Source organism: Eubacterium sp. LMAG:50 (assembly GCF_008680265.1).
Taxonomy (GTDB): domain Bacteria; phylum Bacillota; class Clostridia; order Lachnospirales; family Lachnospiraceae; genus Eubacterium_U; species Eubacterium_U album.
In genome coordinates this window covers 1-57671 of record NZ_NALP01000009.1, presented here as the reverse complement: position 1 = coordinate 57671, position 57671 = coordinate 1, and the positions used below count along the sequence as shown (strand labels likewise).

General features: G+C 33.2%; 51 protein-coding genes, 1 pseudogene and 1 riboswitch (1 of these 53 running past the window's edge). Of the genes and pseudogenes, 49 read left to right on the top strand and 3 right to left on the bottom strand.

The window, feature by feature from the left end; genetic code table 11:
* The 8 genes in view from CCC31_RS12485 to hydE are tightly spaced (at most 52 nt apart) and all read left to right on the top strand, a layout consistent with a single transcriptional unit that may run on beyond the window.
* Positions 1–253, top strand: the final stretch of a protein-coding gene (locus tag CCC31_RS12485; RefSeq protein ID WP_117909828.1) for a zinc metallopeptidase. 476 nt of this gene lie to the left of the window's left edge; 253 of the gene's 729 nt are visible here — the last part of the coding sequence; its start codon lies off the left edge, out of view; its stop codon occupies positions 251–253.
* Positions 243–1595, top strand: a complete 1353-nt coding sequence (gene rsmB / locus CCC31_RS12480) for a 16S rRNA (cytosine(967)-C(5))-methyltransferase RsmB (protein ID WP_022088509.1) — start codon at positions 243–245, stop codon at positions 1593–1595. Before CCC31_RS12485 ends, rsmB begins: the two co-directional genes overlap by 11 nt.
* Positions 1596–1606: 11 nt before the next feature.
* Positions 1607–2659 carry a 23S rRNA (adenine(2503)-C(2))-methyltransferase RlmN gene (rlmN, locus tag CCC31_RS12475; protein WP_117909830.1) on the top strand — a complete coding sequence of 351 codons (1053 nt, stop codon included), beginning with the start codon at positions 1607–1609 and terminating at the stop codon, positions 2657–2659.
* Positions 2656–3399 carry a Stp1/IreP family PP2C-type Ser/Thr phosphatase gene (locus tag CCC31_RS12470; protein ID WP_117909831.1) on the top strand — a complete coding sequence of 248 codons (744 nt, stop codon included), beginning with the start codon at positions 2656–2658 and terminating at the stop codon, positions 3397–3399. Before rlmN ends, CCC31_RS12470 begins: the two co-directional genes overlap by 4 nt.
* Positions 3392–5416, top strand: a complete 2025-nt coding sequence (gene pknB, locus CCC31_RS12465; protein ID WP_290851902.1) for a Stk1 family PASTA domain-containing Ser/Thr kinase — start codon at positions 3392–3394, stop codon at positions 5414–5416. The genes CCC31_RS12470 and pknB overlap by 8 nt, the downstream gene beginning before the upstream one ends.
* A 52-nt stretch (positions 5417–5468) precedes the next feature.
* A complete protein-coding gene (rsgA, locus tag CCC31_RS12460; protein WP_022088513.1) occupies positions 5469–6353 on the top strand; it encodes a ribosome small subunit-dependent GTPase A in 885 nt (294 codons plus the stop codon).
* A 23-nt stretch (positions 6354–6376) separates the two neighbouring features.
* Positions 6377–7030 carry a ribulose-phosphate 3-epimerase gene (rpe, locus tag CCC31_RS12455; RefSeq protein WP_117909833.1) on the top strand — a complete coding sequence of 218 codons (654 nt, stop codon included), beginning with the start codon at positions 6377–6379 and terminating at the stop codon, positions 7028–7030.
* Positions 7031–7044: 14 nt separating this feature from the next.
* Positions 7045–8091: a [FeFe] hydrogenase H-cluster radical SAM maturase HydE gene (hydE, locus tag CCC31_RS12450; protein ID WP_290851899.1), complete on the top strand. Its 1047-nt coding sequence runs from the start codon at positions 7045–7047 to the stop codon at positions 8089–8091.
* A 394-nt stretch (positions 8092–8485) separates the two neighbouring features.
* Here hydE and CCC31_RS12445 read toward each other — a convergent pair whose 3' ends face one another.
* Together CCC31_RS12445 and ychF are read right to left on the bottom strand one after the other, a co-directional pair.
* Positions 8486–9220: a phosphatase gene (locus tag CCC31_RS12445; RefSeq protein WP_290851897.1), complete on the bottom strand. Its 735-nt coding sequence runs from the start codon at positions 9218–9220 to the stop codon at positions 8486–8488.
* 304 nt (positions 9221–9524) lie between these two features.
* The gene (gene ychF, locus CCC31_RS12440; RefSeq protein WP_022088217.1) at positions 9525–10622 is read right to left on the bottom strand and encodes a redox-regulated ATPase YchF; all 1098 of its coding nucleotides are present in this window, start codon (positions 10620–10622) and stop codon (positions 9525–9527) included.
* Positions 10623–10853: 231 nt separating this feature from the next.
* On the opposite strand from ychF, the gene lgt reads away from it, so the two are divergent.
* The 21 genes from lgt to CCC31_RS12335 all read left to right on the top strand — a co-directional run bounded on the left by lgt (position 10854) and on the right by CCC31_RS12335 (position 31397).
* Entirely contained in the window at positions 10854–11774 is a 921-nt protein-coding gene (gene lgt, locus CCC31_RS12435) for a prolipoprotein diacylglyceryl transferase (RefSeq protein ID WP_290851894.1), read from the top strand.
* 317 nt (positions 11775–12091) lie between these two features.
* Entirely contained in the window at positions 12092–12517 is a 426-nt protein-coding gene (mraZ, locus tag CCC31_RS12430) for a division/cell wall cluster transcriptional repressor MraZ (protein ID WP_022088215.1), read from the top strand.
* Between the two features lie 30 nt (positions 12518–12547).
* A complete protein-coding gene (gene rsmH, locus CCC31_RS12425; RefSeq protein ID WP_118565541.1) occupies positions 12548–13483 on the top strand; it encodes a 16S rRNA (cytosine(1402)-N(4))-methyltransferase RsmH in 936 nt (311 codons plus the stop codon).
* Between the two features lie 2 nt (positions 13484–13485).
* Positions 13486–13971 carry a cell division protein FtsL gene (locus tag CCC31_RS12420; RefSeq protein WP_117909837.1) on the top strand — a complete coding sequence of 162 codons (486 nt, stop codon included), beginning with the start codon at positions 13486–13488 and terminating at the stop codon, positions 13969–13971.
* A gap of 6 nt (positions 13972–13977) precedes the next feature.
* On the top strand, positions 13978–15963 hold the full coding sequence (locus CCC31_RS12415; RefSeq protein ID WP_178515383.1) for a penicillin-binding protein 2: 1986 nt from the start codon (positions 13978–13980) through the stop codon (positions 15961–15963).
* A gap of 68 nt (positions 15964–16031) precedes the next feature.
* Positions 16032–17753, top strand: a complete 1722-nt coding sequence (locus CCC31_RS12410) for a penicillin-binding transpeptidase domain-containing protein (RefSeq protein ID WP_022088211.1) — start codon at positions 16032–16034, stop codon at positions 17751–17753.
* 115 nt (positions 17754–17868) lie between these two features.
* A complete protein-coding gene (mraY, locus tag CCC31_RS12405; protein WP_022088210.1) occupies positions 17869–18840 on the top strand; it encodes a phospho-N-acetylmuramoyl-pentapeptide-transferase in 972 nt (323 codons plus the stop codon).
* 39 nt (positions 18841–18879) lie between these two features.
* The gene (locus CCC31_RS12400; protein ID WP_117909840.1) at positions 18880–20067 is read left to right on the top strand and encodes a putative peptidoglycan glycosyltransferase FtsW; all 1188 of its coding nucleotides are present in this window, start codon (positions 18880–18882) and stop codon (positions 20065–20067) included.
* 22 nt (positions 20068–20089) lie between these two features.
* Positions 20090–21250, top strand: a complete 1161-nt coding sequence (locus CCC31_RS12395) for a cell division protein FtsQ/DivIB (protein ID WP_290851888.1) — start codon at positions 20090–20092, stop codon at positions 21248–21250.
* Positions 21251–21441: 191 nt separating this feature from the next.
* Complete coding sequence (ftsZ, locus tag CCC31_RS12390) at positions 21442–22560, top strand: cell division protein FtsZ (protein WP_117909842.1); 1119 nt, start codon at positions 21442–21444, stop codon at positions 22558–22560.
* 130 nt (positions 22561–22690) lie between these two features.
* Positions 22691–23068 (top strand): GntR family transcriptional regulator, encoded by a 378-nt coding sequence (locus CCC31_RS12385; RefSeq protein ID WP_118565537.1) that lies wholly within the window; start codon positions 22691–22693, stop codon positions 23066–23068.
* On the top strand, positions 23068–23976 hold the full coding sequence (locus CCC31_RS12380; RefSeq protein WP_260978109.1) for an ABC transporter ATP-binding protein: 909 nt from the start codon (positions 23068–23070) through the stop codon (positions 23974–23976). The genes CCC31_RS12385 and CCC31_RS12380 overlap by 1 nt, the downstream gene beginning before the upstream one ends.
* Complete coding sequence (locus CCC31_RS12375; RefSeq protein WP_290851884.1) at positions 23964–25262, top strand: hypothetical protein; 1299 nt, start codon at positions 23964–23966, stop codon at positions 25260–25262. Before CCC31_RS12380 ends, CCC31_RS12375 begins: the two co-directional genes overlap by 13 nt.
* A gap of 209 nt (positions 25263–25471) precedes the next feature.
* Positions 25472–26347, top strand: a complete 876-nt coding sequence (gene pdxS / locus CCC31_RS12370) for a pyridoxal 5'-phosphate synthase lyase subunit PdxS (protein WP_117909846.1) — start codon at positions 25472–25474, stop codon at positions 26345–26347.
* A gap of 60 nt (positions 26348–26407) precedes the next feature.
* Entirely contained in the window at positions 26408–26980 is a 573-nt protein-coding gene (gene pdxT / locus CCC31_RS12365; protein WP_260978108.1) for a pyridoxal 5'-phosphate synthase glutaminase subunit PdxT, read from the top strand.
* A gap of 159 nt (positions 26981–27139) precedes the next feature.
* Entirely contained in the window at positions 27140–28045 is a 906-nt protein-coding gene (locus tag CCC31_RS12360; protein WP_117909848.1) for a sigma-E processing peptidase SpoIIGA, read from the top strand.
* A gap of 90 nt (positions 28046–28135) precedes the next feature.
* A complete protein-coding gene (sigE, locus tag CCC31_RS12355; protein ID WP_243003032.1) occupies positions 28136–28837 on the top strand; it encodes an RNA polymerase sporulation sigma factor SigE in 702 nt (233 codons plus the stop codon).
* A gap of 99 nt (positions 28838–28936) precedes the next feature.
* On the top strand, positions 28937–29713 hold the full coding sequence (gene sigG, locus CCC31_RS12350; RefSeq protein WP_022088199.1) for an RNA polymerase sporulation sigma factor SigG: 777 nt from the start codon (positions 28937–28939) through the stop codon (positions 29711–29713).
* A gap of 204 nt (positions 29714–29917) precedes the next feature.
* Positions 29918–30181, top strand: a complete 264-nt coding sequence (locus tag CCC31_RS12345) for a PRC-barrel domain-containing protein (RefSeq protein ID WP_117909849.1) — start codon at positions 29918–29920, stop codon at positions 30179–30181.
* 62 nt (positions 30182–30243) lie between these two features.
* Positions 30244–30693: a transcriptional regulator NrdR gene (gene nrdR / locus CCC31_RS12340; RefSeq protein ID WP_022088197.1), complete on the top strand. Its 450-nt coding sequence runs from the start codon at positions 30244–30246 to the stop codon at positions 30691–30693.
* A 188-nt stretch (positions 30694–30881) separates the two neighbouring features.
* Complete coding sequence (locus CCC31_RS12335) at positions 30882–31397, top strand: YqeG family HAD IIIA-type phosphatase (protein WP_117909850.1); 516 nt, start codon at positions 30882–30884, stop codon at positions 31395–31397.
* 191 nt (positions 31398–31588) lie between these two features.
* Here the strand turns inward: CCC31_RS12335 and CCC31_RS12330 are convergent, their stop codons facing one another.
* On the bottom strand, positions 31589–32455 hold the full coding sequence (locus CCC31_RS12330) for a shikimate dehydrogenase (protein WP_118565530.1): 867 nt from the start codon (positions 32453–32455) through the stop codon (positions 31589–31591).
* A gap of 406 nt (positions 32456–32861) precedes the next feature.
* Between CCC31_RS12330 and aroD the strand changes: the two genes are divergently transcribed.
* The 20 genes and pseudogenes from aroD to CCC31_RS12230 all read left to right on the top strand — a co-directional run.
* Positions 32862–34124 (top strand): type I 3-dehydroquinate dehydratase, encoded by a 1263-nt coding sequence (gene aroD, locus CCC31_RS12325; protein WP_290851878.1) that lies wholly within the window; start codon positions 32862–32864, stop codon positions 34122–34124.
* Between the two features lie 230 nt (positions 34125–34354).
* Entirely contained in the window at positions 34355–35503 is a 1149-nt protein-coding gene (locus CCC31_RS12320) for a hypothetical protein (RefSeq protein WP_290851876.1), read from the top strand.
* Positions 35504–35642: 139 nt separating this feature from the next.
* Positions 35643–36200 carry an elongation factor P gene (efp, locus tag CCC31_RS12315; protein ID WP_117910655.1) on the top strand — a complete coding sequence of 186 codons (558 nt, stop codon included), beginning with the start codon at positions 35643–35645 and terminating at the stop codon, positions 36198–36200.
* Positions 36201–36421: 221 nt separating this feature from the next.
* The gene (locus tag CCC31_RS12310; protein ID WP_117910656.1) at positions 36422–37366 is read left to right on the top strand and encodes a D-2-hydroxyacid dehydrogenase; all 945 of its coding nucleotides are present in this window, start codon (positions 36422–36424) and stop codon (positions 37364–37366) included.
* A 74-nt stretch (positions 37367–37440) separates the two neighbouring features.
* Complete coding sequence (locus tag CCC31_RS12305) at positions 37441–38304, top strand: hypothetical protein (RefSeq protein WP_147585683.1); 864 nt, start codon at positions 37441–37443, stop codon at positions 38302–38304.
* A gap of 375 nt (positions 38305–38679) precedes the next feature.
* Positions 38680–39309 (top strand): single-stranded DNA-binding protein, encoded by a 630-nt coding sequence (locus tag CCC31_RS12300; RefSeq protein ID WP_022088190.1) that lies wholly within the window; start codon positions 38680–38682, stop codon positions 39307–39309.
* Positions 39310–39601: 292 nt separating this feature from the next.
* Positions 39602–41251 (top strand): glycosyl hydrolase, encoded by a 1650-nt coding sequence (locus CCC31_RS12295; protein WP_290851872.1) that lies wholly within the window; start codon positions 39602–39604, stop codon positions 41249–41251.
* Positions 41252–41470: 219 nt separating this feature from the next.
* A complete protein-coding gene (locus CCC31_RS12290) occupies positions 41471–42610 on the top strand; it encodes a fibronectin type III domain-containing protein (RefSeq protein ID WP_290851870.1) in 1140 nt (379 codons plus the stop codon).
* A gap of 102 nt (positions 42611–42712) precedes the next feature.
* A complete protein-coding gene (locus CCC31_RS12285) occupies positions 42713–43942 on the top strand; it encodes an InlB B-repeat-containing protein (protein ID WP_260978105.1) in 1230 nt (409 codons plus the stop codon).
* A 157-nt stretch (positions 43943–44099) separates the two neighbouring features.
* Positions 44100–45686, top strand: a complete 1587-nt coding sequence (locus CCC31_RS12280) for a glycosyl hydrolase (protein ID WP_290851867.1) — start codon at positions 44100–44102, stop codon at positions 45684–45686.
* Positions 45687–45775: 89 nt separating this feature from the next.
* On the top strand, positions 45776–47353 hold the full coding sequence (locus CCC31_RS12275) for a glycosyl hydrolase (RefSeq protein WP_290851865.1): 1578 nt from the start codon (positions 45776–45778) through the stop codon (positions 47351–47353).
* A 169-nt stretch (positions 47354–47522) separates the two neighbouring features.
* On the top strand, positions 47523–48833 hold the full coding sequence (locus CCC31_RS12270; RefSeq protein ID WP_290851863.1) for a glycosyl hydrolase: 1311 nt from the start codon (positions 47523–47525) through the stop codon (positions 48831–48833).
* 115 nt (positions 48834–48948) lie between these two features.
* A riboswitch (Lysine riboswitch) is annotated at positions 48949–49126 on the top strand.
* Between the two features lie 158 nt (positions 49127–49284).
* Complete coding sequence (gene dapA / locus CCC31_RS12265; RefSeq protein WP_290851862.1) at positions 49285–50169, top strand: 4-hydroxy-tetrahydrodipicolinate synthase; 885 nt, start codon at positions 49285–49287, stop codon at positions 50167–50169.
* A gap of 21 nt (positions 50170–50190) precedes the next feature.
* Positions 50191–50946: a 4-hydroxy-tetrahydrodipicolinate reductase gene (gene dapB, locus CCC31_RS12260; RefSeq protein WP_117910665.1), complete on the top strand. Its 756-nt coding sequence runs from the start codon at positions 50191–50193 to the stop codon at positions 50944–50946.
* A 244-nt stretch (positions 50947–51190) separates the two neighbouring features.
* A complete protein-coding gene (locus CCC31_RS12255) occupies positions 51191–51541 on the top strand; it encodes a hypothetical protein (protein WP_117910666.1) in 351 nt (116 codons plus the stop codon).
* Positions 51542–51807: 266 nt separating this feature from the next.
* On the top strand, positions 51808–54858 hold the full coding sequence (locus tag CCC31_RS12250) for an SrtB-anchored collagen-binding adhesin (protein WP_290851859.1): 3051 nt from the start codon (positions 51808–51810) through the stop codon (positions 54856–54858).
* 236 nt (positions 54859–55094) lie between these two features.
* Positions 55095–55421, top strand: a complete 327-nt coding sequence (locus CCC31_RS12245) for a YdcP family protein (protein WP_042741781.1) — start codon at positions 55095–55097, stop codon at positions 55419–55421.
* 15 nt (positions 55422–55436) lie between these two features.
* Positions 55437–55820 carry a YdcP family protein gene (locus CCC31_RS12240; protein WP_003062614.1) on the top strand — a complete coding sequence of 128 codons (384 nt, stop codon included), beginning with the start codon at positions 55437–55439 and terminating at the stop codon, positions 55818–55820.
* A 168-nt stretch (positions 55821–55988) separates the two neighbouring features.
* Positions 55989–56573, top strand: a complete 585-nt coding sequence (locus CCC31_RS12235) for a helix-turn-helix transcriptional regulator (RefSeq protein WP_004612086.1) — start codon at positions 55989–55991, stop codon at positions 56571–56573.
* A gap of 208 nt (positions 56574–56781) precedes the next feature.
* A pseudogene (locus CCC31_RS12230) lies at positions 56782–57671 on the top strand (ATP-binding protein); the annotation flags it as partial.

Below are 57671 nucleotides of genomic sequence, written 5' to 3'. Positions count from 1 at the left end.
TGATTTAGGAATATGGGCATTTTCATTAGCCGTATTATTCCAGCTCGTTACATTGCCGGTAGAATTTAATGCATCATCACGTGCAATGCAAATACTCGAATCAACAGGAATTCTTGGAACACAGGAACTACAATATACACGAAAAGTTTTATCAGCAGCGGCTATGACATATGTTGCGGCAGCAGCTTCATCTATTTTGCAGTTATTGAGACTTATTGTATTATTTGGCGGAGGAAGAAGACGTGACGACTAATAAAGCGCCGGAAGTTAATCTTAGAAATATAGTTTTAAATATGCTTTTAGAAAATAATAAAGGTAGACTTAGTCATTTAATTGTTAAAGATACATTAGATGAAAATAAAAATCTTGATAAAAATCAAAGAGCTTTTATTACACGCCTGTTTCAGGGAACTATAGAAAGAACAATTGAAGAAGATTATATAATTAACTTGTTTTCTAAAACAAAAGTTAATAAAATGAAGCCGGTAATCAGATATATATTACGAATGTCTGTTTACCAGCTTAAATATATGGACAGTGTTCCTGAATCGGCAGTTTGTAATGAAGCAGTTAAATTAGCAAAAAAAAGAAAATTTTCTAATTTAAGTGGATTTGTAAATGGTGTTGTTAGAAATATAGCCAGAAATATGGATTCCATAAAATATCCTGAAAAAGAAAATGAAAGACTTGAGATTGAATATTCAATGCCTTTATGGATTGTTGATATGTGGATTGAAAGATTTGGCATTGAAACGACAAAAAATATACTTAAAAGTGTGTATAATAAAAAAACAACAACTATTAGAGTGAATACGTCAAAAACTACAGTTGACGAAGTAGTAGTAAGACTTGAAAATGAAGGAGCAAAAGTAAAACGCTCTACATTGTATAGCAATGCATTAGAAATATCAGATTATAATCAGATTGCAGATTTTTATGATTTTAATAAAGGAAACATTGTAGTACAGAATTTAAGTTCAATGTTTGTAGGAATGGCAGCTAATCCTAAAGAAGGGGACTACATAATTGATGTGTGTGCGGCACCTGGAGGAAAAAGCCTTCATATAGCTGATTTGATTCATAATAAAGGTAAAATTAGGGCAAGAGACTTAACTGAATATAAAGTAGGCCTTATTAATGAAAATATAAAAAGAACCGGATTTAACTGTATTTTTGCTGAATGTAAAGATGCAACTAAATTAGATAAAAATGTCATAGGTAAAGCAGATATTGTTATAGCAGATTTGCCTTGCTCAGGACTTGGAGTTATAGGAAATAAAGTTGATATAAAATATAACACAAGTATTGAACAGATAAATGAGCTTGCAAAATTGCAAAAAGAAATATTAAGCGTGGTTTCCAAATATGTTAAACCGGGTGGAACATTAATATATAGTACTTGTACTGTGACAAAAGAAGAAAATGAAGATAATGTAAAATGGATAGAAGAAAATCTTCCGTTTAAATTACAGTCATTAAATAAAAAACTGCCGGAACAGATAATTGACAACAAACATGATTATGTTCAGATTCTTCCGGGAAAATATGGAATGGATGGATTTTTTATTTCGGCATTTAGAAGAATAGATAAATAGGATGAAAAGATATGACAAAATTAGACATTAAATCATATAATTTAGAACAATTAAAGAATGAATTAAGTCAGATGGGAGAGAAGCCTTTTAGAGCAGGACAGATATATAAATGGCTTCATATTGACAGAGTTTCAAGCTTTGACGAAATGACTAATTTGTCAAAAGATTTGCGACATAAATTAGATGAAAAGTATGAGATAATCACTCTTAAACCTGAAAAGGTCTTAATTTCTAAAATAGATGGAACAAGAAAATATTTATTTGGAATAAAAGGTGGAGCAGTAATTGAAAGTGTGTTAATGAGATATCATCATGGAAATTCAGTATGTATTTCAACACAGTCAGGATGTCGTATGGGATGCCGCTTTTGTGCTTCAACGCTAAATGGATTAGATAGAAATCTTACTACATCTGAACTGCTTGAACAGATTTATCAGATAGAAAAAAATATAGATGAGAGAGTATCAAATATAGTTTTAATGGGAAGTGGCGAGCCTTTAGATAATTTTGAGAATGTGACTAATTTCCTTAGAATGATAACAGATGAGAATGGTGCAAATATAAGCCAGAGAAATATTACGTTATCAACATGCGGACTGATTCCAAAAATTAAGGAATTAGCAGATATGAATTTTCAAATTACATTGGCAATTTCCTTACATGCATCAGATGATGAAACCAGAAAGAAATTGCTTCCTATTGCAAATAAATATACAATAGAAGAAGTTTTAGATGCATGCAGATACTATTTCAATAAAACAGGAAGAAGAATAACATTTGAATATAGTCTTGTTGCAGGTGTAAATGATACAATAGAAGAGGCGGATAAATTAGGCAGACTTGTATCAGATTTGAATTGTCATGTTAATCTGATACCGGTAAATCCAATTAAAGAAAGAGAATACCGTCAGTCTGCAAAACAAGCTGTTTTACAATTTAAATCGAGAGTTGAAAAATATAAAATAAATGCTACTATAAGAAGAGAGATGGGCAGAGATATAAATGGAGCCTGTGGTCAACTTCGAAACGAAGCAATGAGTCAGCGAAAGGAGGATTTGGAGTGAAAGCATATGGAAAGAGCGATGTTGGATTAATGAGAACAATTAATCAGGATAGTATATTTGTATCAATGAGTTCCGTTGGAAAACTTCCAAATTTATTCATTGTAGCCGATGGCATGGGCGGACATAAGGCAGGAGATGTTGCGTCTAGGAAAAGCATAGAAGAATTTATTAAATATGTATGCACAACTAATATGACAGATCCGGCTAATATACTCGATTCGGGGATTATGGAGATAAATAAAATAATTCTTGATTTAGCAAAGTCTAATAAAGATTATTCAGGTATGGGAACAACATTTGTAGCAGCTACAATTGTTGAGAATCATGTTTATATTGCAAATGTAGGTGACAGTAGACTATACCTTGTAAATGAGGATATACAGCAGATAACAAGAGATCATTCTTTAGTAGAAGAAATGGTCAGATTAGGTCAGCTGGCAAAGGAAGAAGCCAGAACTCATTTTAAAAAGAATATTATTACACGCGCGGTAGGTGCAGAAGAGGCTGTGACAGCAGATATTTTTGAGATTGAGACAAAGCCAAATGATAAGCTTTTGTTGTGCTCAGATGGATTAACTAATATGGTTGAGGATTATGAGATAAAAACCATAGTTCAATCCAGCGATGATATTGAATCAGCAGTCCATAGACTTATTGATCAGGCTAATGAGAATGGTGGAAAAGATAATATATCGGTTGTTCTTGTTGAGCCGGGAGTGATGAGGTGTAACAATGATTAAGAAGGGTATGTTTATTGGAAACAGGTATGAGGTTTTAGATAAAGTAGGTTCCGGTGGAATGTCGGATGTCTATAAAGCAAAAGACCATAAGTTAAATAGATTTGTAGCTATTAAAGTATTAAAACATGAATTTAGTAAAGATAAGAATTTTGTATCAAAATTCAGAGTGGAAGCGCAGTCTGCTGCAAGACTCGAACATACAAATATTGTAAATGTTTATGATGTAGGAGAAGATGCAGGACTTTATTATATTGTAATGGAACTTGTTGAAGGAATTACATTAAAGCAATATATAGCAAGAAAGAAAAGGCTTTCAGTAAAAGAAGCTACAAGTATTGCAATCCAGATTGCACAGGGCATAGAGTGTGCACATAACAATCAGATAGTGCATAGAGATATAAAGCCGCAGAATATTATTATTTCAAGAGAAGGAAAAGTAAAAGTAACTGATTTTGGAATAGCTAAAGCTGCTTCAGCAAATACGATAAATGGAAATGCCATGGGTTCAGTTCATTACATATCTCCTGAACAGGCAAAGGGAAGTTATGTAGATGAGAGAAGTGATATTTATTCGCTAGGCATTACAATGTATGAAATGCTTACAGGAAAAGTACCGTTTGATGGAGATAATACTGTAAATATTGCATTACAGCACATTCAGAATAATGTTCCTGACATAAGAAGCATAATTCCTGAAATGCCGGTAAGTATTTCAAAAATAGTCCTTAAATGTACACAGAATAAACCAGACAGAAGATATCCTAAAATATCATCACTTATAGCAGATTTGAAAAAGTCATTATTAAATCCTTATGATGATTTTGTAAGATTTGATTCAAATGAAGATTTAAGTGAAACAACATTAATTACTGATTCGGGAATTAAGAAAATAAATCCTGATGATGGTAAAGTAGTTGATGAAAAGATTGAAAAAATACAGGATAACAATGATATAGATGCTGTTGACCCTAAGTTAGATAAGTTAATTACAGTAGGTGGAATTATTGCAGGTATAATAATGTTTATTATAATCGTTATAATTATAACAGTAGTTGTACAAAGTAATAACGTAGAAATACCTACAACACCTCAAAAAGAATCATCTACTATTGATTCAAAGCAGACAATAGTTCCTGATGTAGTAGGAATGACAGAAGATGAAGCACAGGAAGCATTACATGATAAGGCGTTAGGATACCAATATGAAGGCTATGTTTATAATGATGAATATGAAAGCGGATACATATGTAAGCAGTCCGTTGATGCAGATAGTGTAATTGATAAGCACACAACAGTAATCTTAACGGTAAGTAAAGGTTCTGAAAAATTAGAAATACCTAAGGAACTAGTTGGAGAAAAACTAACTGATGTAGAGTCAAAACTTGATGAAATCGGAGTAAACTGGGAAATAGAATACGAATATAATTCAGCAAGTGTTGATACTGTATTAGATATTAATCCGAGTGAAGGAGCACCGGTTTCAAAAGGAGATACGGTTCATATTAAGGCAAGCAGAGGAACTAAAATTTCAACAACAACTATTGTACCGTCTTTGATTGGAAAGAAAGAGAAAGATGCTAAAAGTTCTATTTCAGCAGCAGGATTAAAAGTTGGAGAAATACGATATGTAAATGATGAATCCGTTGCTAATGGAAAAGTAATAAGACAGACGGTTAAATCAGGTGGAACAATTCCAAAGGGTACAACAATAGGACTTGTAGTAAGTTTAGGACCGGTTGAAGTAACAACTGTACCTGAGACAACTACACAACAGGTTATAAATGAATCTAAACAGGCTGTTTTAGTAAAATCACAGTTATATTTTGAAGATGACAACACACCTGTTACAGGCGGTGTTATTACGGTAACATATAGTAATGGACAAACAGAAGCTACAGACGATGCATCAACATGGGATACTACAATAATCAATGTTCCAACAAATCAGGATGGAACAGATTGTACATACACATTAATGATAGGTAGTCGTATAGTTAAAATTAACGCAGGTGGATGATGAATAACAATAGGGGACTTTTTAGTCCCCTATTAAGTTGTATAGGTGAAGAATGACAGGAAAAATAATAAAAGGAATTGCGGGATTTTATTATGTTCACATAAAAGATTATGGAATATATGAATGCAAGGCAAAGGGAAAATTTAGAAATAATAAAATAAAACCTTTAGTAGGGGACAATGTAGAAGTTGATATATTGGATTCTTTAGAGAAAAAAGGAAATATAGTAAAAATTTTATCAAGGGAAAATGATCTTATCAGACCATTAGTTGCAAATGTAGATCAGGCAATGATAGTATTTGCAGTAAAAAAACCTGATCCTAATTTAAATCTATTGGACAGATTCTTAGTAATGATGGAATATCAGAATATTGAAACAATAATCTGTTTTAATAAAATAGACATTGGAAATGAAAAATTCATGGAAGAATTAAAGAACACATACAACAATGCAGGATATAAGGTCTTATTTGCAAGCGCTACGGAAAATGAAGGCGTGGAAGAAATAAAGAAACTACTATATGGAAAGACAACTGTTTTAGCCGGACCGTCAGGTGTGGGTAAATCTTCAATGTTAAATGCGCTTACAAATGAAGATAAAATGGAAACAGGTAAAATAAGCGAGAAAATAGGCAGAGGTAAGCATACAACAAGGCATTCAGAAATATTTAACATGGATAAAGAGTCATATATCGTAGATACTCCCGGTTTTAGTTCGATGTTTGTACCTGGAATGACTAAAGAAAAGTTGCAGGATTGTTTTCCTGAAATGGCACAGTATGAGCCGGAATGTAAATTTGGAGGGTGTGCACATATAAATGAACCTATATGTGGGGTTAAAGAAGCAGTGAATTCAGGGAAAATTTCTAAGACAAGGTATGAAAATTATATTTTACTTTATAAAGAATTAGAAGAAATGGAAAGAAATAAATATTAAATATATATGGAGAGGAAAAGAAAATGAATAAGTTATCACCATCAATTTTATCAGCAGATTTTGCAAATTTAGGAGCAGATGTAAAAAGAATAGACGAGGCAGGATGTGACTGGATACACATAGATGTCATGGATGGAATGTTTGTACCAAATATTTCATTTGGTATACCTGTTATTAAATCTATAAGAGGATGTACTGATAAATTATTTGATGTTCATTTGATGATAGAAGAACCAATAAGATATATTGAACAGTTTAAAGAGGTAGGAGCTGACCTTCTTACTATACATGTAGAAGCTTGTGAAGATGTAAAAACTACTATCGAGGCAATAAAAAAAGCAGGACTTAAAGTCGGTTTGGCCCTAAATCCGCCAACAGCAGTAGATGAAGTAATTCCATATATGGAAATGGTAGACATGATTTTGGTTATGACAGTAAATCCGGGATTTGGAGGACAGTCATATATAGATGAATGTACTGAAAAGGTTGAAGTGCTTAGAGCAGTAAAAGAAGAATATAATATGGATTTAGCTATACAGGTAGATGGTGGGGTTACATTAGATAATGTAAATGTCCCGTTAGAAGCCGGAGCAAATGTAATTGTTGCAGGCTCAGCTGTATATAAAGGAAACGTAGAAGAAAATGTAAAAAGATTTAAAGAAATATTTAATAAGTAAATCAAATAAATAATATGAAGAACACAGAATTAATAGAAAAGTTATATGAAAACCAAAATTTAGAAGATTGTGAATTGTTACAACTGATAAATACGATAAGTGAAGAGGAAAGAGAGAAGCTTTTTTACTATGCAAGAAGGGTGAGGGAGAGAGAATATGGAAATGATGTTTATATTAGGGGACTGATAGAATTTACCAATGTTTGCAAAAATGATTGTTATTATTGTGGAATACGAAAAAGTAATGATAAAGTAGAAAGATACAGACTTACCTTGGATGAAATATTAGAATGTGCTAGAGAAGGATATGTGTTAGGATTTAGGACATTTGTTTTACAAGGTGGAGAAGACAGTTATTTTACGAAGGAAAAGATTGGAAAAATAGTTAAATGCATAAAAAATGAATTTCCTGATTGTGCTATTACTTTGTCGGTAGGTGAAAGAACTTATGATGAGTACGAATATTGGTGGAATATGGGAGCAGATAGGTATTTGCTTAGACATGAGACTGCAAATGAAGTACATTATAAAAAATTACATCCATATAACATGAGTCTTGAAAATAGAAAAGAATGTTTATACAGTCTTAGAAAAATTGGATATCAGGTAGGGGCAGGATTTATGGTAGGTTCGCCTTACCAGACAACTGATAATTTGGTTGAAGACTTAAGGTTTATGCAGGATTTAAGACCGCATATGATTGGAATAGGACCATATTTATCTCATGAAAATACACCATTTAATAATCAAAAAAATGGATCATTGCAACAGACGTTAGTATTACTTGCAATAATCAGATTGTTATTTCCTAAAGTTTTACTACCGGCTACAACGGCTCTTGGAACAATAGACCCAAATGGAAGAGAATTAGGATTAAAGGCAGGAGCAAATGTTGTAATGCCTAATTTGTCTCCTGTAAGAGTTAGAAAAAAATATGAGTTGTATGATAATAAGATTTGTACGGGAGAAGAATCGGCACAGTGTAGAAATTGTCTTAATTTAAGGGTGGAATCTACGGGATATCATATAGTAACTGATATTGGAAACAGCAGAATACAATAATTAACTTATATTGCGATGGCTATAAAACTTAACGAAAGAACGCTCGCGCTGCTTGTCGCTCGTAGCAGTTCTAAATATTCAGTGTATATTCTGACTTTGAAAACTGCGTTTTCAGCCAGAATATGCGCTGAATATTTGAACCGACGGCGACAAATGCTCTTTCTTTTAAGTTTTATAGCCATCGCAAATTTAGTTTATTAGTTTTATAGTCATTATAAATTTTGTTATATCAATTTATATGATGTTGGGGGGCAAAAGCACCAAACATTGATGCCTATGGATTATTCCGTGCTATGCACTTCCACAATCCTACCCAATATTCGCATATCGTGGGAATTATCCCACTCTTTGCTCATATTGTGACCTTGACATCATTTGCATTATAATTTTTAAATTAATGGTATAATCTGTTTTTTGCATTTTCATTTATATATTCTTCAAATTTCTTTGAGTCATAATTGATTATAAGTTTATCAGGAAAGTTTACTTTTTTAATAATTGGTTCGATGCATGTGTAGTTTGCAATGTCATTCATGTAGTGAGCGTCGCTACCGCATATCATAGGTACATCATATTTCATTGACAATTTCATTAGAGTTTCCTGGTTTTGTGCTACATTTAAACGGGAAGAACTACGTAGGGCGTTGTTGTTAAGCTCTAATAAGGTATGGTATTCTTTAGCTGCTTTTACTACAGCTTCGTAATCTAAAGGGCAATGTCCGTCATCAGGATGACTGATTATGTCAATGTCAGGATTTTTTATTGCGTTGATTATTGCAGTAGTATTTTCGTCGATGCTTCCCGGTTTGTAACATTGAAAATGAATTCCCGCTATTCTTAAATCTAAATGTTTAATATGTTCAGGCTTTAAATCTAAGGTTCCTTTGTAGTCAAGTATATTAATCTCAGCACCAAGCATAAGTTTAACTCCATATTGCATACGTGGAACTACCTTTATGTTGAAAAAGTAGAATGGATTGCATGCACCAGGAATTCCGGGACCGTGTTCTGTTATGCCTAAAATATCCAAGTTACGATTGGATGCTTCTTTAATCATTTCGTTGATTGTACCATAAGCGTGCCCACTGGCTAATGTATGTGTGTGAACATCTAATTTAATTTCTTTCATATAATAATCTCCTGATAATATGTATTGCATAATTAATTTGTTTTTATTTGGGATGAATGTAAAACTTAAAAGAAAGAGCATTTGTCGCCGTCGGTTCAAATATTCAGTGCATATTCTGGCTGAAAACGCAGTTTTCAAAGTTAGAATATGTGCTGAATATTTAGAACTGCTACGAGCGGCAAGCAGCGCGAGCGTTCTTTCGTTAAGTTTTACATTCATCCCAAATTGAAAGGTAAATGTAAAGATTGAATTTCTATATATAAAAATAAGACCATCTGATAAACAAATGGTCTTATTGATAATGCTATACATTAAATCTGAAAAGAATTACATCTCCATCTTTTACAATATAGTCTTTTCCTTCAAGGCCTACAAGACCTTTTTCTTTTGCTTTTGAATAAGAACCGCAGTCAAGCAAATCCTGATAATTTACAACTTCGGCTTTGATAAATCCACGTTCAAAATCAGTGTGAATTTTGCCGGCAGCCTGTGGAGCTTTTGTACCTTTCTTGATTGTCCATGCTCTTGTTTCGTCTTCACCTGATGTTAAATAACTGATGAGACCAAGAAGAGAATAACTTGCTTTGATTAGTTTATCAAGACCTGATTCCTTTAATCCTAAGTCTTCAAGGAACATTTGCTTTTCGTCATCATCTAATTCAGAAATTTCCTGTTCGATTTCAGCACTGATTACAAAAACTTCGCAATTGTTCTCAGCAGCAAACTTTCTTACAGCAGCAACGTGCTCGTTAGAAGCACCGTCATCAGCTAAATCATCTTCAGAAACATTTGCAGCAAAGATAACAGGTTTGTATGTTAAAAGATTATATTCTTTAATCCATGCCTGTTCATCTTCATCATCAGTATCAAATCCGATTGCAAGATTTCCTGCTTCAAGATAAGCTTTTAATCTCTGTAAGAAATCAAGTTCTTTAGCTAAAGTCTTATCATTTCTTGCACCTCTTGTTGTCTTAGCGATACGACGTTCCAAAATTTCTGCATCAGATAAGATTAATTCAAGATTAATAGTTTCAATATCTCTTAAAGGATTAATGTTTCCGTCTACATGGATAACATTTGTGTCCTCAAAACATCTTACAACATGTACGATTGCGTCAACCTCACGGATATTGGCAAGGAACTGGTTTCCAAGACCTTCACCTTTAGAAGCACCCTTTACTAATCCTGCTATGTCAACAAATTCAATAACTGCAGGTGTTACTTTAGCTGAGTTGTATAAAGCAGCTAACTTGTTAAGTCTCTCATCAGGGACTGCAACAACACCAACGTTAGGGTCGATAGTACAGAAAGGATAATTTGCTGATTCTGCACCGGCCTTTGTTAATGAATTAAATAAAGTACTTTTGCCTACATTTGGTAAGCCTACAATACCTAACTTCATATGAAATCCTCCGTTTCTTTGGTATTACCACATCATAGTTTAGCATACTTTTATAAATTTGAAAATAAGAATAAATGCAGTTAAAACAAAGAAGGCAAAAGAGCGGTAAACATTGACATTAAATATTGTCAAAGATATAATCGGAGAAGACAAAAAAGCCTAGATTAAAAATGATATTAATTAATAGGAAAATAGCAATAAGAATATAAAAAGAATAAGAAGGAAAGTTATATGAATAGTATTTTAGCAACCAGCATTGAATTTGCCAATTTGGGAATAAAACTTAATAATGTTGGAAAAAGTATTTCGATATTTGGAGTTGATATTGCTTATTATGGAATGATAATAGCAACAGGTATGATATTAGGAATAATTGTTACGTGTGCAGAAGCAAAGAGAACAGGACAGGATCCAAATGACTATATTGATTTCGCAATATATGCAATTATATTTAGCGTTATTGGAGCAAGACTTTATTATGTAATATTCAGTTGGGATTATTATAAGAAAAATCCGGGACAGATATTAAATATAAGAGGTGGAGGACTTGCAATATATGGTGGAATAATTGCAGCAATAATTACGTGTTTTGTATATACGAGAATTAAAAAAATGTCAATGCCAAGAGTAATGGACACGGCAGTGTTAGGATTAATACTTGGACAGATACTTGGAAGATGGGGTAATTTCTTTAACAGAGAAGCGTTCGGAGGAGTTGCATCAGGTAAAAATCCATTCGCAATGAAAATATATTTTGACAGTCATTATAGTATAACTCAGGTTCCGGATTCCGTAAGAGAAGGAATGGAGAAAATGTTTGGCAAAACATTGGAACAGATAGGATACATTCAGGTTCATCCTACATTTTTATATGAATCATGTTGGAATCTGGTACTATTAATTATATTACTTATATTTAGAGATAAGAAGAAATATAATGGAGAGGTATTTTTGTGGTATATAATCGGGTATGGAACAGGAAGATTCTTTATTGAGGGACTACGTTCTGACCAACTTATAATGCCGGTTACAGGATGGCCTGTTTCTCAGGTATTATCTTTAATACTTATAATAGTAGGAATAGCATTTGCTATTTATATGAGAAATAGATTAAAAAAGGATGTTGATGACACATCGGAAATTGAAATATAAAAGTGAATAGTAATTATTTTAAAAAGCTTCGTCTTATTTTAGGCGAAGCTTTTTATTTACACGAGCAACGAGCCAAAGTCCATGCTTGCGTGAGACCTTGGCGACTGCCGCGATAACTTGAGAAAATCGCAAAGCGTGTTTCGCATAGTTTGTATAAGAAAACTAATTTGTAAGAAATGTATGGCAAATACAGCAAAAAAAGTATTGCAGAAAGCCCATATTTGTACTAAAATAGCCTTATGAGTGGCACAAAGTGGAGAAAAGTGGTTGAAAGTGGTTAAAAATTAGCAAAAAACCATAAAAAGTAGGTGATTTCAATGTTAATGGGACAATACAATCAAAAAGTTGATACAAAAGGTAGAGCAATTGTCCCTGCCAAGTTTAGAGAAGAACTTGGGGAGAAGTTTGTAATTACCAAAGGATTAGACCAGTGTATATTCGGGTTTACAGAAAGTGAATGGAATATATTAGCTGAAAAAATTGGGTCACTATCATTAACAGACAAAAATGTCCGTAAATTTGTTAGATTTTTCCTCGCGGGGGCAGCAACCCTTGAGACTGATAAACAGGGAAGAGTTTTAATACCTGCAGAATTAAGGGCATATGCCTCACTTGAAAAAGATATAGTATGGGTAGGCGCAGGAAAAAGAATAGAAATCTGGAATCCGGATAAATGGGCAGAAAATACAGAATATGATGACATGGATGAAATTGCAGAGCACATGTCAGAACTTGGAATATAGAATATAAAACAATTAGAAAAGAGGGGTCATATGGATTTCAAACATGTGTCAGTACTTTTAGAAGAAACCATTGATGGCTTAGATATAAAACCAGACGGAATATATGTAGATGGAACATTAGGCGGAGGCGGACATGCATATGAAGTATGCAAGCGTCTGTCGAATAAAGGTAGATTCATAGGAATTGATCAGGATGGAGAAGCCTTAGAAGCAGCAAGAAAAAGATTAAGTGAATTTGAAGACAAGACATCATTAGTAAGAAGCAACTATTGTGAGATAGACACAATACTTAAGGATTTGAATGTAGAAAAAGTTGATGGAATCGTATTGGATTTAGGCGTTTCTTCATATCAAATTGATAATTTAGAAAGAGGATTTTCTTACAAATCAGATGCTCCACTTGATATGAGAATGGACACAAGACAAAGCAGAACAGCAAGCAGTGTTGTTAATGAATACAGCGAGATGGAACTTTACAGAATAATCAGAGATTATGGTGAAGACAAATTTGCAAAGAATATTGCAAAGCATATCGTAAAAGCGAGAGAAGAAAAGAAAATCGAAACAACAAAAGAATTAAGTGACATTATAAAGGGTGCGATACCTATGAAAGTACAGAGTAAAGGTGGACATCCTGCAAAGAAGACATTTCAGGCAATAAGAATTGAAGTAAACAGAGAATTAGAAGTGTTGAGTCAGTCGCTAGATACAATGATTGATCATTTAAAACCGGGTGGAAGAATTTGTATAATAACGTTCCACTCATTAGAAGACAGAATAGTAAAAGTTAAATTTAAGGAAAATGAAAATCCTTGTACATGCCCACCTAATTTTCCGGTGTGCGTTTGCGGAAAAGTATCAAAAGGAAAGGTTATTACAAGGAAGCCTATAATCCCTTCTGAAGAGGAGATTGAGGTGAATAAGAGAGCAAAAAGCTCAAAACTAAGAATATTTGAAAGGCGATAGCAATGAAACAGGAAAAAAGGGAGTACGGATATCGTAGTAATGCATATATAGACGGAAATACAGTTAGAAAAGAAGAAATAGTTCCAGAGAGAACAAGACGAGTATATAAAGATGGAAAAAGAGTATATGAGTCAGAAAGACAAATAAGAGAAAGGGAAAGAGCATTACATATGAATGGTTCATATGTATTTTTCCTTACAGGAGTATTTGCGGTATGTCTTGCAATGTGCTTTGGATATTTATATGTACAGTCAGAAATTTCTCAAACAAGAAGTGAAATTTCAAAATTAAAAACAGACATTAGCACAGTAGCTTCACAAAATGACTCATTAAATTATTCTATAAACAGTTGTATGGATACAAACAACATTTATAAAAAGGCAACACAGGAAATGGGTATGACTCAAGCTACAGATGAGCAGATAGTTTTCTACAAATCAAGCGATAGCGGTTATACCGTGCAGTATGGAGATATTCCGAAAGAATAAAAGATTATGGTAGAAAATAGAAGAAGACCGGCAAGACGGTCATATAAGAGAGCAGAATTTAATAAAGGAATGCAGAAAAAGCTAGCGATTGTATTTGTATTAATCATCCTAGCTTTATTTGCGTTATGTATAAGAATTGGATATTTGACAAAGGCAAAAGGAGATGAATATTCAATTAAGGTATTGGCACAGCAAGGTTATACAAGCAAGACACTTCCTTATAAAAGAGGAGACATTTTAGATAGAAATGGAAATGTGTTAGCGACAAGCGTTAAAGTATACAATCTTGTGATTGATTCAAAGGTAATTCTTAGCAACAAAAAATATCTTGAACCAACAGTAAATGTTTTGACAAGATATTTTGACTTGAATAAAGATGAACTTACAAAAGGCATAAAAGAAAGAAAAGATAACAGTTACTGGGTAGTATTAAAGCAGTTAGAATACAAAGATATAGAAGGGTATAAGGATTATATTAATAAGGAAGAACCATCAAAAGAAGAAGCAAAGGAAATATCTTATGTAAAGGGTGTATGGTTTGAAGAAGAATATAAGAGAATGTATCCGTATAATTCATTAGCATGCAGCACTTTAGGATTTGTTAATAAAGATGGAAGTGCGAATATTGGAATTGAATCAAGTTATAATGATGTACTTTCAGGGCTTAACGGACGAGAATATGGATATGTAAATTCAGATAACAGTATGGAGACTGTAATTAAGGATCCTACTAATGGAGATACAGTTGTATCGACTATAGACATGAATATACAAAGAATTGTTCAAAAAGCAATAAAGAAATATATGAAAAAATATCAGCCAAAGAGACTTGCAGCAGTAATAGCAGACCCTAATACAGGTGAAATACTTGCTATGGCTGATAATACAACGTTTAATTTAAATGAACCATGGGATTTATCATTTAAATACACAGAACAGGAACAGGAAAATCTTTCAGAAAAAGAAATTTCTGATGCACTTAATTCAAGATGGAAAAACTTTTGTGTAAGTGATTCATTTGAACCGGGTTCAACAATTAAACCGTTTACTATTGCTGCGGCATATGAAGAAGGAAAAACTACAAGAAACAGCACATATTTTTGTGATGGATATGAAGTTGTAGGTGGATTTACTATTAGATGTCATGATGTTTCAGGACATGGAACAATCACAACAAAACAGGCATTGGCATATTCATGTAATGATGCTCTTATGAGAATCGGATTTGATTTAGGAGCAAAAAAATTAGTTGAATATCAGAGAAGATTTGGATTTGGTGCGAAAACAGGTATAGATTTACCAAGTGAAACAAGAGGACTTGTATATGATAGTAATATGGGTGCATCAAGTTTAGCTACTAATTCATTTGGACAGAATATCAATGTAAACATGATTCAAATGGTTGCAGGATTTTCTTCTTTAGTAAATGGCGGAAATTATTACGAACCACATGTAGTAAAAGAAGTTGTTTCAGAGGATGGAGAATTAATTGATAATTATTCAAAGACTTTAGTAAAGGAAACAGTAACTGATAAAACTTCTGATTTTATAAAAGAAGCGTTAAGAGCTGTAGTTACAGACGGAACAGGTAAAACAGCAGCTATTCCGGGATATACAATTGGTGGTAAAACAGGTACAGCAGAAAAGCATTATACAGATGGAAAGACAGGAAGAATTCCAGGAGAATATATCGTTTCATTTTTAGGATGTGCACCTGTTGAAAATCCTGAGGTAGTATGCTATACAATCATGGATTCTCCAAAAGAGGATACACAGTCCACAGCGTTTAGTACAGAATTTTGGACATATATTATGAAACAGGTACTTCCATATATGGGTGTTTCTCAGACTGAAGATGCAGGAAAAGATAAGGATATAACAAATACAAAAAAGAGTGATATAAAGGATAATTATTCTCAGGGAATAACACAGGAGGATATGCCTGTAGAAACACAGACAGAAAATCAAAATGATTATACAGGTGAAGAATAATTATTTATACAGAATATGTTTAAAATGACAGAATATATTAGTAGTAATCATTAAAAAAATGGTTATTTATGAAACTGGGTAAAGTAAGAACCAAGCAACGTAAAATGATGCTTATATATGTCTGCATAATATACATAATGATGTTAGGGGTATTTGGAAAACTTGTATATATAATGGTAGTTAAGGGTGAATATTATTCTCAGAAAGCGTTGGATGTGCAGGAAAGAGAACGTAGAATTAAAGCTGCCAGAGGAAAAATATTAGACAGAAATAATAATGTTATTGCGTCTAACAAAACTGTATGTACGGTTTCGGTAATTCACAGACAGATTAGAGATACGGACGCAGTAATTAAGATGTTATGTGAAGAACTGGATTTAGAAGAAAAAGAAGTAAGAAAAAAAGTAGAAAAAGTAAGTGTAAGAGAAAAAATAAAGTCCAATGTGGATAAAGAAATAGGAGATAAAATACGAAGCTATGATTTTGACGGCGTAAAGGTTGACGAAGATTACAAAAGGTATTATCCTTATTCTTCGATGGCATCAAAAGTGTTAGGATTTACCGGAGCGGATAATCAGGGCATTGTAGGACTTGAGGTTAAATATGACAAATATCTTCAGGGCAAGGACGGACTCATTCTAACGCCTACTGACTCAAGGGGAATAGAGTTAGATACAGCATTAGAAGAAAGAGTTGAACCTGTACCCGGCTATAATCTGGTTACAGGAATAGATATAAATATTCAAAAATATTGTGAGCAAATAGCTTACAATGCATTAGGAGCAAAGCAGGCAAATTATGTTTCGGTGATAGTTATGAATCCTAAAAACGGAGAAATAATGGCCATGGTAAATGCACCGGAATTTGATTTGAACAATCCATATTCTCTTACAGAAGAATTTTCAAATGATACTTCCGGAAAATCAAAACAGGATTTACTTAATAATATGTGGAGAAATCAATGCATAAATGACACATATGAGCCGGGTTCTACGTTTAAAATTGTTACGGCAACCGCGGCTTTGTCAGAAAATCTTGTAAGTTTGGATTCGACATTTAATTGTCCGGGATTTGTAGTTGTAGATGACAGAAGGATAAGATGCCATAAGACTACCGGGCATGGAAGTCAGGATTTTGTACATGGAACCATGAATTCGTGCAATCCGGTATTTGTAAATGTTGGATTAAGAGTTGGAGTAAAAAAGTTTTATAATTATATGGATAAGCTTGGACTTTTAAAAACAACCGGAATTGATTTGCCTGGCGAAGCAGGAACAATTATTCATAAACAGAAAAATGTAGGGAATGTTGAATTAGCAACAATGTCATTTGGCCAGTCGTTTCAGATTACACCTGTACAGTTTTTGACTGCGGCAAGTGCCATAGTAAATGGAGGTAATTTGGTAACTCCACATTTTGGTGTTGAAATTCGAAATGAAAACAATGAAACAGTTAAAAAATTAAAATATAATGAAAAGAAAAATGTAATAAGCAAAGATGTTTCAGAAAAAATGAAATATATTTTGGAAAAAGTGGTTGCTGAAGGAACGGGAAATAAAGCACAGGTTGAAGGATATAGAATAGGTGGAAAGACCGCCACATCGCAGAAACTTCCAAGAAGTGCCAGAAAATATATAGCATCTTTTATGGCATTTGCACCTGCTAATGATCCACAGGTTATTGCGATGATAATTGTTGATGAACCGCAAGGAGTATATTATGGAGGAACAGTAGTTGGACCGTTAATGAAACAACTATATGAGAATATTTTACCGTATGTTGTTAAATAAAATATAATGCATACTTATTAAAAATGTGATATATATTTAATGCACGTAAATTAAATCGCTTTTCTATTTGTAAAGAAGTGATTATAATTATAAAAAAACAGAAAGAGGAGAAAAAATGGATACAAATATTATTTTTGGAATAATTATGTCATTTGTTATTAGCATAATTTTATGCCCTATAGTAATTCCAATATTAAAAAAAGTAAAATTTGGACAGTATATTAGAGAAGAAGGACCGGAGAGTCATAAAAGCAAAGCAGGAACACCTACAATGGGTGGAATGATTATTTTATTTAGTTTAATCGTAACATCTTTGTTCTTTATAAAAGATTATCCAAAGATTGTTCCAATATTATTTGTAACAATAGGATTTGGAATTGTAGGATTTTTAGATGACTTCATTAAAGTAGTTATGAAGAGAAATGAAGGCTTAAATCAGATACAGAAAATGTTGTGTGAAATTGTTATCACAGCAATATTCGCATTTTATATGGTAAAATATTCAGGAATGGGAACAGAAATTATAATTCCATTTACACATGGTCAGACAGTTGACATGGGATGGTTGTTTATACCAATGCTGTTCTTCGTTGTATTAGGAACTGTAAATGGAGCTAATTTTACAGATGGTTTAGATGGATTGGCCACAAGTGTTACATTAATGATAGCAGTATTTTTCATGGTGGTTTCAATAGGAACAAATAGTGGAATAGCACCAGTTACAGCAGCTTTAGCAGGTGCATTAATGGGATTCTTATTATTCAATGTATATCCTGCAAGAGTATTTATGGGAGACACAGGTTCCTTAGCACTTGGCGGATTTGTTGCTGCAACAGCATATATGATGAAAATGCCATTATTTATTTTGATAGTTGCATTTATTTATCTCATGGAAATAGTAACAGTTATGATGCAGGTTACATATTTCAAAATAACAAAGAAAATATATGGTCAGGGAAGAAGAATTTTCAAAATGACACCAATACATCATCATTTTGAAAAATGTGGATATATGGAAACACAGATAGTTGCAGCATTTACAGTTATAACAGCAGTATTATGCCTTTTAGGATATGTAGCATTATAAAATGACAATATAAATTAAAACGCTTAGAAAGGAGTAAATATGAAAACAGAGTACAATTCAGTTTCAGAAGATGAAATTGTTAAAACTAAAAAAGAAAAGAAATCTGTAAATTATTTTGACTATAGCCTTTTATGCGTTTTAATTTTTTTGATTTGCCTTGGATTTGTATTACTTTATAGTGCAAGTTCCTATTCGGCTCAGTTAGCTAAAGGCGATGCAAGTTATTATGTAAAAAGAGAAATTATATTTACTATTGCAGGAGGGGTTGTAGGTTGGTTTGTTATAAAAAATTCAAAGTTTTTTATAACACTTATGAATAGAATGGCAATGCCAATGTACATAGTTTCTATTGTTTGTGTTGTTATGGTTGTGGCAACACCTCTTGGAATCGAAAGAAATGGTGCAAAAAGATGGTTAGGATATGGAATATTTTCTTTCCAGCCGGCAGAATTTGTAAAATTTACGGTTATAGTGCTTACTGCAAGTCTGTTGTCAAAATGTTCACAAAAGGCGTTAAAGGATTACAGAAACATATGGCGCGTATATAGTTATACAATTGTAGCGACACTTTCAATCATGGTATTAACATCTAACTTAAGTTCAGCCATTATAATTGCAACAATACCGGCTATTATGATTTTAGTAGTAGGTGTGCCAAAGAAATTTGTTAAACAGGCGATATTTCTTGTAGCATTAGCAGCAATTCCAATGGGAGCATATTTAACATTACATGGTGATGGATTTAGATTGAATCGTATTTCGGTATGGCTAAATCCGGAAGATAATGCGGCTGATGGTGGATTTCAGGTGCTTCAGGGATTGTATGCCATAGGTTCAGGAGGATTATTTGGTAAAGGATTAGGACAGAGTGCACAGAAACTTGGTTTTGTTCCTGAAAGTGCAAATGATATGATTTTTTCAATTGTATGCGAAGAATTAGGATTGTTTGGAGCAGTTGCAATTATTGTTTTATTTGCATTTATAATAAGAAGAATGAGAATTATAGCAGGAAATGCACCGGATTTATTTTCGTCATTATTGGTTGTTGGTGTTATGGCACAAATATCAGTTCAGGTAGTGCTTAACATAGCGGTTGTAACAAATTCAATCCCGAACACAGGTGTATCCCTTCCGTTTATAAGTTATGGAGGAACATCAATATTGTTCCTGTTATATGAAATGTCACTTGTATTAGCTGTCTCAAAACAGATTAAGAGAATACAATAAGAAAAGGAGTTGATGCAGTTTTATGAGCAGAAAAATGGATAGAAAACGTGCGCAGATGAAAAAACAGCGTCAACATCGACATCAGACGCAGATAAAAAATCATCAGCAGGCGGAAAGAACCGAACAAAGACGAAGAAACGAAAGAGAAAATAGAGAAAGAAATGAAAGACGTCAGGAAGAGCTAAGACGTCAGGAACAGAGAAAGAAAAAACTTCAGGCTAAAAAGGCAGAAGAAAAAGAGAGAATTCTGCAGAAAAAAGCACAGGAAAGAGCAAGAAAGAACGAGGAGAAAGAAGAAAGGCGTATTCAAAAAGAAAGTAAAAAAAGAATACGTAAAATGCGATTTAGAAAGGCAACAAGAACTTTAAGAAAGGTGCTTAAAGTTGTTTTAAGTATTTCTGCAGTTGTGGCAGCGGTATTTTGCATTATATATTTTGGCTTTAAATTAAATTCCGTAGAAATGAAAGGAAATGAAATATACACACAGCAGGAATTGACGGATTACATATTTAAAGATGGAAAAAATAAAAATACATTTGTATTCTGGTTAAAAGCGAAAACCGGAATGGGAAAAGTGGAAATTCCGTTTTTAGATAAATATGATGTCAAAATGAAGTCACCATCAAAACTTCAAATATCGGTATATGAAAAAAGTCTAATTGGTTATGTGGAAAAAGATGGCATATATATTTATTTTGACAGAGACGGTGTTATAGAAAAATTAGCTACCGAGAAAATAAAAGGTATTCCAAATGTTGTTGGAATCGAAATTAATAATCCTAAATTGTATGAAAAATTTGAAGTTAAAGATGAAGATGTATATGATTTGCTACTGACTGTTTCCCAGGCAATTCAGAAATATAACTTTAATGTAAAGAAAATTGAAATTACAGAAGATGGACAGGCTTCTATTTACATAAAGAAAGTAAAAATTGAATTTGGAAAAGGTAGAGACTTAAATGAAAAAATGATAGATTTGAGTGATATGATTGATGGAGGACTACTTAAATATAAAGGCACTCTTAACATGAAGTCTTTGAGTACAGATGGAAGCGGATATACTTTAAAGGAAAATGAAACTAAGACATCATCCCAGAGTGAAAGTGAGAGTGTGGATAGTACAAATCAGGATGAAACACAAAATAATAGTAATCCGGTAAGTAATGAAGCAACAAATGAATAAACTACAGCAGTTGAACAGTAAAAATTTAAAAATATTATTATTTTGTAAAAAAATTTGTTGATATTTTTTTCAAACGAATATATTATATATAATATATGCAATGAAGTAGATTTTTTTTCTACATTGTTGTATACTAATTGAGTTAGAGTATCGAGAATAATGAATGAAATGAAACGAAGGAGGACAAGCTCTTGATAGAAATCACAACAAATGAAACAGAAGCAGTTGCAAAGATTATCGTTATAGGCGTAGGTGGCGCAGGTAATAATGCTGTTAACCGTATGATAGATGAAAATATAGGTGGAGTAGAATTTATTGGTGTAAATACAGATGCACAGGCATTAAAGAGATGTAAAGCGCCAACAACATTACAGATTGGTGAAAAGGTAACTAAGGGACTTGGTGCAGGAGCTAAGCCTGAAGTTGGTGAAGCAGCAGCAGAAGAGAATGTTGAAGAATTAGCTCAGTTAATCAAGGGAGCAGACATGGTGTTTGTTACTTGTGGTATGGGCGGTGGAACAGGTACAGGAGCTGCACCTGTTGTTGCAAGAATCGCTAAGGAACAGGGCGTACTTACAGTAGGTGTTGTTACAAAGCCATTTAGATTTGAAGCTAAGACAAGAATGAACAATGCATTAGCAGGAGTAGAAAGATTAAAGGAAAATGTTGATACTTTAATTGTTATTCCTAATGATAAATTACTTGAAATCGTTGATAGAAGAACAACAATGCCTGAAGCATTAAAGAAAGCTGATGAAGTATTACAGCAGTCAGTACAGGGTATTACAGACTTAATTAATGTACCTGCATTAATTAACCTTGACTTTGCTGATGTACAGACAGTTATGAGAGATGCAGGTATTGCACATATCGGTATCGGTTCAGCAAGTGGTGATGAAAAAGCTAACGAAGCAGTTCAGATGGCTGTAACATCTCCATTACTTGAAACAACAATTGAAGGTGCTAAGCACGTTATCGTTAATATTACAGGTGATGTATCACTCTTTGAAGCTAATGAAGCAGCAAGTTATGTTCAGGAATTAGCAGGTGAAGATGCTAATATCATCTTTGGTGTTCGCTATGATGATACATATCCTGATGAATGTTCAATTACTGTTATGGCTACAGGAATTGATCAGGGTAGTGCAATCACAGCTAATCCATTTGCAACAGGAAAAACAACAAGACCTTTTGGCGGAATATCAGGTGCATCAACAATTAAGCCATTTACATCAAGTCAGCCGATAAAACCACAGCCAACAGTAGAACCAAGAGAATTAAAGATTCCTGATTTCTTACAGAACAAATAAATTAGATTAAAATATATAAAAGAGACAGACTCGTATTTGATATAGGTCTGTCTCTTTTTGCGTTCAACTTGACAAATAACTACACTACAACTATGCTACATTATATGAGTAATGTAGTAGGAGAAACATAATGGATATTAATGAAAATAGTATGGTCCCTATTTATGTTCAAATTGCAGATGCTATAGAAGACGATATTTTATCAGGTAAACTCGAAGAAGGAGAATCATGTTATTCACAATTGGTTTTGGCAAAGGAATTGCATGTTAATCCGGCAACAGCTGCAAAGGGAATAAATCTTCTTGTCAACAGAGGAATTTTAATTAAGAAAAGAGGTCAGGCAATGACCATTGCAGTTAATGCTAAAAAACTTGTTGAAGACAGAAAACGAAAAGAAGAGATGACTAAGATAGTAGATGACCTGGTTTGCTGGGGAAAAAGATTATCGATGTCTAAACAGGAAGTGATTGAGCTGATAGAAGAAAAATATAAGGAGATAGGGCAGTAATGAGTAATGAGATTAAAATAGAAAATCTGAAATTTGGATATGGATATAAAAGTAAAAAGATATTCAATGGTTTAAATGTTAGCATAGCACCGGGACAAATAGTTGGAATAGTTGGAAGAAATGGTGAAGGAAAGACAACATTGATGAAGCTTATAGCAGGAAAACTCAGTCCCGATGAAGGAAGTGTATTAATTGATGACAGGGATCCGGCAACTGACATTGAGACTGCTAATAAAATAATCTATGCATCAAGCACTTATAATACTGAGAGCAGATCAAAGTTAAAAGATATACTTCAATATCATAAATTAATGTATAAGAATTTTGATATTAATTTTGCAAATAAGTTAATGGATGTTTTTGATATAGAACAGAACAAAAGGATAGGACGTTTGTCGAAAGGTCAGACAACAATATTTAATTTTATATGTGCAATTGCTTCAAGAGCAGAAATTACAATTTTAGATGAACCTGTATCGGGAGCGGATTCTGTAAGAAGAAAACAGATATACGATATTATATTACGTGATTATATAGAATATCCAAGAACAATATTAATTTCAAGTCATTTGCTATCAGAGATGGAAAATATACTTGCAAATATATGTATGATTGGGGCTGGACAGATTCTTTATAATGGCGATGTAGATGAAATGAAACATAAAGCATTTAAGGTAAAAGGAACAAGACAGCAGGTAACTGAATTTGTAAAAGATAAGAAAGTTATTTTTAAACAATTATGCGAGACTAATAATATTGCTGTTGTGGAAGAAGATTACAATAAAACTGTTATGGAAGAGATTAAGGATAAGGGACTTATTGCTGAAAGATTGACAGCAGAAGAATTCTATATGTATAGAACAACGGTAAATTTAGGAGAGGATTTGGAAAAATTATGGGAAAAATAGAGCGTAAAAATATATTTGATTTGTATAAATTGCGACTCAAAATGTATAGAATAAAGCAGGTTATGATGATTATTATACCGGTAACGTTTTTTATGGAAATTGATTGGGTTTTGAGTCTTTTATTTTCTTACTTTAATAATGAAAAAGGGGACATAATATTTGATTACATGGGAATTGATGGACAATATGCAATTATTGCATCTATTATATTTATAGTAGTAATGACATATTTTAATTCTTTTTATAAAGACTACGTAAATAATTATCCGTGTAACAGTAAAACAATATATTTATCTCATTTTCTAACAATGAATACAGTTGGAATAATATGGATTTTACAATGCACATTAAATATGGTGTTAGGATATGGTCTGGCAAAATTAATAGAGCAATATAATGATAAATTAGTTGTTGTTAATGAAATGGTTGTAAAAAATGTATTGTTGTTTTTTGTTATGGGACTAATGTGGATAGTTTTCGTCACATGTATTATGCAGTTTGTAAGTACAGTGTTTAGGAAAAGTATAGCAGCTTCTATTGTGATGGTTGTACTATTTGTATCAATTTTTATTTGGCAAAGAAATAATATTATTTTTGATATGGCAAAGACAGTTGTTAATTTCTATTGTTTTGAAAATAATATATGGGTGTGCATATGTAAAATATTAATTACATCAGTTGTTTGCTTTAGTGCAGGGTTATTGTTAGAAATAAACATAAAAGACAGTAAAAATGGAAATAAAGTAATTAGTGCGGTGCTATTAGCAATTACACTAATGGCAGCAGTTATGGGTACATCATATGTTAGTGAACAAAATGTTGTTGATTATGTTGATGATTATGTTGATGATTCTGTAGAAACTGTAAGATATCCATTGAATATTTCAGATGGTGAAAAAATTGATATTGATGCTGATATTGAAAGTCAAATGATGATACATGGTTATTCAATTTCATCACTGGAAGACGGAGAAACTGAACCGTATGTAGAAATAGTAAGGTATGCACCGGAAATACATAGCGATTATATTAAGGATATATATGAAAATATGGAATTTAATGTATATATAAAGAATCATAAGATGCATATAGAAAGCAAACAAAAAAATAAAATGTATTTAATATTGTCTAATGATGTATTTTTAGGTAATTATACAAATATATTTAATCACAATATTAATTCGTATAATACTGATGTTGAAAATTACTGTTTTTCAAGTTATGAAGTAAATGTATATCTTCCTGAAAAAAATATAGAGCAGGAAGAAAGTGTAGGATGGGATTAAAACATAAATTATAGTAATAAATAAAAACTGGTACTATCTAAAAATACTAAAATGGATATTTAGACAGTATCAGTTTTTTTGTATTATGTAAAAGTAAAAAAGATATATCAAATTAGAAGCCTAAATATAAAAGAGAATAGGTTGAATTTACAGACGCGTTTGTAATCCTAAAAATAAATACAAATAAAGGTATTATAAGGAGAGCAAAAATGGCAAATAAAAGATATGAACTTAATAAGGAATTAGCACAGATGTTAAAGGGTGGAGTAATTATGGATGTTACAACACCGGAACAGGCAAAGATAGCAGAAGAAGCAGGAGCATGTGCGGTAATGGCACTTGAAAGAATTCCGGCAGATATTAGAGCAGCAGGCGGTGTGGCAAGAATGAGTGACCCTGCAATGATTAAAGGAATTCAGGAAGCAGTTTCAATTCCTGTCATGGCAAAGTGCAGAATCGGTCATTTTGCTGAAGCTCAGATTTTAGAAGCAATTGAAATCGATTACATAGATGAAAGTGAAGTGTTATCACCGGCAGATGATGTATTCCATATTGATAAGACAAAATTTAATGTTCCATTCGTATGTGGCGCAAAGGATTTAGGAGAAGCTTTAAGAAGAATCAATGAAGGTGCTTCAATGATTAGAACAAAAGGAGAACCTGGAACAGGTGATGTTGTTCAGGCAGTGCGTCATATGAGAATGATGAATCAGGAAATTGCCAGAATCGGATCAATGAGAGAAGATGAATTATACGAAGTAGCAAAAGAATTAAGAGTTCCATATGATTTAGTATTATATGTTCATGAAAATCACAGACTTCCGGTTGTTAACTTTGCAGCAGGTGGAGTTGCAACTCCTGCAGATGCAGCTTTAATGATGCAGTTAGGAGCAGAAGGTGTATTTGTAGGATCAGGTATATTTAAATCAGGAAATCCTAAGAAACGTGCTCAGGCTATAGTAAAGGCTGTAACAAACTACAATGATTATGAAATGCTTGCTGAATTATCAGAAGATTTAGGTGAGGCCATGGTTGGAATTAACGAGCAGGAAATTGAACTTTTAATGGCAAAAAGAGGAGAATAATATAATTTTAAAATGTAAATTTTAGATTATATCTGATACTAAAATGTAAGGAGACATACAATGAAAGTTGCAGTACTTGCAGTGCAGGGCGCATTTATAGAACATGAAAAAATGCTTGAAAAGTTAGGGGTAGAATGCATTGAACTTCGTAAAAAAGAAGATTTGGATAAAGAATTTGATGGCATTATACTTCCAGGGGGAGAAAGTACAGTTCAGGGTAAATTAATCAAAGAACTTGGAATGGAAGACGAAATAAAAAATAAAATAAAAAAAGGACTTCCGGTACTTGCAACATGTGCAGGAATGATACTTTTAGCTGAAGAAATAGCAAATGATGATAAAGTTCATTTAGGACTGTTGCCTGTAAAAGTAAAGAGAAATGCTTATGGAAGACAATTAGGCAGCTTTTATACGGAAGAAGAAATGAAGGGGATAGGAAAGGTCCCAATGACATTTATCAGGGCTCCATATGTGGAAGCAGTTAAATGTGGCACAGAAATTATGGCTGTGGTAAATGAAAAAATTGTAGCCGTAAAATACAATAATATGTTAGCAATGTCATTTCATCCTGAATTAAATGAGAGTGATAAAATACATAAATATTTCGTAGATATGATAATAAATAATAAATAAAATTTACTTTTATTTATTAAAGATGTCATGAAATCAGATTTTACGTTTTAAGAAAAATACATTTACATTTTTTGTAAATGTATTTTTTTATTACACGAGAGTTCGACAAATTTTTCGGGGATTTAAGTATATAATGGCTTTACCATTTGGAGGTGAAGGATGCATGTAATATATGTAGACGTGTATTTTGCAATAAACTTTCTAATGGATTTTATTATTTTAGTTGTTGCAAAACAGATACTTAACTTTAAAGGAAAAATAGAGGTACGAACAGCAATCAGATGTGTTATCGCAGCTTTATTTGGAGCAACTTACAGTGTAATAATATTAGTGCTTAAAGTAAAATACGGAGTGTTGCAAATATTATTTACATGGCTGGTTGTCCCATACATAATGACCGGAATTGCGTTTAATAACAGAAAGTTATCTGGAATAAAAATGCTGACTGTTGTATATTGTGTTACTTTTGTGTTGAATGGGGTGGTATCAATGCTTAGCAGCTATAGTTTTTGGGGGAAAACAGTGGCACAGGCAAAAACACAGGAACACAAAAAATTAAATGTACTAATGCTGATGTTTGGAATAGTAATTGGATGTCTGTTAATGAAGGTGGCAGTTTATCAAATGCTAAACAAACTCAAGATCCGCAAAAATCTGTATAATGTACGAATTGTAAATGGCGATTCAAAGATAGAAACAGTCGCTTTAGAAGATACAGGAAATAGTTTAAGAGAACCGTACAAAGGCAGACCGGTATCTGTTTTGCAATACAATGTAATAAAACAAATTTTAACCGGAAATGAGAAATGTTTTCTTATTCCATTCAAATCAGTTGGAAGTCAAAATGGAATATTGACGGGAATTACTGTTGATTATATGGAAATTAAAAATAGAGACATTAATTTGAAAATTTCAAATCCGGTATTAGGAATTTATAAAGGAATGTTTAATAACGATAAAAAATATCAGATGCTTTTAAATTCTGAATTTATTCTACATAATAGTGAAACAAATCAAAAACAAATAGGCGATTGCGAGAATTGTAATACACGCTCACAATTTTGAAACAAAGTAAATAGATGATTGCGAAATTGCAATGCATGTCCACAATTAAAAATAAAAGAGAGGAGAGAAAAATTGCTTAAAAATTTAAATGTGATTCCTGTGCTTACCAGATGGATACTTTCAGATGAGTCTAATGAAGTACATTATATCGGAGGACCGGATGTGCTTCCGGCTCCACTTGAAGGTGAAGAAGAGGCAAAACAGTTAGAAAAATTAATAAATGAAAATGATGAATCAGCAAGAAGAATGTTAATAGAACATAATTTGAGACTGGTTGTATACATAGCAAAAAAATTTGATAATACAGGGGTAGGCGTAGAAGATTTGATATCAATAGGAACAATTGGTCTTATTAAAGGAATAAATACGTTTAAGACAGATAAAAACATAAAACTTGCTACATATGCATCACGTTGTATTGAAAATGAAATACTAATGTATTTGAGAAGAAACAATAAAACAAAACTTGAAGTATCTATAGATGAGCCTTTAAATGTTGACTGGGATGGTAATGAACTTTTGCTTTCGGACATTCTTGGAACAGATGAGGACGTTATATCAAGAGGACTTGAAAATGAAGTGGAGAAAAGTCTGTTAAAAAAAGCAATTGAAAAATTAAATAAACGTGAAAAATCAATAGTGGAAATGAGATTTGGACTAAATAATAAAGATGGGGAGGAGATGACACAGAAGGAAGTTGCAGATTTTCTTGGAATATCACAATCGTACATATCAAGATTAGAAAAAAAGATAATGAATCGACTAAAAAAAGAAATTGTAAAATATGAATAATGTATAAAGAGCCGTGTTTTTGTTAATCATTTAAATGTAATACAAATTGACAAATATTTGTTTGTTGATAAGAAGTAATTGAATGATTTGGAGGAAAATATGGCTCTTTTTAAAGTGGAAATAAGTGGAGTAAACACGACACAATTACCGTTACTGACAAATGAAGAAAAAACTGAACTTTTTAAAGAGATAAAAAAAGGAAACAAAGAAGCAAGGGAAAGGTACATTCAGGGAAATTTGAGACTTGTGCTAAGTATTATTCAGAGATTTTCGGGAAGCAATGAAAATATGGATGATTTGTTTCAGATTGGATGCGTTGGACTTATAAAAGCAGTTGACAATTTTGATGACACATTAAATGTAAAGTTTTCAACTTATGCAGTACCTATGATTGCAGGAGAACTAAAGAGATTTTTAAGAGATAATGCATCAATCAGAGTAAGCAGGTCGATAAAAGATACAGCGTATAAAGCTATTTATGCTAAAGAGCGTATAATGAAGACAAGCAATAAAGAACCAACCATAAGTGAAATATCTAAAGAAATTGGAGCTACATCTGAAGAAGTTATATATGCCTTAGATGCAATACAAAGTCCGGTATCTTTATTTGACCCGGTATATGACCAGGGAGGAGATACTTTGTATGTGATGGACCAGATAAGTGATAAAAAAAATAAAGAAGAAAAATGGGTAGATAGAATAGCTCTTGCTGAAGCAATTAAAGGGCTACCGGAAAGAGAAAAAGAAATAATAGACTTAAGATTTTTTAAGGGAAAAACACAAATGGAAATAGCTGATGAAATAGGAATTTCTCAGGCACAGGTTAGCAGACTTGAAAAAAATGCGATAAAGGCAATGAAGCATTATATGCGATAAGAAGTGATAAAACGCTATATGGGATAAAAATGTAAGGCGATATATGTAATAATGATAAAAAAATAGATGACATGGAAATACAAAATAATATATCAGTTAAAATAATAAAACACTATATAAGATAAAATAATAAAACACTATATAAGATATAATCATAAAATACAAATTTTTCTCATAAAATAAAAAAAAGACTGCAGAGCAAAAATGAGAATATGTGAGTTAAAACAGAAAGAAGTAATTAATTGTTGTGACTGTAAAATGATAGGCTCGGTAGAAGACTTGGAATTTGATATTTGCACAGGATGTATAGAAGCACTGATTGTGCCCGGGCCTACAAAATTCTGTAATCTTATATGTAGCGATTTTGAATATATAATTCCTGTAAAATGTGTAAAGCAGATTGGGGATGATATTATTTTGGTTAGTGTAGACTTAGATGATGTAAAGCATAAGTACAAAACGTCTTGACCATATAACTAATTCTTTTTATAATCAATTTATGACTGGAATTAAGTATTAGGAGGCAGAATATGAAGTGTCCATTTTGTGGAGAAGAAAATACAAAGGTAATTGATTCAAGACCGGCAGAAGAGAATAATTCTATCAGACGCCGAAGACAGTGTGAGGTATGTGGTAAACGTTTTACTACATATGAAAAAGTAGAAACAATACCGCTTATCGTTATAAAGAAAGATGATAACAGAGAACCGTATGATAGAAGTAAGATAGAGAGGGGAATTGTACGTTCATGTCATAAAAGACCTGTATCTTATGATCAGATAGTATCTACGGTTGAAGAAATAGAGGCAGAGATATTTAATAAAGAAGAAAAAGAGATTTCAAGTAATGAGATTGGTGAAATCGTTATGGATAAAATTAAAGAATTAGACCAGGTTGCATATGTAAGATTTGCTTCTGTATATAGAGAGTTTAAAGATGTAAATACATTTATGGATGAGTTAAAGAAATTTTTAAATTAGTGCATAGATGATGAAAGAATAACTTTGATTAGTGCATCTAATGATGTAGCAATATTTTAAAATTGTGTATCTGATGATGTAGGAACATTTTTAAATTAGTGCATCTTATGATGTAGAAATATTTTAAATTAGAGCATCTGGATGATGTGGAAACATAGTTAAGTAAAGATAGAACGCAGGAGAAAAATATGCTTGAAAGATTTTACCCAAATGAATATGTAAATTCTGTAGAAGATATAGATTTTGACATGTATTATAAACAGGGGATAAGAGGAGTGATATTTGATATTGACAATACATTAGTTCCTCATGGACATCCCGCTACAGATAAGAGTATTGAATTTTTCGAAAAATTAAGAAAAATAGGACTTGATACGTGTCTTATTTCAAATAACCAGGAACCAAGAGTTGAGCCATTCGCTTATGCAGTTAAGTCAAAATACATATTTGATGCACATAAACCTTCAACTAGGAACTATAAAAAAGCGATGGAATTAATGCACACAGATGTAGATTCTACAATATTTGTAGGCGACCAGATATTCACAGATGTGTATGGCGCAAACAGAACAGGAATCCAGAGTGTGATGGTTAAAAAAATCGATAAAAAAGAAGAAATTCAAATAGTTTTAAAAAGAATTCCTGAAAAATTTATTTTATGGCGTTGGAAAAAGAAAATGTCTAAAACCGATATGAGTAAATAGTATAAATCATAAGTTTATATGAGTCTGATAAATTGATTATACAACCCTAAATTATATAAATATTGAAAATGTGAGATTTGTTTTATTGAATAATAAAAAAATTACGGATGATATTGAAAAAATTATATCATCCGTAATGAATAAAATAATTCATTTTAAAATTTATTGTTCAAAATTAATTGATAATATTTCTAAAAAAACTTTGATTTGATTTCATTAACAGGCATTTCTTTCCCTGTCCAAAGCTTAAAGGCTTCAGCCCCCTGATATAAAAGCATATATAAACCATTGAATACAGGGCAACCTATTTCTTTACTCATTTTCATAAGTTTTGTTTCGAGTGGGTTATAAACAATATCAGAAACAATTAATTCAGGATGTAAAAAGGAACTGTCTTTAATAACACAAGAGTAGGTATTTGGCGCCATACCAAGAGAAGTTCCGTTAGTTAAAATTGTGCTTGAATCCAATGACTTCTTTAAAGAAGTTTCGTCATTTAAATCATAGAGAGAAACTTTAGCTGAAGTAACTTTATTCAACTTGTCAATTAAAATCTGAGCTTTATCAAAATTAGTTCCGGGTCTGTTGTAAACATCGATTTCTTTCACGCCATCTATTGCAGCCTGAACAAGAATTGAAGATGCAGCACCACCGGCACCCATTAATGTCATTTTACCTCCAATTATATCAAATCCGGCATCCTTAACAGATTGCATATATCCAATTCCGTCAGTATTGTGACCAATAAATTTTCCGTCTTGATTAACAACTGTGTTTACAGCACCTATTAACTTTGCTGCAAGAGATAAATCATCACATAATTCCCACATTTTTATTTTGTCAGGCATTGTACAGTTGAATCCGGCAACTCCTAATGTTCGTAGACCTTCAACTGCTGATTCCATATTATTTTCATCCACATCAAAGCATAAATATACATAATCTAAACCTAAAAGTCGAAAGGCTTCATTGTGCATTGCGGGTGATTTGCTATGTGCAACAGGACTGCCAAGAAGTCCTGTAAGTTTTGTTGACCCTGTAATATTTATATTTTCCATTGTAGTACCTCCGTTGTAATTATTTGAGCCGGTATATTTTTGCTCAATAAACTTTATTACGGTTATTGTTGGATGTTTTTATAATTCTAATTTAGTTGATATATGCTGAATTAATTCAACACCATATATTATGATACATAAATTTGAAAACAAATGGAAGTGAGTTTTAATAAATGCCGGGTATTTTTCTAAATGATATACACTATTACTGCTTGTAAATGTAAAATAACTTCAATTACAAACAGCATTTAGAAAGTTTTAGTTAGTTATGCAAATGTCATTTAGACATTTTCACTCTTTTATATAAAACTCATATATGTTATAATATACGTCAAATGCCGTAATTTAAACATATGGCAAATAATGTAAAAGGAGGAATAATTCCGAAAAAGGAATTAGAAGAAAAATGAAACAAATTAAGGTCGGAAACCTTGAACTTAGCGACGGTCACCCCAAAGTGTGCGTACCGATAGTAGGCGAAAATCACGATGAAGTGATAGAACAGGCAAAAAAAGTTGTGGAGATGAATCCGGATATAATCGAATGGAGATGTGATTTCTTTGACAGCGTTTATATCGATGAAGTAGAAAATATGTTGATAGATTTGCGTGAGGTAATTAAAGATATACCATTAATCTTTACTTTCAGAACTGATGGAGAAGGTGGAGAAAAATTTATCTCAAACAACAGTTATTATGATTTGAATGTTCAGGTAGCTAAGACAGGACTGGCTGAATTAATAGATGTAGAAGCCTACTCTAAAGATTCAATTGCCTTAGATATGATAGAAGAAATACATACGGCAGGAGCAAAAGTAATTGGTTCAAATCATCATTTTAATGAAACACCAACAAGAGAAAAGATTGTGGAAACATTAATGACGATGGAAGAACTTGGAGCAGATATATGTAAGATGGCTGTAATGCCAAGTTGCGAAGAAGATGTTAAGGAACTCGTATATGGTTCTATTGAGGCAAATGAAAAAATGATAGCACCTATAGTTACAATGTCAATGGGAGAATTAGGCGCAGTAACAAGAGTATGTGGAAAGACAACAGGCTCAGTAATAACATTTGCGGCAGGTGTAAATACATCAGCACCGGGACAAATGACAATTAAACAGGTTAGAAATATATTAGGTATTAATTGTGATGATATCAAAGATAAAAATATATTTATGATTGGCTTTATGGGCACGGGAAAAACTACAATATCAAATGCGTTAGGCTATATTACAGGAATGCCGGTTGTTGATATTGATAAATACATAGAAGAACAGGAAAATATGTCTATAAGTGATATATTTGAAAAAAATGGGGAAGAATATTTTAGAAAACTTGAAACAAAAGCTTTAGAAGAGATGCAAATTAATGCAGGAAAAATAGTATCATGCGGTGGCGGAGTTGTTCTTAAAGATGAAAATATAGAGATAATGAAAGCAGGTGGAAGAACAGTACTTCTCACGGCAGAACCCAAAACTATTTATGACCGTATATGTGAAAATAAAGACAGACCACTTTTGAATAATCATATGACAGTAGAATATATAGAAAAAATGATTGCTGATAGAGAAAAAAGATATCAAAAGGCGACTCAGGTTTCTATAGCAACAGATGGAAAAAGCAGAGTTGAAATCTGTGGTGAGATTTTAGAGCGTACAAGTTTTTAGCATAGGATAAAGATATAGTATTAGAAAGAAAATGAAAATCCGATAGGTTTAGCCTGTCGGATTTTTTACGTGATGAAAATACAGTGGTTTAAATATTAAAGAAAAAATAATCTGAAAAAATAATCTGAAAAAATACTTTCGTTACTAAAACATATAGATATAAATAGAAGTATATGTTATGGTTATCATAAAATTAGTGTTCGAATAATTTAGTTGGAAAGGAGATTTATATGACTAAAGGAAGAAGTAGAATTACAATTAATTATATTAAAAAAATTGTAATTGCATGTGTAATATGTGTTGTAGGTATAGTTGGAACTATTAATGTAAATGCTGATACAAAAAAAGTTGATATCGTAGTTAATAAGACAAAGACTATAAAAGTGAAAGAGCCAAGCGTAAAAGTAAAATGGACAATTAAAAATAAAAAGATTGTTAAAATAGTAAAAATTAAAGGTAAGAAAAATAATATTTTAAATATAAAGGGAATAAAAAATGGCAAGACAAAAATTATAGCAAAATATAAAAATAAGAAGAGAGTATTTATTATTAATGTTGTTAATAAAAACAAGAAAAAGAATACAGATTCAGAAAAAATAATAAATAATCAGGACAAAACGCAAAATAGTGAAACAACATCATCACAGAATACTGCAAATAATAAGAATGAAGAGACAACTACAAATGGAGAAGCGGGAAAAGGCGATAATCAAAATCCTGTAAATGAAACAAAAATAAAATTGTCATATGTTAACGATAAAATAACTTTAAAGGATAATCTAATAATTAAATATTCATTGACTAATGGCAAGGGAGTGATAGCACTAGATTATAAAACAGAAAAATTGGAAAAATATATAGATGGAAAATGGGAAATCATCGAAAAGAAAAATGAGTATCAGAATACAATGTATGAGGTTAATGATAGTGAGATGATTAGAAATGCAGATTTGAATAATTATTATGATATTTCGACCGGACAATATCGATTAACCAACAAAGTTAATGGTCAGGAATGTATTGTTAATTTCAATGTATATGATAATGATACAAAATTAGTCGGTATATTAAAAAATAATCAAATAAATATGAATGATAAATTATCATTTTATGTTTATGCTGTAGGTAATGAAGATAATACATATCCGGGAAGTCTTCAACCGGGAAAACTTGAAATATATGAGGATAATCAGTGGAAGAACATTGAATTGAGTGACGATGCAAGATTTCCGGAAATTATAATATTGATTGAAAATTTAAGACCGGGATATTTTAGTATTCCTATATTCCAGGATTATGTAGGACTACATTCCGGACACTATAGATATATTCATACAATAGAAGGAATAAATATTCCTATGGAATTTGACGTTTTATAATACATTTTTCTAGTATAATAAATAGAAAAATAGCACGCTTAATAATTGCTGTAGTAAAAAATAGTTGAAATAATAATAATATTATTATAAAATAAAACGTAGCGTGGTAAAACACAATGAACTGTTAGGAGGAAATATTATGATAGCAGCAGGCGATTTTAGAAATGGTGTTACAATCGAAGTTGAAGGACAGATTTATCAGATTATCGAATTTCAGCATGTAAAACCAGGTAAAGGCGCAGCGTTCGTTAGAACAAAATTAAAAAATATCAAGAGTGGTGGTGTAGTTGAAAAGACTTTCAGACCAACTGAAAAATGTCCTAAGGCTCACATCGATAGAAAATCAATGCAGTATTTATATGCAGATGGTGGATTGTATAACTTTATGGATACAGAAACATTTGAACAGATTGCATTATCAGAAGAAACAATCGGTGATGCACTTAAGTTTGTTAAAGAAAACGAAATGGTTACAATCTGCTCACACAATGGTGATGTATTTGCAATTGAACCACCTCTTTTCGTAGAATTAGAGATTACAGAATCTGAACCTGGTGTTAAAGGAAACACAGCTACAGGTGCTACAAAACCTGCAGTGGTTGAAACAGGAGCAACAGTATATGTTCCATTATTCGTTAATCAGGGTGAAAAGATTAAGATTGATACAAGAACAGGTGAATACCTTTCAAGAGTATAATCTGATTTTAGGATTAATAAATAAAAAGAAGTTCCTGTTTGGGAACTTCTTTTTTTATGTTGTGCACCTTGCGGTGCACGTTTCTAATAGGTGAAAGTCTTTAACATGAAAGCAATGTTTAGAAAAACATTGAATGAAGTTAATTTTACATAAATGCTTTGGCAAATGACCACTGACTAATGGAAGTGGTAATACATATAATAGTAGGAGATATTGGGCTGATGAAAGTAGTAATTTTAGACGCAAAAACTTTAACGAATGATGATATTGATTTTTCGGTATTTGATGAATTTGGTGAAGTGACAATTTATGATTATACTAAATATAATCAGATAGCGGAAAGAATAAAGGATGCTGAAATTATTTTGTGTAATAAGTCGATAATGAACAGAATGACTTTGAAGGATGCAAAGAATGTAAAGTATATAGGACTTTTTGCTACAGGATATAATAATGTGGATATAGAATATACAAATGAAAGAAATATAACGGTATGTAATGCAGGAAGTTATTCTACAAATGCTGTAGCACAACATGTATTTGCTCTTATTCTTGAACATTACAATAAAGTTGGAGAGTATAACAAATTTGTTAAAGACGGAGGGTGGATACACAGCGAAAAATTTTCGCCATTTAAACCAATGAAGGAAATGGATGGAAGAACATTAGGAATTGTAGGATATGGTTCAATAGGAAAGAAAGTTGCAAAAATTGCACAGGCATTTGATATGAAGGTCTTAGCGTATAACAGAAGTCCTAAGAAAGATGAAAGCGTCCGATTTGTAGAAATGGATGAACTGCTTGAAAAATCAGATATAGTTTCTATTCATTGCCCATTAAATAGCGATTCAGAAAAGATGTGTAATAAAGAGTTTTTTGAAAAAATGAAAGATGGAGCACTGTTTATAAATACATCACGAGGCGGAGTAGTTGATGAACAGGCATTAATTGATGCTGTTAAATCTAAGAAAATATCAGGAGCAGGTCTTGATGTAGTAGCAGTAGAGCCGATGGAAAAGCATGAAGAGATTCTTGATATAGATAATATAATTATTACACCTCACTCAGCATGGGCACCTGTTGAAACCAGGACAAGACTTGTTGAAATTGTAAAAAATAATATTAAAAAATGGGTTGCAGGAGCCCCTGTAAATGTTATAAAATAGAACCGAAGGGTGTTAGATATAAGTTATAGTTCTAAAAGAAGATACAAATACTTATATTTAAGGAGGATTAACCAATGAGAAAGGTTATCAGGAAAATTTCAGCTGCTATAGTTGCAACAACTATAACAGTAGCTATGTGTGCAACATGTTTTGCAGGTACAACATTTGAAGGCTACTTTGGACAGAGAGAAAATTGGTACGAAGGAGCTGACGGTAGTTTGTCAGGCGCAACAGCAAGTTCTTTCTCAGCTGATATGGATGCGATTGGCTGGGGCGGTGTTTGGGGAGCACAGGCACACAGAGACATCACAGTGAAGAAAGGACAGAAGTATACTCTTAGTTTTAAAGCAACAACTACAACGGCTGAAAAATGGGTATTCTTTAAAGTTACAGATTCACAGGACACAGTAGTTTATGCAGACTGGTTACACTTACAGCCGGGCGTAACAGAAAACTACAAGGCAACATTTAAAGCATCTGCTAATGCAACATTCATTTATTATGGAATGGGTGGAGAATTTGGTGACAGAACAGAAGAACAGGGTGATATTTATGCACTCTCAGAAGTACTTCCTAATGATGCTGATTCAAGTTTTAGTACATCAGTAAAGGTTACAAACTTCAAATGTGTTAAGTCTAAAGCGAAACTTAAAGTGACAAAGGACAAAAAGAAGAATGGTATAGCTCTTTACAATTACTTAAAGAAAAATGGAAAAATCTTTAAACAGGTTGGAGATTTTGTATGTACTATTCAGACATCAGGAAACAAGATTCAGATAAAAGCAATTCAGAATCAGGAAGTGGTTGCTGATGTTAAGTTAGCAAAGAATAAACCGCAGGCTACAGTAAAGAAATTAAGAAGCAACATAGCTTCAAGTGCAATCAACAGCGCTTTAAAGACAGAAACAAAAATGACATTAAAGAACCTTGGTTATTAATATTGTGCCGACATTTGTGAATGATGTTTGCAAATGTCGGTATTTTTTTGTAGTAGAGGAAATGTCATTATTACAAAAGATAAAGTTCACGGCAAAGTTGAGACTTTGGGGTAAAAATTTAGGGGTAAAAAAATAGATATAATAGAAAATTGTGTGTAAATGAATAAAGAAAATATCGATTTTATAGTAAATAATAGTAATTATTTCGAAGTGAAACCCTAGTATTCGACGATAAATGAGCAAAAATTTGAGACAAAAATTATATAAGTCGAAAAAGGTCGAACACATTTTTACATAAAAGTGGAAAAAGGAAATATAATTATAGAGATAAAAGAAATAAGAAACCAAAGGTTGGTACAGAAGGGGGAAGCACACATGATCGACAAGATTATTGAGAACAACCGCGTTAGCATTGTAGGTGAGATTGTATCTGAATTCAGATACAGCCATGAAGTTTTTGGAGAAGGATTCTACATGGTAGATGTATCTGTAGACAGACTTAGTGAATTAACGGATATTATTCCGTTGATGGTATCTGAGAGACTTGTTGATGTAACACAGGATTACACAGGAAGACTTGTAGAAGTATCAGGACAGTTTCGATCCTACAACAGACATGAGGGGACAAGAAACAAATTGGTGCTTTCTATTTTCGTAAGAGAATGGGAAGAAGTAGAAGAGAATCTTGATGCAGGCAGAACAAATCAGATTTTCCTTGATGGATTTATTTGCAAACCACCAATTTACAGAAAAACACCGCTTGGAAGAGAAATCGCAGATTTACTTATTGCAGTTAACAGACCGTATGGTAAATCAGATTACATACCTTGCATTGCCTGGGGCAGAAATGCAAGATATGCATCAGCTTTTGAAGTGGGTGGACACATTCAGATATGGGGAAGAGTGCAAAGCAGAGAGTACATTAAGAAGATTAATGAAGATGAAAGCGAAAAGCACACAGCATATGAAGTGTCTGTCAGCAAATTAGAATATGTAGACGAGTAAAATCGTTAAAAAAAGCAGAAAAACATCCCAAAACAGACTGAAAAGTTTGTTTTGGGATGTTTTTTCTTGCAAAGGTGCCACAAACAAATAAACAAATTAGTGATATTATTTATTTATACAACAAATTATAAATCATATTATTCTAAAAAATAAAATAACATCTAAAAAAAAAGATTGATTATAAGCAAAATTGTAAAAAATGCAAAAAAGTTGTTGACTTTATAAGAGAATAATCGGACAATAGAGTGGAAGAAATACCATCAGAGATGGTATGCATATAAAGGAGGAAAACATGAGAAATTTTAAGAGGGGAGTTGCATTTGCCATGGCTGCAGTTATGACAGTGTCAATGACTGGAGTGATAAGTGCGGATGCAAACGAAGAAAGTAGCACTATATCAAGCTGGAAAGAAGAGGCAGTTATTACACCAACTGAAGGCAAACTCGTAGGAGCAGGATACATTAATGTTAAAGTTAATACATCTGTAACAGATGCAGAAAGCTATAATATTGTATTTGATGGAAAAAAAGCAGTCGAATTAGAAGCTAATGGTGAGAATGAACAGATGGCAGAAGTTTATACAACATCTATAGCAAAGCATACATTAAAGGTTGAGGCTGTTTTAGCTTCAGGTGAAACAGTAGAGTCTAATGAAAGAAACTTTTTTGTATCTAAAAAAGGAATTGCTTTAGGCGAAGATATGAGTAAAACAGTTGAACTTAAAAAAATGAATTTATCATGGTATTACAATTGGCAGGCAACACCTTATAATAATTCAATTGATGATGGAGTTGATTTTGTACCAATGATTTGGGGAAGAAATCAGGATGATCCGGATGGAACAAAAGATGAAAATTTATTTAAATACATTGCAGAGCAGTGTGCTTTAGTTCCAAAGGATGCTAATTACATCCTTGGATATAATGAACCTGAATTATCAGCTCAGGCTAACATATCAGTTGTACAGGCACAGAAAGGCTGGGAAGAAATACAGAAACTTGGAAAGAGAACGGTATCACCTGCTATAAGTAATCCTAATGGAACATATAGCGGATGGCTTACACCATTCTTAAAAGGCGGAACAGTTGATTATAATGGTGTTCAGATCGAGATTGAAGGAGTTAGCTGTGACTGTGTAGCCATTCATACATATATTAGTCAGAGAAGTGTTGGCATGGTGATTGATGCTGTAAAGAAAGTACATGAATTATATGGAAAGCCTGTTTGGATTACCGAAATGGGAATTTTTGGAAGCAAGGCATATGGAGACAAATTCGATTATAGTTATCAGAAACCTGGTGAAAATGAAAAAACAGGTGCATTTATTAAAGAAGTATGTGCACAGTTAGATGAGATGGATTTTGTAGAAAGATATGCATGGTTCCCATACAATATTAATTCAGCAAATGATATTGATTCAAATGATGCAAGTGGATCAACTGCATTATTTGATTATGACTCAGGTAAATTAACAGATAATGGATTCTTATATGCATCATTAGGTAATCCGAAAGGTTATGAAACATATAAGTTGACTGATGCTGATAAGTATGTATATGAGGAACCAACAACACAGCAGCCACCAACAACTGCTACACCTAAGGTAGAAGAAACAACAACTCAGGTTACACCAACAACTGTAGTACCTGTAGAAACAACAAAGGCAACTACAATTGGTAAAGTTAAGATTAAGAGTGCAAAGCTAACAAAGAAAAAATCAGTTAAGGTAACATGGAAGAAAGCTGCAGGAACTAAAAAATATCAGGTTCAGTATTCTTTGAATAAGAAATTCAAAAAATCAAAGACAAAGAAAACCGGTAAATTATCAATTGTATTAAGCAAATTGGCAGGTGGTAAAAAATACTTTGTAAGAGTCAGAGGTATTAATGGCAGTGATAAAGGACCATGGTCTAAAACAAAAACATTTAAAACATCTAAGTAGAATACAATAAAAATGTTACAATTTTCACACCTGATTTAAAAGAAAATGATTGAAGGTATGTGAAAAATAGATAGTATTTCAAATTATAAATCGTTTTATTTGTGAAAATATTATATTTTGGATTGTAAAATAAAAACGTTTATGATAAGATGTTCATAGATTGAAAATAAACGTTTTCAAAAAGAAAAAAAACAATTTTATTTGAGGAGGAAATTGAAGATGAGAAAGGTTTTCAACAAAGTTATGGCAGGTGCTATGACAACAGCTTTAGTTGCCACACTTGCAGTAGGATTCAAGGTAAACACAACAGACGTTAAGGCTGATACAGCTAACGCACTTACAGGTAGCTGGACAAGTTCAGCAGAAAGTTATGAACCAAATGATGCTGTTATTACACAGACAACATTTAAGTCAACAGCAGTAGATAATGTTTCTGCTAATATTTCTATTACAGGATGGCAGGCTAATTGGACAGCAGAAAGCGCTGCTCCGGAAGATGCAATTGTATTAAATGATAAAATCTGGGGTGAAAAACCATATCAGATTAAATCAGAAATTAATGCTAAAGTTGTTCCTGGAAATACATATAAATTAAAATTTACAGTTAATAACGGAATGATGGAAGCAGATACAACTACAAAGACAGAAAAGAATATTACAATTACTGTAAATAGTGGTATTGAAGGTGATAATGATAACACAATGTTATTTAAGACAATAACTGTTCCAGCAGGAGCAACAGAAACATACGAATTTGACGTTCCTGTAAGTCCTGATTATTTAAGTAATGATATTAAGGTTCAGTTAGCATATGGTTCATATTATTATTCATATGAATTAACACAGGCAGTTAAGGCTGGAAAAGTTACAGAAGAAGCAGCTAAGGCTTGCAAGTATGCATACGCATATGGAACATCAGAAAATGTAAATGCACATGGAACATTAGCATTCACAGACATTTCTTTAATGGGTGAAAAGTATACACAGAGCGTTATTCCTGAAAGACAGACAACAAAGGCTCCTGAAGCAACAACAACAACAAAGGTTCCAACAGGTAATACAAATACAGTAGCTCCTACAACAGCAGCTCCTGCAGTAGTAGCAAGCAAACCTGCACAGGTTAAGAAAGTTAAGGCTGTTAACAATGCTAAGAAGTCAGTTAAGGTTACTTGGAAGAAAGCAAAAGGTGCTAAGTCATATCAGGTTAAAGTTGGAAAGAAAAAATACAACACTAAGAAGACTAATGCTAAAATTAAAAAACTTGCAGTAGGTAAGACATACAAAGTTCAGGTTCGTGCTAAGAATGCTGCAGGATTTGGTAAGTGGAGCAAAGCTGTAAAAGTAACAATTAAAAAATAATAAAACAGAACAGCAAATATAATTTTCAAAAGTAAGTATGCGGCAATTATCAAAATATTGCCGCATATTAAACATAAGGACTGTAATTAGGAGGACAAATAAGTGAGATTATTTAAGAAAACTATGGCGGTTGCATTAGCATCTGTTATGACTATAGGAATGGCAGGCGTTGCTTCAGCAGCACCGGTTCCTGCAGGAACAAATGTTTTGGCAGGATTAACACAATGGACATCATTCTCTGTATGTACTAGAGAAGATGGTGGAGTATGGGAAGAAGCTTTAAAAGCCATCCCTCAGACAAAAGGTGTTGATTATGCAACTGAAGGATACATAACAGCAGGTTCAACAGTTTCTAATTTTGATTTCTTTGTCATTAATTCCGGATGGGATGGAGAATACAATAAGTTAACAAATGAATTAGTAAATGATAACCCATGGGGTATGACAGCCACACTTGAAAATGTACCTGTTGAAGCAGGACGTAATTACACAATTTCTTTTGATATTTCCAGCACATTAAAGGCAAATAAAAAAGATGCATTAGGAAATAAGATAGGGGATATTACTACAAAGCATATTTTATTCAAGGCATATAAGCCTGGTAATGGTGATGAAGCTTTAGAGTTAACTTCAACATCTAATATTACATCAGATGGATATATTACATTAGATTCTTCAAAGAAAGAAAGTATGAAGGTTTCAGCGGTAATCAATGTACCAAAGGATTATAAAAAAGGAAATATTGGATTAAAATTCGCTTTAGGTGCATTCTTAAAGACATATGCTGATGAAATTGGTATGGCAGGATATATTCATGTAAACAATTTTGTAGTTACAGCTAATAAACAGTACACTGTTAATTTTGTAAGCCAGAATAAGACAATGTCTACAAAATATGTAAATGAAGGCGAAAAGGTTGATACATTTGCAGCTAAGAGAAAAGGATACACATTAGTAGGTTATACAGCTAATGGTGTTTTATATAACTTTAATTCTCTTGTATCAAGTGATTTAACTCTTGTTGCAAAATGGAAGAAAACAGCTGCACCGGCAAAGGTTAAAATTGCTTCTGTAAAGAGCAAAAGTGCTAAGAAAGCAGTTGTATCACTTAAGAAAGCAAAGAATGTTAAAGGATATGCTGTTCAGTATTCAACAAATTCAAAGTTTAAGGGTGCTAAACAGAAAACATCTAAAAAGACAAAAATTATACTTAAGAAACTTAAATCTGGATCAATTGTATACGTAAGAGCTAAAGCTTATACAACAGATTCAGCAGATAACAAAGTATTTAGTAAAAAATGGTCAGCTAAGAAGTTAGTTGTAGTTAAATAAGTTTAATATTAGAATTAATCTTAAGCAGGTGAAAGGGTGTAGAGATTTTATATGAATATCATATAAGTCTTTGCGCCCTTTTTTTAAACAAAAATCTTAGATGCTATAATTTGATTTTAAATGTAGAAACATTTTATTTAGTTAGAGAGGATAAGATATGAGAAAAGCAAAGAGAATATTAGCATTTGCATTATCATTAGTTGTTGCATTTTCAGGAATTAATTATGTTGCAAGCACAAGCAATGAAGCAGTAGCTGCTACAGTTTCAACAACAGAATGGACTAATAATGGATTGATTAGTCCTGCTAACGGATCATTAATTGGAGCAGGATATATAGATGTAAAGTGGAATAATAACCTAGAAGGAGTTTCATCATATGCAGTTTATGTTGATAACGCATTAGTAGGAACAGTTGCTCCATCAGCATCAGAAACTTTATCATGTGAATTTTACACAGTTGATGTATCTGCACATACAGCATACGTTTCAGCTACATTAACAAACGGAACAGTAGTTAATACAAATACAAGTACTTTTTATGTTACAAAGAAAGGAATTTGTATAAATGAAGATATGGGAGTAGGTATAGATGCTTCTTCATTAAATGTTGGTTGGTATTATAATTGGGGCTTTACAGCATATAATGAAAAAAATTTTAAAAACAGATCATTTGATAATATGGACTATGTACCTATGATATGGGGACAGGGAACAGTTAAAGAAGCAGCTTTTGAAAACGCAAAAAAGAATGGATACAAATATATTTTAGGATATAATGAACCAGATTTAACAAATCAGTCTAATATGTCAATTGAAAAAGTAATTAACAGATGGCAGGATTTTTGTAATTCAGGACTTAAAGTTGGCTCACCTGCAACAGCTACAGCACCGTGCTGGTCTGATAAATGGTTTAAACCTTTTATGGAAAAGATATCAGCAAATAGTTCGTTAGATGTTGATTTTATTGCGGTACATTGTTATTGGGGAACAGATTTAGATTCAACTAAAGGCGCATTACAGTTCTTACAGGCAATTGACCAGACATATGCATTATATCATAAGCCAATTTGGATTACTGAATTTGCAGTAGGTGAACAGCATATGAACTTAAGCATGGCTGATTCTACATGCGCAGCAAATACAAGAAACTTTTTAAAGATTGTATTAGAAGGATTAAATGCAAGAAGTTATGTAGAAAGATATGCATGGTTCTCATTCGACCCTGAAGACAATAGCAAATTTACAGACAGTGCTTCAGGTTTGTGGTACAGAAATACCGGAGTGTTAACAGAATTAGGAAAGTTATACGCAGAAATTGGAAATCCTGCAGGATATCCGGCAAAAACTTATGGAGTATATACTCCAAGTGGAGTTGATACATCAGCAGTTGCGTGTGCAGCATCAGTTAAACCTGTTATATATACTGCATTAGCAAATAACAAAAAGAAAACTATTAAATTAAATCTTAAGAGCGTAAATAATGCAGCAGGATATGAAATCAAATATTCAACATATAAGAATATGAAGAAAGCTAAAACAAAGAGTACAACAAAACTTACATATGTACTTAAAAAATTAAAAGCCGGAAAGAAGTATTATATTCAGTCAAGAGCTTACTTTATTATGGATGGCTCAAAGTTGTATACAGGTTGGAGCAGCAAGAAAGTAGCAAAAATAAAGAAAGTTAAAAAAGTAAAAAAGGCAAAAAAAGCAAAATCAGCTAAAAATAGTAAGAAAAAATAATTGCATAAGTGATTGTTAGACAAAAGAAAAAGGAAATAGGGGTGAGTATCTTACCTATTTATTTTGAAAAGGTAACAGGAGATTATTATATGAGAAAGTTAAGAAAAGTAATTGCAATGGCTTTGATGTCAGCGGTGGTTATTGCCGGAACTCCTGCTTTTAACAATGATGTTAAAGCAGTTACAATAAATAGTGATGCAGGTGCAATAACACAGTGGCAGACAAATGCAATAACAAATCCGGTAGCAGGCAAATTAGTACCTGCAGGCTATGTTGATATAAAGTGGACAAGTGCAAATGATTTAGGAGAAGTAAAAGGTTATAAGTTGTATGTAGATGATGCTTTAGTTAATACAGCAACGTCTAATTCCACACAATTTGAATATTATACGACAGTAGTAAGCCGCCATAAGGTTTATATTATTGCTGAATTTACAGACGGCTCAAGTATAACATCATCTACATTCTATTTCTATGTTACTAAAAAAGGATTGTGCGTAAATAATGAAATGGGGAAAATGTTAATACCTGATGATATGAATATAGGTTGGTATTATAATTGGGGAGTAAATCCATTTACATATAGTTGTTATACAGATATTGACTATGTTCCTATGATTTGGGGAACAAACTCAGAAAGATATATATCATCAATTGCATCTAAAGGATACAAGTATTTACTTGCATATAATGAACCGGATATGGGAGCAAATGTTGGCGGAAGTAATATAAACGTAAATACAGCGATTAATAATTGGAATAAATTTTTGGGATATAATTTCCATTTAGGTTCACCGGCACCGGCTTTAAGTCCATCATGGGGAATTGATAATAATACAGGTGGCAAATGGTTTAGAACATTTATGAATGGAATAGACCATAGTACAATAGATTTTATACCACTTCATTGTTATTATGGAACATATGGAGGAGTTGAAGCTGCAAATACTTTTCTTACAGATGTAGTAGATAAAACATATGAAATGTATCACAAACCAATATGGATTACAGAATTTGCTCCTAGTGGATGGGGATATAGTAACTCATATGGAAGAAAGCAGTGTAAAGAATTTTTAGAGGCTGTATTAAAAGGATTAGACGAGAGAAGTTATGTAGAAAGATATTCTTGGTTTTCTTTTGATACAACAGATGAAACAAATGGTGCAGCAGCATTATGGACAAATAAAACAGGTGTATTAACTGATTTAGGAAATGCATACGTTGCGAATGGAAATCCTGAAGGATATAGTTATGGAAATTGTACGGCAATAGATAATTCTACTATGAATGTTGTGTATGCTTCATTACAGAATGATAATAATAATAATAATAATAATAACAATAATAATAATGCAAATGATGGTTTAGATGGTACTACTGTAAAGAAACTAAGAAAAACAGGTATTATATCTGTAAAGAGTTTAAAGAAGAAAACAGCAAAAATTAAAATCAAGAAGGTTGCAGGAGCGAAAGGATATCAGATAAAATATTCTGACAGCAAAAAGTATAGAGGATATATAACTAAAAATGTAACAAAAAGAACAGTTACAATAAAGAAATTAGACAGAAAAACAAAGTTTTACTTTAAGGTAAGAGCATATACAAAAGTTGGAACTAAAAAAGTATATGGCGCATGGAGCAAGACAAAATCGGTAAAAGTTAAATAATACAGATTTGAGTAAATATTTAAAGTCCAATAATATGTTACAAAGAATAAAACTAAAAGTTTTATAGACAAATTATGAATAAGAATAAAGCCATAAATACATATTGAAATTTATAATTGTATTTATGGCTTAAAAATTGAAGGGATTAAGGTATATTAAGGGAAAATCAATGAAAAATATTAAGAAATTAATTGCTGCAATTATTATGTGCTGTTTTGGAGCGGCAATAGGAATTGTGGGTATATTTGTAAATGATAATAGTAAAAAAGAAGATACACTGATTAAATGGAAAGAAAATGCACTTGTTAATCCAACCCCGGGAAAGATGATAGGCGCGGGAAACATAGACATTACAATTGCAAATTTAGAAGATATATATGAAAACAGTGAAAAATATGGCAAAGTAAACGAATATAATATTTATATAGATGGAGAAAAGAAATTTACCATAAAGCCGGATGAATTTGCAAAAGAGGAAAAAGAAGATGAAGGTTTTGTTTCAGGAATGAAGCTGGAAGATATGACAAAAAAAGAAGAATCCATATCAGATATAGCATCTGTTGCTACAGTAGAATTTCACTGCGCAAAAACAAATTCTTATGAAATATACATAGAAGCTGATTACGATAACGGAAGTAAAATATATTCAGATGTATTTACAATTTATATTTCAAAAAAAGGTTTATGTGTAAATAAGGATATGTCAAGAGAACTTGCAGCAGATAAGATGAATGCATCATGGTATTACAATTGGGATATTACACCATTTAATTATTATTCATTTGAAAATATGGAGTATATACCTATGATGTGGACTTATGGCTCAACAGAGGCAACTATGATAGAAAGACTAAAAAAAATGGGATATAAATATTTGTTGGCATACAATGAACCTGATTTTACTGATCAGTCAAATTTATCAGTTGATGAAGTTGTAGATGCATGGCCTGATTTTATGAATAAAGGCATACAGATAAGTTCACCGGCAACAGCATTATGCCCTCCGTGGTCAAAAGACTGGTTTCAGCCGTTTATGGAGCAGATTGATGCAGATGATAATCTTAGTATAGATTTTATTGCGTTACATCATTATTGGAACTGGTATAGTGATGAAGGTGTTCAGGCATTTTTAGATTTGATTGACCAGACATATGAAATGTATCATAAGCCGATTTGGATTACGGAGTTTGCAATATCAGGAGATCCGGGAAAAAATCAGGAGCAGTTAGATGCAGTTATTGGATATATGAAAGGTGTAATACCGGGATTAGAAGAAAGAGATTATGTAGAAAGATATGCATGGTTTTCATTTGGAAGCAGAGATTCAAGAAATGGAGCATCAGCATTGTATGACATTTCAACAGGGGAATTTACTGAACTTGGTAAATTGTATTCAAGTGTAGGTATACCTGCCGGATATCAGGATGATTCCGTAGATGTAATAAAAGAAAATGATATTAAAGATATTTTGATAAAATGATAGACAATATAGCAATATGACCATATTATATAAGGAGGGGAAATATAATTTACCGCTATTCGTAAAGGGGTGAATTAGGTTGACTTATATAATGTGGAGTGCTATTATTATTTTAAATGATAGTAGAGGTTGCGCTACTTATTAGTAAACTGTATGATGTCCCGGAGACAGACGATTACAGAGGAAAGGATGTGGCGCCGAAAGGATTCATTCCGGAGATGAATTTTTGGGTATATGGTTAAGAGCCATATAACTGTCATTAGGAAGTACCCTGATGGAGAGCTACTTATAAGCATCGAAGCGATACTTTTAGGGAGCACACCACGTGGTCCCTTTTATTACGCATGTAACTATTAAATTTATTTTATTTTACAAAAGATAGTTACGGAGAGATTGTATATAAATAAGTGGTGTAAATAATGGGATTAAGATTATGAAGGAGGACATTAAAATGTCGATTTTTACAGGTGCAGGTGTAGCAATTATCACACCTATGAATGAAGATGGTTCAATTAATTATGATGAATTAGGACGAATAATTGAAAATCAGATTGCCGGAGGCACAGATGCAATTATTATTTGTGGAACAACAGGTGAATCTTCAACAATGAATGATGAAGAACATATTAAATGCATTAAATATGCAGTAGATAAGACAGCTAAGCGTATTCCTGTAATTGCAGGAACAGGTTCTAACTGTACAAGAGAAGCAGTCAACCTTGCTAAACAGGCACAGGAAGTTGGTGCAGACGGATTATTATGTGTTACGCCATATTATAATAAAGCTACTCAGGGTGGATTATATCAGTATTATAAGGATATTTCAGACGCAGTAAATATTCCTATTATTATGTATAATGTACCATCAAGAACAGGAACAAACATCCTTCCTGAAACAGCAGTTAAGATTGCAAAAGAAGTAAAGAATGTAGTTGCAATTAAAGAAGCATCAGGAAATATTTCACAGGTAGCTAAGTTAGCATCACTTGCAGATGGATGTCTTGATATCTATTCAGGAAATGACGACCAGGTTCTTCCATTGTTATCATTAGGCGGAAAGGGTGTTATTTCAGTTTGGTCAAATGTAGCACCTGCTAAAGTTCATGATATGGTAGCATCATATATGGATGGAGATATTGAAAAGGCACAGAAGATTCAGTTAGAAGCAATTGAATTAATTGATGCATTATTCTGTGAAGTTAATCCAATCCCTGTAAAAGCAGCAATGAATATGTTAGGATATAAGGCCGGTTCACTTAGAGCTCCTTTAACAGAAATGACAGATACTAACAAAGAAAGATTAAGAAAAGCAATGGAGAATTACGGAATTTTATAAAGCTTTCATACGGAGGTAAGGATGACAAACATAATTATGAATGGCTGTAACGGTAGAATGGGAAGAATGATTACTGATATAGCTAATAAAGATACAGACGTACAGATTGTCGCAGGAATTGATGCTTATGACAAAGTGGCAAATGATTATCCTGTTTTCACAAATATTTTTGACTGTAATGTTGATGCAGATGTAATTATTGATTTTTCAACAGCTAGTGCAATAGATGATTTATTAAAGTATGCAGTAGAAAAGAAAATTCCGGTTGTTTTGTGCACAACAGGTCTTACATCAGAACAGTTAGATAATGTTCAGAAGGCAAGTGAAAAAGTTGCTATTTTAAAATCAGCAAATATGTCTTTAGGAATTAACACATTAATGAAGATTTTAAAAGTTGCAACAGAAGTGTTAGCCAACAGAGGATATGATATTGAAATAGTGGAAAAGCATCATAATCAGAAATTAGATGCTCCAAGCGGAACAGCATTAGCACTTGCAGATTGTATTAATCAGGTTTTAAACAACGAATATGATTATACATATGATAGAAGCAGCAGAAGAGAAAAGAGACCTGAAAAGGAAATTGGAATCTCAGCAGTAAGAGGTGGAACAATTGTAGGTGAACATGAAGTTATATATGCAGGAATTGATGAAGTAATTGAAATTAAGCATACAGCTTACTCAAGAGCAGTATTTGCAAAAGGTGCTGTTGATGCAGCTAAATATCTTGCTTCTAAAGAAACAGGAATGTATAACATGGCTGATGTATTAAATTAAATCGAATAAAGTTATGTATAAAAGAATGGAAAATGAAAGTTAAAGTTACTTTGCTAATGCTAAGAACTATGAACTATGAACTTTCGAAATCATGCCATTTTAATATTTTAAAAATAGAAATGATTTTTGCCGAACTCAATTTATATTGATTTCAAATTAAATTATTTCTATTTTTTTATATATTTTTATAATTTTTGTAAAAGTGTTCATAATAAATGATGTAAAAACTTTTATGGAGGTTATTATGAACAATATTAAAAAATACTTAGTAGCATTTGTAATGATGCTTTCAATGGTTGGATTTGTAGGCTGTGGAAATAATGATGCAGCAAACGATGAAATGAATGAATCAATGAATGAAACTGTAGAAACAACAAATGAAATGACAACAGAGACTACAACAAATAGAACAGACAGAAACGAAACAACAAGAAGATCAGGAAACGTAAATAGTTCAACTGATACAAATGGTGACGGAGTTGCAGATGATGTAGTGGATGATGTTATCGATGGTGTTGAAGATGCAGGAGATGACATCATAAACGGTGCAAGAGATAATCAGAACAATAACGAAACAAATGTAAACAAAAAATAAAATATAGGTATTTTTGGTAAGCCATAAGCATACTATATGATAACGAATTTGTTATTAAGGTGTTTATGGCTTATAAAATTATGTTGGACCCGGGACATGGAGGTTGTAGATAACGCAAGTGATGAAAACAACGAAAATACAAGGAGAAAGGCAACTGTTGTACCTATTAAAATAGAATATGTGTGAGAGGACAAGCCTTTCAATAATGTAGACGTTCAGAAATGAGCGTCTATTTTTATACCTAAAATGAAAGGAGCATTAGATTTATGAAAAAGACATGGAAACGATTGTGTACGGGCTTCTTAGCTCTTGCAACTGTCGTTACTGCTTTACCGACTATACCCGTCCATGCAGAAAGTAAGCAATACTGGACGGAAAGTGCGGAGCGTGTCGGTATCATTGAAAAAGTAATGAATGACGGTTCTATTGGTTCGACATTCAATGAGGGCTATATGAAAGTCGAGGGCGAAACTGCCTATTGTATTGACATCAATACAGATTTTAAGAACGGCTACAAGACCAGAGCTGACGCAAGCTCACGCATGAGTGCCGACCAGATTTCAGATGTGGCGTTATCCTTAGAGTATGTCAAACAGTATGGCGAAGCTCACAAGGAACTGAACTACAAGCAAGTCTATCTGTTGGAACAATGTGTTGTCTGGCAGAGATTGAGCGTACATCTTGGCTGGCAATGTGATAACGTGCGAGCTTCTTATGATGAAATTCCAAAGGCAACGCAGGACGAAGTTTTTGCTGGTGCGAAAGCCTTTGTCAAAGAAAATAAAGGGCGCTATGAATGTGGCGGTTATATCTACTCTGGCGAGGGGCAGGAATTGGGACAATTCTGGGCGAAACTGAATGTTGGAAATGCAAAACTGCAAAAGACTTCCAGTAATGCCAGCATTACAGACGGTAACAGGAATTACTCTATCTCTGGTGCGACATACGGTGTCTTTGCTGATAAGGACTGCACGAAACAGCTTGCCACCCTTACGACTGATAAAAACGGAAATACAGATGTTGCAGAGGTAACGGCTGGCACAGTCTATATCAAGGAATTATCTGCACCAGCAGGATATAAAGTAGATAAAACTGTATATTCCTTAAAGGTTGAAGCTGGAAAAACAGCGACTTTGAAAGTATCAGATACACCGAAAGTAACGGACACTTTGATTGAGCTTTTCAAGATTGATATGGAAACACAGAAAGACAATCCGCAAGGGAACGCTTCTTTAGCAGGTGCGGAATTTACATGGAAGTATTATGCTGGCTTCTACAATAAAGGAAATCTCCCTGCCGAAGCTACTCGTACATGGGTTACAAAGACAATCGCTGAAACAGACAGTGACGGGACAACTCATTACATCACAAAATTAGCGGACGCATACAAGGTATCTGGCGACAGCTTCTATATGCAGGACGGCAAAGCGGTTCTTCCACTTGGAACGCTAACCGTTGAAGAAACAAAAGCTCCAAACGGCTACTTGTTAGAGGGTGCATATATGCAGACTGGCGATAAGTCCGAACAGATTAAGGGCTTATATGTAACACAGATTACCGAGGACGGCGACCTTGCCGTATTATCTGGAAGTAACCAGTTTTCCGTATCAGACAAGGTTATCCGTGGCGGTGTGAAAATTCAGAAACGAGATTTAGAAACGGGCGATACCAAACCACAAGGAAGTGCCACTTTGAAAGATACTGCCTTTGACATCATTTCCTTAAATGATAATGCGGTATTGGTTGAGGGCAAGTTATACAAGAAAAATGAAGTGGTAAAAACAATTCGTACAGATATTGAGGGTATCGCTTCTACTTCTTCTGACCTCTTACCTTATGGAAATTTCCGTATCGTTGAAAGTGAAGCTCCCGACGGTTATTTAACTGACGGTGCAAAACCGATTGATTTTACAATCACAGAAAATGGAAAAATCGTAGACTTAACCGACGAAGCTCATTCTATCTATAATCAGATTAAGCGTGGAGATATTGAGGGCGTGAAAATCGGTGCAGGCACACACAAGCGTCTTGCTGATGTTCCCTTTAGGATCACAAGCAAGACGACGGGAGAAAGTCATGTCGTGGTAACTGATGATAACGGGCAGTTCTCCACTTCTGCTGACTGGGCTTCTCATAAGCACAATACCAACGCAGGAAAGACCAGCGAGGACGGTGTATGGTTTGGAACTTCTGAACCAGACGACAGCAAGGGTGCGTTACCTTATGATACCTACATCATTGAAGAATTAAAATGTGAAAGCAACAAAGGTTTTGAACTTATCCCACCTTTTGAAATCGTAGTATCAAGAAATAATCTTGTGATTGATTTAGGGACTTTGACTGATGAATACGAAAAAGAAATCTCTATCCATACCACATCGACCAACAAGGACGGCGAAAAGACTATCCTTGCAGGAAAAGAAGTTACAATCGTTGATACCGTCAAATTAGACGGACTTACAAAAGGCACAAAATATCAGCTCAAAGGCTGGCAGATGTTAAAGGAAGAAAACGCTGAACTTGTCATTGACGGAAAGCGTGTAGAAAATGACTATACCTTTATTGCTGATGATGAAGCTATGAAAGTGGAAATTACTTATACATTCAATGCGTCCGAGCTTGGCGGTAAAAATCTGGTAACATTCGAGGAATTATACGATTTGAGCAATCCAGAAGAACCCGTAAAAGTTGCGGAACATAAAGACATTGAGGACGACGGACAGACGGTACTTATCACAGAGCGTATCATCAAAATTCATACGACTGCTACCGATAAGGACGGCAACAAAGAGCTTGAAGCTGGAAAAGAGGTAACAATCATTGATACCATAACCTTAGAGGGCTTAGAAGTCGGCACACAGTACAAACTTGTAGGCTGGCAGATGTTGAAAGAAGAAAATGCAGAGCTTCTTATCAATGGAAAACGTGTGGAAAGTGATTACACCTTTACCGCAGACAGCGAAACTATGAAAGCGGAAGTTGCCTTTACCTTTGACGCTACTTCTCTTGACGGCAAACAGCTTGTAACTTTTGAAGAATTGTACGATTTAAGCAATCCAGACGAGCCGAAGAAAGTTACCGAGCATAAAGACATTGACAACGAGGGACAGACGATTACCTTTAAGGAAAAACCCGAAGTCCCAGAAGAACCAGAGAAACCCAAAACACCACAGACACCAGATACACCGCATAAAACAGACAGTCCAAAAACGGGCGATAACACGAACCTTTACGGACTGCTTGCATTATTACTAACTTCTGGTGCTGGACTGGCAGGTATCTTCTTCTACAAACGCCGTCAAACGAAGAAATCATAAGGCGGTAACGATATGAGAAAAGAAAAATCACGCTCTCCGCCGATACCGTGTCGGCAGACTTACGCTTATTCTGGCTTGTCTGCCAACAACCTGCAAGAACACGGATAGTCAAGGGTGCGTAAGCATTTATTTTACCCTTTACTATCTGTGGGATTGCTGGTACTTCCCTAACCGCCAGAATAAGAAATCACAATCAAAAAACTTATCAAATATAGAAAGAAACGAGGTAAAACACTATGGAAATGAAATATGTCGTGCCAGATATGGCACAGTCTTTTGGAACTCTTGAATTTGCAGGCGAAAGCGACCATGTTTTTGAGAGAGATAAAGATAACCGCAGATTTTTCGCAAGAAGAAGCTACAACCTTTATTCAGATGTACAGAGAGGGGAAAATGTTGTGGTAGAAATTCCCGTGCAGGCTGGCGAAAAGCATTTCAAGTATGAGCAGAAAGTAAAACTTGTCAATCCGAAGTTATACGGCAGAGGTTACGCAATCGGGGATATGGGACATACCGATTATGTGTTGCTTGCTGATGATATTGTAGCAGTTGAAGAAAAGTAAAGGAGTGGAAACATTATGAGATTATCAAACGGGTTTGTCATTGACAAAGAGAAAACATTTGGAGAATTAAAATTTACAGCGGTGCGTGATGTGTTCTTGCAGAATGAGGACGGGACACCGAGTACCCAGCTTAAAAAGCGTATCTATGATTTGAAGTGCAGTTTGCATGGTGGAATTATCCCCGTGTCCGTACCGCCAGAAGTACCAGTAAGGGAATTTCCGTACAATGCAGTTGTGGAGCTTGTCAATCCAGTAGCAGATACGGTATCACGAAAAACCTATACGGGTGCAGATGTGGACTGGTATGTAAAGGCAGAGGATATTGTGTTGAAGAATAAAGGCAATCAAAACGCAGGCAATCCACAGAACCATGTACCGCAAGGACAGATGAAAAAATAAATGTGAGCCCATATTTTTCTTGTAACTTATATATAGAACCGATATAATTAGTTGAAAAGTTCTGTTTTAAGCCATGTAAAACTATTTTGACAAGGGAAAATGGCAATGTCAAAGGCTTTTGACAGACAAAATAGCTATATTCATATACAATAAAGGAGAAGATTCAAGATGGATATTGGATTACAAATCAAAAAATTTAGGGAACAACAAAAAATTTCTCAAGAAGAACTGGCTCTTAAAATATTTGTTTCAAGACAAACAATTTCTAACTGGGAAACAAATAAAAGTTGTCCAGATGTTAAAAGTTTAATTACTTTATCTAATATCTTCAATGTGTCTTTAGATAATTTTATAAAAGAAGATATAAAGGAGATGAGGGAGATTGTAGAAAAAGCAACTATTAAAAAGTTTAATGTGATAAGTGTAGTTTTCCTAATTGAATTGATAGTCGTAGCCATAAGTGCCTATCCTTTATTTAGTATTAAGGGAAATATAGGAATTATTATTTGGTTATGCTTGTTTGCAATAACGCTCTATACGGCAAGTAAGATTGAAAAATTCAAAAAGAGCCATGACATTCAAACCTATAAAGAAATTTTGGCATTTATTGACGGAAAGCAATTAACGCATGATGAAACACAACAAGAAATAGGAAAAAGAAATTATCAAAAAATCATATTTGCATTCATTGCAGGTGTAATCGCACTTATTATATGTTTTGTTGTAATTTTAATTTGTCAGCACTTAATTTAAAAGGGAGGAAAAATCATGGAATTTTGGCTTATTATGATTGCCTTTATAGTTATGGGTGTAAGTTGCTCATTAGCAGGTACTTGGTGGGATAGAAAAAATAAAAAAGATAAAAAAGAAGAAAAGAAACAATAAAATTTACACTTTATTGTTGATTAAGCAGTTAGTCTTAGGATTGACTGCTTTTTTCATACCTAGAAAGGATTGATTTATGCGTATGATTTGGAACAAAGGACACCGTATCAGAGCCAGCGACAAGCACCTTGTCTACCACTTTTCCATAGGGACGCTTCTGTTTGTATTCATGGCGGTTCTTCTGCTACTGAACATCAAACAGCTCATGCGTACCGACTGGGAACATTTCAGCTTGTTAGAAAACGGCTTGACGCTTTCCCCTTACAACTTCATAACTGTGCTGATAGCGACTGGTGTTTGTGCATTGGTCGCTTTTCTGTATTACCGCTTCTGTTACGACAGTTTCAAGAAGCTATTGCACCGTCAAAAGCTGGCACGAATGATACTGGAAAATAAGTGGTATGAAGCCGATACCCGTACAAGACAGCGGTTTTTTTACTGACCTGCAAAGCAGATCAAGGGAAAAAATCGTCTGGTTTCCAAAGATTTATTATCAAATGGAAAAGGGATTGCTCCATATCCGCTGTGAAATCACGTTAGGAAAATATCAAGACCAGCTTTTACGGTTAGAGGATAAATTGGAAAGTGGCTTGTATTGCGAGCTGACCGACAAGACCTTACATGACGGCTATATTGAATACACCCTGCTTTATGACATGATAGCAAACCGCATTACCATTGATGAAGTATGGGCAGAAAACGGCTGTCTTAGGTGATGAAAAATCTTGTGTGGGAATATGACGCACTCCCTACGCTTTGATTGCTGGTGGGACTGGTGGCGGTAAAACTTATTTTCTGCTGACGCTCATTGAAGCCTTACTGCATACCAACGCTGTCCTTTACATTTAGACCCAAAGAACAGCGACCTTGCAGACTTGGGAACAGTCATGCCTAATGTCTATCACACCAAAGAAGAAATGATTGATTGCGTCAATGCCTTTTATGAGGGCATGGTACGGCGAAGTG

Bases quoted from the DNA above. Each gene is read 5' to 3' on its own strand.
- CCC31_RS12385 (WP_118565537.1), top strand. From the start codon at position 22,691: ATGGATATTAATGAAAATAGTATGGTCCCTATTTATGTTCAAATTGCA.
- ychF (WP_022088217.1), bottom strand. From the start codon at position 10,622: ATGAAGTTAGGTATTGTAGGCTTACCAAATGTAGGCAAAAGTACTTTA.
- sigG (WP_022088199.1), top strand. From the start codon at position 28,937: ATGGCTCTTTTTAAAGTGGAAATAAGTGGAGTAAACACGACACAATTA.
- CCC31_RS12275 (WP_290851865.1), top strand. From the start codon at position 45,776: ATGAGAAAGTTAAGAAAAGTAATTGCAATGGCTTTGATGTCAGCGGTG.
- CCC31_RS12270 (WP_290851863.1), top strand. From the start codon at position 47,523: ATGAAAAATATTAAGAAATTAATTGCTGCAATTATTATGTGCTGTTTT.
- CCC31_RS12380 (WP_260978109.1), top strand. From the start codon at position 23,068: ATGAGTAATGAGATTAAAATAGAAAATCTGAAATTTGGATATGGATAT.
- dapA (WP_290851862.1), top strand. From the start codon at position 49,285: ATGTCGATTTTTACAGGTGCAGGTGTAGCAATTATCACACCTATGAAT.
- CCC31_RS12415 (WP_178515383.1), top strand. From the start codon at position 13,978: ATGGTAGAAAATAGAAGAAGACCGGCAAGACGGTCATATAAGAGAGCA.
- CCC31_RS12255 (WP_117910666.1), top strand. From the start codon at position 51,191: ATGAACAATATTAAAAAATACTTAGTAGCATTTGTAATGATGCTTTCA.
- CCC31_RS12240 (WP_003062614.1), top strand. From the start codon at position 55,437: ATGAGATTATCAAACGGGTTTGTCATTGACAAAGAGAAAACATTTGGA.
- aroD (WP_290851878.1), top strand. From the start codon at position 32,862: ATGAAACAAATTAAGGTCGGAAACCTTGAACTTAGCGACGGTCACCCC.
- CCC31_RS12310 (WP_117910656.1), top strand. From the start codon at position 36,422: ATGAAAGTAGTAATTTTAGACGCAAAAACTTTAACGAATGATGATATT.
- hydE (WP_290851899.1), top strand. From the start codon at position 7,045: ATGAAGAACACAGAATTAATAGAAAAGTTATATGAAAACCAAAATTTA.
- efp (WP_117910655.1), top strand. From the start codon at position 35,643: ATGATAGCAGCAGGCGATTTTAGAAATGGTGTTACAATCGAAGTTGAA.
- CCC31_RS12250 (WP_290851859.1), top strand. From the start codon at position 51,808: ATGAAAAAGACATGGAAACGATTGTGTACGGGCTTCTTAGCTCTTGCA.
- rsmH (WP_118565541.1), top strand. From the start codon at position 12,548: ATGGATTTCAAACATGTGTCAGTACTTTTAGAAGAAACCATTGATGGC.
- rpe (WP_117909833.1), top strand. From the start codon at position 6,377: ATGAATAAGTTATCACCATCAATTTTATCAGCAGATTTTGCAAATTTA.
- CCC31_RS12410 (WP_022088211.1), top strand. From the start codon at position 16,032: ATGAAACTGGGTAAAGTAAGAACCAAGCAACGTAAAATGATGCTTATA.
- CCC31_RS12290 (WP_290851870.1), top strand. From the start codon at position 41,471: ATGAGAAAGGTTTTCAACAAAGTTATGGCAGGTGCTATGACAACAGCT.
- rsgA (WP_022088513.1), top strand. From the start codon at position 5,469: ATGACAGGAAAAATAATAAAAGGAATTGCGGGATTTTATTATGTTCAC.
- mraZ (WP_022088215.1), top strand. From the start codon at position 12,092: ATGTTAATGGGACAATACAATCAAAAAGTTGATACAAAAGGTAGAGCA.
- CCC31_RS12300 (WP_022088190.1), top strand. From the start codon at position 38,680: ATGATCGACAAGATTATTGAGAACAACCGCGTTAGCATTGTAGGTGAG.
- CCC31_RS12245 (WP_042741781.1), top strand. From the start codon at position 55,095: ATGGAAATGAAATATGTCGTGCCAGATATGGCACAGTCTTTTGGAACT.
- CCC31_RS12295 (WP_290851872.1), top strand. From the start codon at position 39,602: ATGAGAAATTTTAAGAGGGGAGTTGCATTTGCCATGGCTGCAGTTATG.
- CCC31_RS12330 (WP_118565530.1), bottom strand. From the start codon at position 32,455: ATGGAAAATATAAATATTACAGGGTCAACAAAACTTACAGGACTTCTT.
- rlmN (WP_117909830.1), top strand. From the start codon at position 1,607: ATGACAAAATTAGACATTAAATCATATAATTTAGAACAATTAAAGAAT.
- pdxS (WP_117909846.1), top strand. From the start codon at position 25,472: ATGGCAAATAAAAGATATGAACTTAATAAGGAATTAGCACAGATGTTA.
- CCC31_RS12345 (WP_117909849.1), top strand. From the start codon at position 29,918: ATGAGAATATGTGAGTTAAAACAGAAAGAAGTAATTAATTGTTGTGAC.
- CCC31_RS12395 (WP_290851888.1), top strand. From the start codon at position 20,090: ATGAGCAGAAAAATGGATAGAAAACGTGCGCAGATGAAAAAACAGCGT.
- CCC31_RS12360 (WP_117909848.1), top strand. From the start codon at position 27,140: ATGCATGTAATATATGTAGACGTGTATTTTGCAATAAACTTTCTAATG.
- mraY (WP_022088210.1), top strand. From the start codon at position 17,869: ATGGATACAAATATTATTTTTGGAATAATTATGTCATTTGTTATTAGC.
- CCC31_RS12320 (WP_290851876.1), top strand. From the start codon at position 34,355: ATGACTAAAGGAAGAAGTAGAATTACAATTAATTATATTAAAAAAATT.
- CCC31_RS12400 (WP_117909840.1), top strand. From the start codon at position 18,880: ATGAAAACAGAGTACAATTCAGTTTCAGAAGATGAAATTGTTAAAACT.
- lgt (WP_290851894.1), top strand. From the start codon at position 10,854: ATGAATAGTATTTTAGCAACCAGCATTGAATTTGCCAATTTGGGAATA.
- CCC31_RS12335 (WP_117909850.1), top strand. From the start codon at position 30,882: ATGCTTGAAAGATTTTACCCAAATGAATATGTAAATTCTGTAGAAGAT.
- CCC31_RS12375 (WP_290851884.1), top strand. From the start codon at position 23,964: ATGGGAAAAATAGAGCGTAAAAATATATTTGATTTGTATAAATTGCGA.
- dapB (WP_117910665.1), top strand. From the start codon at position 50,191: ATGACAAACATAATTATGAATGGCTGTAACGGTAGAATGGGAAGAATG.
- CCC31_RS12235 (WP_004612086.1), top strand. From the start codon at position 55,989: ATGGATATTGGATTACAAATCAAAAAATTTAGGGAACAACAAAAAATT.
- CCC31_RS12420 (WP_117909837.1), top strand. From the start codon at position 13,486: ATGAAACAGGAAAAAAGGGAGTACGGATATCGTAGTAATGCATATATA.
- CCC31_RS12445 (WP_290851897.1), bottom strand. From the start codon at position 9,220: ATGAAAGAAATTAAATTAGATGTTCACACACATACATTAGCCAGTGGG.
- pdxT (WP_260978108.1), top strand. From the start codon at position 26,408: ATGAAAGTTGCAGTACTTGCAGTGCAGGGCGCATTTATAGAACATGAA.
- CCC31_RS12305 (WP_147585683.1), top strand. From the start codon at position 37,441: ATGAGAAAGGTTATCAGGAAAATTTCAGCTGCTATAGTTGCAACAACT.
- pknB (WP_290851902.1), top strand. From the start codon at position 3,392: ATGATTAAGAAGGGTATGTTTATTGGAAACAGGTATGAGGTTTTAGAT.
- CCC31_RS12280 (WP_290851867.1), top strand. From the start codon at position 44,100: ATGAGAAAAGCAAAGAGAATATTAGCATTTGCATTATCATTAGTTGTT.
- nrdR (WP_022088197.1), top strand. From the start codon at position 30,244: ATGAAGTGTCCATTTTGTGGAGAAGAAAATACAAAGGTAATTGATTCA.